General features: G+C 68.1%; 53 protein-coding genes (2 of these 53 running past the window's edge). 22 read left to right on the top strand and 31 right to left on the bottom strand.

Annotated elements, in window-relative coordinates; translation table 11 throughout:
• The 3 genes from H536_RS0108105 to coxB form a co-directional block, all read right to left on the bottom strand.
• On the bottom strand, positions 1–895 hold the 5' portion of the coding sequence (locus H536_RS0108105) for a heme o synthase (RefSeq protein WP_051141555.1). The gene continues 14 nt to the left of window position 1, outside the view; 895 of the gene's 909 nt are visible here — the first part of the coding sequence; its start codon is at positions 893–895; the stop codon falls past the left edge of the window.
• 258 nt (positions 896–1,153) lie between these two features.
• Positions 1,154–2,755 (bottom strand): cytochrome c oxidase subunit I, encoded by a 1,602-nt coding sequence (gene ctaD, locus H536_RS0108100; RefSeq protein WP_024349987.1) that lies wholly within the window; start codon positions 2,753–2,755, stop codon positions 1,154–1,156.
• A gap of 27 nt (positions 2,756–2,782) precedes the next feature.
• A complete protein-coding gene (gene coxB / locus H536_RS0108095; RefSeq protein ID WP_024349986.1) occupies positions 2,783–3,688 on the bottom strand; it encodes a cytochrome c oxidase subunit II in 906 nt (301 codons plus the stop codon).
• A gap of 368 nt (positions 3,689–4,056) precedes the next feature.
• Between coxB and H536_RS0108090 the strand changes: the two genes are divergently transcribed.
• The 3 genes from H536_RS0108090 to H536_RS0108080 all read left to right on the top strand — a co-directional run bounded on the left by H536_RS0108090 (position 4,057) and on the right by H536_RS0108080 (position 6,868).
• A complete protein-coding gene (locus H536_RS0108090) occupies positions 4,057–4,569 on the top strand; it encodes an invasion associated locus B family protein (RefSeq protein ID WP_009210621.1) in 513 nt (170 codons plus the stop codon).
• Between the two features lie 123 nt (positions 4,570–4,692).
• Positions 4,693–6,108, top strand: a complete 1,416-nt coding sequence (gene tldD, locus H536_RS0108085; RefSeq protein WP_024349985.1) for a metalloprotease TldD — start codon at positions 4,693–4,695, stop codon at positions 6,106–6,108.
• 55 nt (positions 6,109–6,163) lie between these two features.
• Positions 6,164–6,868 (top strand): NAD-dependent deacylase, encoded by a 705-nt coding sequence (locus tag H536_RS0108080; protein WP_024349984.1) that lies wholly within the window; start codon positions 6,164–6,166, stop codon positions 6,866–6,868.
• A gap of 18 nt (positions 6,869–6,886) precedes the next feature.
• Here the strand turns inward: H536_RS0108080 and pdxH are convergent, their stop codons facing one another.
• Entirely contained in the window at positions 6,887–7,510 is a 624-nt protein-coding gene (gene pdxH, locus H536_RS0108075) for a pyridoxamine 5'-phosphate oxidase (protein ID WP_024349983.1), read from the bottom strand.
• Positions 7,511–7,583: 73 nt separating this feature from the next.
• On the opposite strand from pdxH, the gene H536_RS0108070 reads away from it, so the two are divergent.
• From H536_RS0108070 to H536_RS0108055, 4 genes are all read left to right on the top strand, one after another.
• Positions 7,584–8,027, top strand: coding sequence for an RT0821/Lpp0805 family surface protein (locus H536_RS0108070; RefSeq protein WP_024349982.1), 444 nt, complete (start codon positions 7,584–7,586; stop codon positions 8,025–8,027).
• A gap of 128 nt (positions 8,028–8,155) precedes the next feature.
• Positions 8,156–9,121: a DnaJ C-terminal domain-containing protein gene (locus H536_RS0108065; protein ID WP_024349981.1), complete on the top strand. Its 966-nt coding sequence runs from the start codon at positions 8,156–8,158 to the stop codon at positions 9,119–9,121.
• 134 nt (positions 9,122–9,255) lie between these two features.
• The gene (gene fabI, locus H536_RS0108060) at positions 9,256–10,080 is read left to right on the top strand and encodes an enoyl-ACP reductase FabI (RefSeq protein WP_009210626.1); all 825 of its coding nucleotides are present in this window, start codon (positions 9,256–9,258) and stop codon (positions 10,078–10,080) included.
• 37 nt (positions 10,081–10,117) lie between these two features.
• The gene (locus H536_RS0108055) at positions 10,118–10,711 is read left to right on the top strand and encodes a histidine phosphatase family protein (protein ID WP_024349980.1); all 594 of its coding nucleotides are present in this window, start codon (positions 10,118–10,120) and stop codon (positions 10,709–10,711) included.
• Between the two features lie 7 nt (positions 10,712–10,718).
• Here the strand turns inward: H536_RS0108055 and H536_RS0108050 are convergent, their stop codons facing one another.
• Entirely contained in the window at positions 10,719–10,967 is a 249-nt protein-coding gene (locus H536_RS0108050) for a DUF1344 domain-containing protein (RefSeq protein ID WP_024349979.1), read from the bottom strand.
• A 219-nt stretch (positions 10,968–11,186) separates the two neighbouring features.
• On the opposite strand from H536_RS0108050, the gene aroC reads away from it, so the two are divergent.
• The 7 genes from aroC (at position 11,187) to H536_RS0108015 (ending at position 18,462) form a co-directional block, all read left to right on the top strand.
• Complete coding sequence (aroC, locus tag H536_RS0108045; RefSeq protein WP_024349978.1) at positions 11,187–12,281, top strand: chorismate synthase; 1,095 nt, start codon at positions 11,187–11,189, stop codon at positions 12,279–12,281.
• Positions 12,282–12,360: 79 nt separating this feature from the next.
• Positions 12,361–13,287: a histone deacetylase family protein gene (locus H536_RS0108040; RefSeq protein WP_024349977.1), complete on the top strand. Its 927-nt coding sequence runs from the start codon at positions 12,361–12,363 to the stop codon at positions 13,285–13,287.
• Positions 13,288–13,350: 63 nt separating this feature from the next.
• Positions 13,351–13,623: an exodeoxyribonuclease VII small subunit gene (locus H536_RS22470; protein WP_009210630.1), complete on the top strand. Its 273-nt coding sequence runs from the start codon at positions 13,351–13,353 to the stop codon at positions 13,621–13,623.
• Positions 13,624–13,778: 155 nt separating this feature from the next.
• On the top strand, positions 13,779–15,695 hold the full coding sequence (gene dxs / locus H536_RS0108030; RefSeq protein ID WP_024349976.1) for a 1-deoxy-D-xylulose-5-phosphate synthase: 1,917 nt from the start codon (positions 13,779–13,781) through the stop codon (positions 15,693–15,695).
• 72 nt (positions 15,696–15,767) lie between these two features.
• Positions 15,768–16,532: a TlyA family RNA methyltransferase gene (locus H536_RS0108025; protein ID WP_024349975.1), complete on the top strand. Its 765-nt coding sequence runs from the start codon at positions 15,768–15,770 to the stop codon at positions 16,530–16,532.
• Positions 16,529–17,755 (top strand): class I SAM-dependent RNA methyltransferase, encoded by a 1,227-nt coding sequence (locus H536_RS0108020; RefSeq protein WP_024349974.1) that lies wholly within the window; start codon positions 16,529–16,531, stop codon positions 17,753–17,755. Before H536_RS0108025 ends, H536_RS0108020 begins: the two co-directional genes overlap by 4 nt.
• 62 nt (positions 17,756–17,817) lie before the next feature.
• Positions 17,818–18,462, top strand: coding sequence for a DedA family protein (locus H536_RS0108015; protein ID WP_024349973.1), 645 nt, complete (start codon positions 17,818–17,820; stop codon positions 18,460–18,462).
• 42 nt (positions 18,463–18,504) lie between these two features.
• Here H536_RS0108015 and H536_RS0108010 read toward each other — a convergent pair whose 3' ends face one another.
• Positions 18,505–19,245: a crotonase/enoyl-CoA hydratase family protein gene (locus H536_RS0108010; protein ID WP_024349972.1), complete on the bottom strand. Its 741-nt coding sequence runs from the start codon at positions 19,243–19,245 to the stop codon at positions 18,505–18,507.
• Positions 19,246–19,255: 10 nt separating this feature from the next.
• Positions 19,256–21,052, bottom strand: a complete 1,797-nt coding sequence (locus H536_RS0108005) for an acyl-CoA dehydrogenase family protein (RefSeq protein WP_024349971.1) — start codon at positions 21,050–21,052, stop codon at positions 19,256–19,258.
• A gap of 146 nt (positions 21,053–21,198) precedes the next feature.
• On the opposite strand from H536_RS0108005, the gene H536_RS0108000 reads away from it, so the two are divergent.
• Positions 21,199–22,041, top strand: coding sequence for a fumarylacetoacetate hydrolase family protein (locus H536_RS0108000; protein ID WP_024349970.1), 843 nt, complete (start codon positions 21,199–21,201; stop codon positions 22,039–22,041).
• Positions 22,042–22,058: 17 nt separating this feature from the next.
• On the opposite strand, the gene H536_RS0107995 is transcribed toward H536_RS0108000, so the two are convergent.
• The 5 genes from H536_RS0107995 to purD all read right to left on the bottom strand — a co-directional run bounded on the left by H536_RS0107995 (position 22,059) and on the right by purD (position 31,106).
• On the bottom strand, positions 22,059–23,930 hold the full coding sequence (locus tag H536_RS0107995) for an acetyl-CoA hydrolase/transferase C-terminal domain-containing protein (protein ID WP_024349969.1): 1,872 nt from the start codon (positions 23,928–23,930) through the stop codon (positions 22,059–22,061).
• On the bottom strand, positions 23,930–26,029 hold the full coding sequence (locus H536_RS0107990; RefSeq protein ID WP_024349968.1) for a 3-hydroxyacyl-CoA dehydrogenase NAD-binding domain-containing protein: 2,100 nt from the start codon (positions 26,027–26,029) through the stop codon (positions 23,930–23,932). Before H536_RS0107990 ends, H536_RS0107995 begins: the two co-directional genes overlap by 1 nt.
• Before the next feature lie 68 nt (positions 26,030–26,097).
• Positions 26,098–27,381, bottom strand: coding sequence for an acetyl-CoA C-acetyltransferase (locus H536_RS0107985; RefSeq protein WP_024349967.1), 1,284 nt, complete (start codon positions 27,379–27,381; stop codon positions 26,098–26,100).
• The gene (locus tag H536_RS0107980; RefSeq protein WP_024349966.1) at positions 27,381–29,651 is read right to left on the bottom strand and encodes an acyl-CoA dehydrogenase; all 2,271 of its coding nucleotides are present in this window, start codon (positions 29,649–29,651) and stop codon (positions 27,381–27,383) included. The genes H536_RS0107985 and H536_RS0107980 overlap by 1 nt, the downstream gene beginning before the upstream one ends.
• Positions 29,652–29,837: 186 nt before the next feature.
• The gene (gene purD, locus H536_RS0107975) at positions 29,838–31,106 is read right to left on the bottom strand and encodes a phosphoribosylamine--glycine ligase (RefSeq protein ID WP_024349965.1); all 1,269 of its coding nucleotides are present in this window, start codon (positions 31,104–31,106) and stop codon (positions 29,838–29,840) included.
• 264 nt (positions 31,107–31,370) lie between these two features.
• Here purD and ubiA point away from each other — a divergent pair, with 264 nt between their 5' ends.
• Positions 31,371–32,378: a 4-hydroxybenzoate octaprenyltransferase gene (ubiA, locus tag H536_RS0107970; RefSeq protein WP_024349964.1), complete on the top strand. Its 1,008-nt coding sequence runs from the start codon at positions 31,371–31,373 to the stop codon at positions 32,376–32,378.
• Between the two features lie 61 nt (positions 32,379–32,439).
• On the opposite strand, the gene H536_RS0107965 is transcribed toward ubiA, so the two are convergent.
• From H536_RS0107965 to H536_RS0107895, 14 genes are all read right to left on the bottom strand, one after another.
• Entirely contained in the window at positions 32,440–33,009 is a 570-nt protein-coding gene (locus H536_RS0107965; RefSeq protein ID WP_024349963.1) for a DUF6101 family protein, read from the bottom strand.
• A 170-nt stretch (positions 33,010–33,179) separates the two neighbouring features.
• Positions 33,180–34,613 (bottom strand): FAD-binding oxidoreductase, encoded by a 1,434-nt coding sequence (locus tag H536_RS0107960; protein ID WP_024349962.1) that lies wholly within the window; start codon positions 34,611–34,613, stop codon positions 33,180–33,182.
• Positions 34,614–34,699: 86 nt separating this feature from the next.
• On the bottom strand, positions 34,700–35,668 hold the full coding sequence (locus tag H536_RS0107955; protein WP_024349961.1) for an L-threonylcarbamoyladenylate synthase: 969 nt from the start codon (positions 35,666–35,668) through the stop codon (positions 34,700–34,702).
• Between the two features lie 182 nt (positions 35,669–35,850).
• Positions 35,851–37,377, bottom strand: coding sequence for a glycoside hydrolase family 25 protein (locus tag H536_RS23165; protein ID WP_024349960.1), 1,527 nt, complete (start codon positions 37,375–37,377; stop codon positions 35,851–35,853).
• A 398-nt stretch (positions 37,378–37,775) separates the two neighbouring features.
• A complete protein-coding gene (gene glyS / locus H536_RS0107945; RefSeq protein ID WP_024349959.1) occupies positions 37,776–39,950 on the bottom strand; it encodes a glycine--tRNA ligase subunit beta in 2,175 nt (724 codons plus the stop codon).
• A gap of 213 nt (positions 39,951–40,163) precedes the next feature.
• Positions 40,164–40,607, bottom strand: coding sequence for an endonuclease domain-containing protein (locus H536_RS0107940; protein WP_051141530.1), 444 nt, complete (start codon positions 40,605–40,607; stop codon positions 40,164–40,166).
• A 34-nt stretch (positions 40,608–40,641) separates the two neighbouring features.
• A complete protein-coding gene (ypfJ, locus tag H536_RS0107935; protein ID WP_024349957.1) occupies positions 40,642–41,538 on the bottom strand; it encodes a KPN_02809 family neutral zinc metallopeptidase in 897 nt (298 codons plus the stop codon).
• A gap of 106 nt (positions 41,539–41,644) precedes the next feature.
• A complete protein-coding gene (locus H536_RS0107930; RefSeq protein WP_024349956.1) occupies positions 41,645–41,827 on the bottom strand; it encodes a hypothetical protein in 183 nt (60 codons plus the stop codon).
• A gap of 158 nt (positions 41,828–41,985) precedes the next feature.
• Positions 41,986–42,936, bottom strand: coding sequence for a glycine--tRNA ligase subunit alpha (locus tag H536_RS0107920; RefSeq protein ID WP_024349955.1), 951 nt, complete (start codon positions 42,934–42,936; stop codon positions 41,986–41,988).
• A gap of 202 nt (positions 42,937–43,138) precedes the next feature.
• Positions 43,139–44,308: a zinc-dependent alcohol dehydrogenase gene (locus H536_RS0107915; protein WP_024349954.1), complete on the bottom strand. Its 1,170-nt coding sequence runs from the start codon at positions 44,306–44,308 to the stop codon at positions 43,139–43,141.
• A 225-nt stretch (positions 44,309–44,533) separates the two neighbouring features.
• Positions 44,534–44,728 (bottom strand): hypothetical protein, encoded by a 195-nt coding sequence (locus H536_RS0107910; RefSeq protein ID WP_228240113.1) that lies wholly within the window; start codon positions 44,726–44,728, stop codon positions 44,534–44,536.
• A gap of 132 nt (positions 44,729–44,860) precedes the next feature.
• Entirely contained in the window at positions 44,861–45,736 is an 876-nt protein-coding gene (locus tag H536_RS0107905) for a S49 family peptidase (RefSeq protein WP_024349952.1), read from the bottom strand.
• 88 nt (positions 45,737–45,824) lie between these two features.
• Positions 45,825–46,586 (bottom strand): SAM-dependent methyltransferase, encoded by a 762-nt coding sequence (locus H536_RS0107900; RefSeq protein WP_024349951.1) that lies wholly within the window; start codon positions 46,584–46,586, stop codon positions 45,825–45,827.
• A 31-nt stretch (positions 46,587–46,617) separates the two neighbouring features.
• Positions 46,618–46,836 carry a putative signal transducing protein gene (locus H536_RS0107895; RefSeq protein ID WP_024349950.1) on the bottom strand — a complete coding sequence of 73 codons (219 nt, stop codon included), beginning with the start codon at positions 46,834–46,836 and terminating at the stop codon, positions 46,618–46,620.
• 294 nt (positions 46,837–47,130) lie between these two features.
• Here H536_RS0107895 and H536_RS0107890 point away from each other — a divergent pair, with 294 nt between their 5' ends.
• The 4 genes from H536_RS0107890 to moaB all read left to right on the top strand — a co-directional run bounded on the left by H536_RS0107890 (position 47,131) and on the right by moaB (position 51,597).
• Positions 47,131–48,090: a polyprenyl synthetase family protein gene (locus tag H536_RS0107890; protein WP_162142655.1), complete on the top strand. Its 960-nt coding sequence runs from the start codon at positions 47,131–47,133 to the stop codon at positions 48,088–48,090.
• A 206-nt stretch (positions 48,091–48,296) separates the two neighbouring features.
• A complete protein-coding gene (locus H536_RS0107885) occupies positions 48,297–50,114 on the top strand; it encodes a tetratricopeptide repeat protein (protein ID WP_035694659.1) in 1,818 nt (605 codons plus the stop codon).
• Positions 50,115–50,131: 17 nt separating this feature from the next.
• Positions 50,132–51,055, top strand: a complete 924-nt coding sequence (locus H536_RS0107880) for a 4-(cytidine 5'-diphospho)-2-C-methyl-D-erythritol kinase (protein ID WP_029702891.1) — start codon at positions 50,132–50,134, stop codon at positions 51,053–51,055.
• A complete protein-coding gene (gene moaB / locus H536_RS0107875; RefSeq protein ID WP_024349946.1) occupies positions 51,052–51,597 on the top strand; it encodes a molybdenum cofactor biosynthesis protein B in 546 nt (181 codons plus the stop codon). Before H536_RS0107880 ends, moaB begins: the two co-directional genes overlap by 4 nt.
• Positions 51,598–51,606: 9 nt before the next feature.
• Here the strand turns inward: moaB and H536_RS0107870 are convergent, their stop codons facing one another.
• Entirely contained in the window at positions 51,607–52,143 is a 537-nt protein-coding gene (locus tag H536_RS0107870; protein ID WP_024349945.1) for a glycosyltransferase family protein, read from the bottom strand.
• Between the two features lie 125 nt (positions 52,144–52,268).
• Here H536_RS0107870 and H536_RS0107865 point away from each other — a divergent pair, with 125 nt between their 5' ends.
• Together H536_RS0107865 and H536_RS0107860 are read left to right on the top strand one after the other, a co-directional pair.
• Entirely contained in the window at positions 52,269–53,426 is a 1,158-nt protein-coding gene (locus H536_RS0107865) for a PA0069 family radical SAM protein (protein ID WP_024349944.1), read from the top strand.
• Positions 53,427–53,521: 95 nt separating this feature from the next.
• Entirely contained in the window at positions 53,522–54,229 is a 708-nt protein-coding gene (locus H536_RS0107860; protein WP_244495383.1) for a ribonuclease HII, read from the top strand.
• 119 nt (positions 54,230–54,348) lie between these two features.
• On the opposite strand, the gene H536_RS0107855 is transcribed toward H536_RS0107860, so the two are convergent.
• From H536_RS0107855 to H536_RS0107840, 4 genes are all read right to left on the bottom strand, one after another.
• Positions 54,349–54,828 (bottom strand): F0F1 ATP synthase subunit B, encoded by a 480-nt coding sequence (locus H536_RS0107855; protein ID WP_009210663.1) that lies wholly within the window; start codon positions 54,826–54,828, stop codon positions 54,349–54,351.
• 10 nt (positions 54,829–54,838) lie between these two features.
• On the bottom strand, positions 54,839–55,441 hold the full coding sequence (locus H536_RS0107850; protein WP_024349942.1) for a F0F1 ATP synthase subunit B: 603 nt from the start codon (positions 55,439–55,441) through the stop codon (positions 54,839–54,841).
• A gap of 75 nt (positions 55,442–55,516) precedes the next feature.
• Positions 55,517–55,744: a F0F1 ATP synthase subunit C gene (locus tag H536_RS0107845; RefSeq protein ID WP_024349941.1), complete on the bottom strand. Its 228-nt coding sequence runs from the start codon at positions 55,742–55,744 to the stop codon at positions 55,517–55,519.
• Positions 55,745–55,825: 81 nt separating this feature from the next.
• A protein-coding gene (locus H536_RS0107840) for a F0F1 ATP synthase subunit A (RefSeq protein ID WP_024349940.1) crosses the window boundary here: on the bottom strand, positions 55,826–56,194 show its 3' portion. It continues 390 nt past the right edge of the window; 369 of the gene's 759 nt are visible here — the last part of the coding sequence; the start codon falls outside the window, past its right edge — the gene reads right to left on this strand; the stop codon is at positions 55,826–55,828.

Raw genomic sequence — 56,194 nt, 5'->3', positions numbered from 1 at the left:
CCGGCAGCAGCGACCGTGCGACGGCTTCGCCGAGCAGGATCACGAAGAGCGCGAAGAGATAGACGATCGAGAAGGCGAACAGCTTCTTGGCCGGCAGCATCTTCTCGTCGCCGTCCGGCATCCGGAACGTCGCATAGGCGTGGCGCAGGAAGTTCGCGCCCAGCAGCACCGAGGCGACACCGTAGACCGGCCCGGCAAAGCCGAGCAGCCAGGGGGCGACCCCGACCGGCACGAGAACCAGCGAATAGAGGAAGATCTGGAGGCGCGTCGCCCGCTCGCCGGCGACGTTCGGAAGCATCGGCACGCCGACGCTGCCGTAATCCTTCAGCTTGAACATGGCCAGCGCCCAGAAATGCGGCGGCGTCCAGAGGAAGATGATCAGGAACAGGACGATGCTCTCGATCGCCACGCCGCCGGTCACGGCGGCCCAGCCGACCATCGGCGGAAACGCCCCGGCCGCACCGCCGATGACGATGTTCTGCGGCGTCGAGCGCTTCAGACCCATCGTGTAGATCACGGCATAGAAGAAGATGGTGAAGGCGAGCAGTCCGGCGGCGAACCAGTTGGATGCCAGTCCCAGCATGGAGACGGCCAGCAGTGACAGGATCAGGCCGAAGGCGAGCGCCGCCTCGCGGTCGATGCGGCCCGCCGGGATCGGCCGGTTGGCGGTGCGCGTCATCACCGCGTCGATGTCGGAATCGTACCACATGTTCAGCGCGCCCGAGGCGCCCGCCCCGATGGCGATCGACAGGATCGAGATCACCGCCAGCGTCGGGTGGATGGCGCCGGGCGCCAGCGCCATGCCGGTGATCGCGGTCAGCACCACGAGCGACATCACCCGCGGCTTCAAGAGGGCGATGTAGTCGCGCGGCTCCGCCAGGCTGATCGCCGGCATCGCGTTGGTGTGATTTGCGTCGAGAAGCGTCAAGTCGAACCTCGAACCCGTTCGGCGCGATCCTGACCCCGCCTGGGGCCGGTCGTCGTGCGAACCGTTGCGTCGTTCTGCCATCGGCCTTGTTCCACATCCGTCGGGATGCTGCGCCGTGGCTTGCAGTCGCGGCTCCCGGACTGCGGAGCCGTCAGACGATCAGGCATCCCGGATACGGGGATCCGGGATGCCGATTGATGTGCGGGAGACCGCCTGCGATGGGTCTCAGCGGACCCGCGGCAGCTCTTCCCACTGATGGTACGGCGGCGGCGAAGGCAGCTGCCATTCCAGCGTCGTCGCACCCTCGCCCCACGGGCTCGGACCGGCGATGCGCTTCTTGGAGAAGGCCTCGAAGACACCGTACAGGAACACCAGCACAGCGAAGCCCGAGAGATAGGAGCCCATCGAGGACACGTAGTTCCAGCCGGCGTACGCTTCCGGATAGTCGACATAGCGGCGGGGCATGCCGGCTGCACCCAGGAAATGCTGCGGGAAGAACACGATGTTCACGCCCACGAAGGTCAGCCAGAAGTGCAGCTTGCCGATCGTCTCGTTGTACATGTAGCCGGACATCTTCGGGAACCAGTAGTACCAGGCCGCGAAGATCGCGAACACCGCTCCCAGCGACAGCACGTAGTGGAAGTGGGCGACGACGTAATAGGTGTCGTGCAGCACACGGTCCATGCCGGCATTGGCCAGCTTCACACCCGTCACACCGCCGACGGTGAACAGGAAGATGAAGCCGATCGCCCAGAGCATCGGCGTCTTGAAGCTCAGCGAGCCGCCCCACATCGTCGCGATCCAGGAGAAGATCTTGATGCCGGTGGGAACCGCGATGACCATCGTCGCGAAGACGAAGTAGCGCTGCGTGTTGAGCGAGATGCCGGTGGTGTACATGTGGTGCGCCCACACGACGAAGCCGACGACACCGATCGCGACCATGGCGTAGGCCATGCCGAGATAGCCGAAGACCGGCTTCTTGGAGAAGGTCGAGATGATGTGGCTGATGATGCCGAAGCCCGGCAGGATCAGGATGTACACTTCCGGGTGGCCGAAGAACCAGAACAGGTGCTGGTACAGGATCGGGTCACCACCGCCGGCCGGCGAGAAGAACGTCGTGCCGAAATTGCGGTCGGTCAGAAGCATGGTGATCGCGCCGGCCAGAACCGGGAGCGAGAGCAGCAGCAGGAACGCCGTCACCAGCACGGACCAGGCGAACAGCGGCATCTTGTGCAGCGTCATGCCGGGAGCGCGCATGTTCAGGATCGTGGTGATGAAGTTGATCGCACCGAGGATCGACGAGGCGCCCGCCACGTGCAGCGAGAAGATCGCCAGATCGACGGCCGGCCCGGGGTGACCCGAGGTCGACAGCGGCGGATACATCGTCCAGCCCGTGCCGGCGCCGTTCGAACCCGGCGCACCCTCGACGAACATCGACAGGATCAGCAGCGGGAAGGAGAAGGCGAGCAGCCAGAAGGAGATGTTGTTCAGCCGCGGGAACGCCATGTCCGGCGCGCCGATCATGATCGGCACCATCCAGTTGGCGAAACCGCCGATCAGCGCCGGCATGACCATGAAGAAGATCATGATCAGGCCGTGGCCCGTCGTGAACACGTTGTAGAGCTGCGGGTCGCCGAAGATCTGCAGACCCGGCTCCTGAAGCTCCATGCGCATGGCGATCGACAGCGCGCCGCCGATGATGCCCGCGCAGATCGAGAAGATCAGGTAGAGCGTCCCGATGTCCTTGTGGTTGGTCGAATAGACCCAACGCCGCCAGCCGGACGGCATGTGCGCGTCGTGGGCATCGTGAGTGGCACCATATGCCATATCGAGCTCCCTCAAACCCTGTTCGTGTTAGCGGCCGGCCACGGCGACGGAGTCGCCGGACTGGATCCGCGCCGTCAGCTGTGCATTGGCGTCCTCGAGGCTGCCCGACGCGGCGGAGTACCACGCGGCGAACTGCTCCTTGGACACGACGCGCACGGCGATCGGCATGTTGTAGTGAGCCTGGCCGCAGAGCTCGGAGCACTGGCCGTAGAAGATGCCCTCGCGCTGCGCCTCGAACCAGTATTCGTTGAGGCGGCCCGGCACGGCATCGACCTTCACGCCCAGCGACGGCAGGGCGAAGGAATGGATGACGTCGCCCGAGGTCGAGATCAGGCGGATGACGGTATCGACCGGCACGACCATCTCGTTGTCGACGGCGAGCAGGTGCGGATAGACGTTGCGATCGGCCTTGCCGCTCGCGTCACGATCATCCTCGATCAGCGGATAGGATTCGAAGGAGACCGGCTCGGCCTCGGCCTCGGCCGACACTTCGGACGGCTGGTATTCGTAACCCCAGTACCACTGGTAGCCGGTCGCCTTGACGGTGAGCTCCGGCTCGCTCGGCGGATTGTACTGCGCCGTCAGAAGCTGGAAGGACGGCACCGCCAGGAAGAGAAGAACGATCACCGGGGCGAGCGTCCAGACCACCTCGATCATGGTGTTGTGGCTGGTGCGCGAGGGGACCGGGTTGCGCGAAGCGCGATAGCGGAACACCACCCAGGCCAGAAGCACGGCGACCAGGATGGTGATCGGAATGATGAAGGCGAGCGTGTAGTCGCTGAACCAGTGGATCTGCGCCTCGATGGGGGACAGCGCTTCCTGCAGGCCCATCTGCCAGGGGTGCGGCTGACCCGGAAGCAGGTCACTCTCCTGTGCGACAGCCGAACCGGCGGTCCCCATGGATGCCATCGCGGCAAAGATCGATCGTTTCACTCGCATTGTCTCCCTGCGCGCTCGTGCGTCAGTGGTGGGAACCGGCGTTTCGGGGACGAATAGCGCCTGCCGCCATCCGGCGCCAGCACCGGCATCCCGCGAAATCGGAAGAATCTTCGGCTCGCCGCTTAAAACCACGAAACCCGGCGCGCCGCAACATCTTAGAACCATCGCAAGCTTGCGGCATTTTTGCGCCGGGACCGGCATTCCGGCGCCTCCACGGCATCGCCCCGCGGACGATTCGCATTGCCGCGACCGGGCCCGTTTGCCGCCGCTCCGGCCCGTTCTGTTCGACGGACGCTGTCCGGTAACCATTTGTTTGCTATAACGCCGGCACATTCCAATCCAGTCTCGAACCGGATGACCCGATGATCAGAACCCTTCAGACGGCGGCTGCGGCCCTCGCCCTTTGCGCCGCCAGCCTTCACCCGGCCTTCGCCCAGTCCGGCGCGACCGGCACCGTCAAGTCCCAGCACGGCGCCTGGGCCATCGTCTGCGACCAGCCAGCGGGCGCCTCGGGCGACCAGTGCGCGCTCCTGCAGAACGTCGTCGCCGAGGACCGTCCGGAAATCGGCCTGTCGATCGTCGCCCTGAAGACGGCCGACCAGCAGGCCCGGATCCTGCGCGTCCTGGCGCCGCTGGGCATTCTCCTGCCGAACGGTCTCGGCCTCTATGTCGACGGCAAGGATATCGGCCGCGCGCAGTTCGTGCGCTGCTTCGACGACGGCTGCTATGCCGAGGTGATCCTCGCCGACGAACTCCTGAAGACGCTGTCGGGCGGCGCCACCGCCACCTTCATCGTCTTCCAGACCCCCGAACAGGGCATCGGCATCCCGGTCGATCTCAACGGTTTTGCGGACGGCTTCGCCGCCCTCCCCTGACACCCTGCGGAGACGGTTTGCGCCCCGGCGCGGGACCGTCGACGATCGCATCGCGCGGCGCCCCTGTTGGCAGGCGGCGCCGCGACGCTTATCTGCGGGGCCTGTTGCCAGAGGAGTCCTGCCATGTCCGCGTCGCTGATCGAGCGCTTCGACATCTCACGCGCCGAGATCGACGCGATTCTCGGGGAAACCCTGTCCGGCGCCGATGATGGCGAGCTGTTCCTCGAATACCGCGAATCGGAATCGCTGGTCTTCGACAATGGCCGCCTGAAGGCCGGCAATTTCTCCACCGACCAGGGCTTCGGCCTGAGAGCGGTGTCCGGCGAGGCCGTCGGCTATGCCCATGCCGGCGACTTTTCCGATGCCGCGCTGAAGCGCGCCGCGCAGGCGGTCTCCGCCGTGAAGACCGGGCGCCAGGGCAGCTACGCCGAAGCGCCGGCCGGCACCAACCACAAGGTCTATGGCGACGAGAACCCGATCCCCTCGCCCGGCTTCGAGGCGAAGGTCAGGCTGCTCCAGGACATCGACGCCTATCTGCGCGGCCAGGGCGATGACGTGCGCCAGGTCTCCGTCACGCTCGGCTCGCAATGGCAGAATGTCGAGATCCTGCGCGCCGACGGCCGGCTGGTGAAGGACGTGCGCCCGCTCGTGCGCATCAATGTCTCCGTCGTCTGTGGCGAAGGCGACCGCCAGGAATCCGGCTCCTTCGGCGCCGGCGGGCGGACGGGCTTTTCGGAATTCTTCGTCACCGAGAACTGGCAGGCCATCGCCGACAAGGCGATCGCCCAGGCCCGCGTCAATCTGCGGGCCGTCGCGGCCCCTGCCGGCACCTTCGACATCGTGCTGGCCTCGGGCTGGCCGGGCGTCATGCTGCACGAGGCGGTCGGCCACGGGCTGGAAGGCGACTTCAACCGCAAGAAGACCTCGGCCTTCTCCGGCCTGATGGGCCAGCAGGTCGCCGCAAAGGGCATCACCGTCGTCGACGACGGGACGGTGGCCGAGCGCCGCGGCTCTCTGACCATCGACGACGAGGGCACGCCCTCCAACCGCACGGTGCTGATCGAGGACGGCAAGCTCGTCGGCTACATGCAGGACCGTCAGAACGGCCGGCTGATGGGTATGGCCTCCACCGGCAATGGCCGGCGCCAGTCCTATGCCCATGTGCCGATGCCGCGCATGACCAACACGATGATGCTCGACGGCCCGCACACGCCGGAGGAGATCCTCGCCTCGGTGAAGGACGGCATCTATGCCGTGTCCTTCGGCGGCGGGCAGGTCGACATCACCTCGGGCAAGTTCGTCTTCGGCTGCACCGAGGCCTACCGCATCCGCGACGGCAAGGTGGCCGAGCCTGTGAAGGGCGCCATGCTGATCGGCAACGGCCCGGAGGCGATGCACCGGGTCTCGATGGTCGGCAACGACGTGGCGCTGGATACCGGCATCGGCATGTGCGGCAAGAACGGCCAGGGCGTGCCGGTCGGCGTCGGCCAGCCGCATCTGCGCATGGACCGCATGACGGTGGGCGGCACCGAGACCTGAGCCGCCGCCGTCCCGCAGCCCCTCCCGATCGCGCCCCGACAGCCGGACGAGTGCCATGCAGTTCCAGTCGATCCTCATCCTGACAGGCGCCGGTATCTCGGCCGAATCCGGCGTCGACACGTTTCGCGACGTCGGCGGAATCTGGTCGAAGGTCCGGCTGGAGGACGTGGCGACGCCGGAGGGCTTTGCCCGCGACCCGGCCATGGTCCATGATTTCTACAACCAGCGACGGGCCGGGCTCGCGGGCGTGAAGCCCAACCCGGCCCATCTCGCTCTGGCGCGGCTCGAGCGGGAATTTTCCGGCAGCGTCACGGTGGTCACTCAGAACATCGACGATCTGCACGAGCGGGCCGGCTCGCGTGGCGTGATCCACATGCATGGCGAACTGGCGAAAGCGCTCTGCGCCCGCTGCGGCACACGCGGCCCGTCGCCCGACCAGCTGTCGACGGAACTGGCCTGCCGCCAATGCGGCAGCCTGGCGGGCATGCGGCCGGACGTCGTCTGGTTCGGCGAGATGCCGTACCACATGGACATGATCTACGACCGGCTGGCCGCAGCCGACCTGTTCGTGTCGATCGGCACCAGCGGCGCGGTCTATCCCGCCGCCGGCTTCGTCGAGGACGCGCGGGCCAATGGCAGCCGCACGCTGGAGCTCAATCTCGAGCCGTCGGCCGGCACCACGCTGTTTTCCGAAGCGCGGCACGGGCCGGCCAGCCGCCTCGTGCCCGACTTCGTCGACGAGATGCTGGCGCGGCGCTGAGCCGCAGGCCGTTTGCCTTTACGGGTAGAGCCGCTCCACGTTCCAGCCGGCGCCCGGCTCGCCGCGCGGCGTGAAGATGGCGCGGTCGTGCAGGCGGAACTGGCCGTCATGCCAGAACTCGATCTGGGTCGGCATCAGCCGGAAGCCCGACCAGTGAGGCGGGCGCGGCACCGGGCCGTCGCCATATTCGGCGCCGAGCGCGGCGACCTTCTCCTCCAGGACTACCCGGCTTGCCAGCGGGCGCGACTGGTGGGATGCCCAGGCGCCGATGCGGCTGCCCTGGGGGCGCGAGGCGAAATAGGCGTCGGCCTCGGCGTCCGAGACGATCTCGACCGGACCGCGCACGCGCACCTGCCGGCGCAGCGACTTCCAGTGGAAGCACATGGCCGCCTTGCGGCTGGCCAGAAGCTGGGCCCCTTTGGCGCTCTCGAAATTCGTGTAGAAGACGAAACCGCGCGCATCGAACTCCTTCAACAGGACCATGCGCACATCCGGCAGGCCGGCCGCGTCCACCGTCGCCAGCGCCACTGCGCCGGGATCGTTGGGCTCGCTCGCCTCGGCATCTTCCAGCCAGGCCGAAAACAGCGCGATCGGATCGTCGCCGACGGGTCTTTCACCAAGAGTTAAGGCTTCGCTAGCCATTATCGTCATGATCCTTTGCATATGACATCGTCGCAACGATTCGCGGCGCGGCGCCGTAACAGATAAGAGATCGATGGCATCGTTCCAAATCCTCCTGGCCGGCCTGCTCGCGCTCGCGCTCGCGCTCGGCGGATGCGTGGTCGCCGGCCCGAATGCGGGCGACATGATCGACGACACGCTGATCACCGGCTCGATCGCACCGCCCCCTGCCCCGGCGGCCTCGAGCGACAATTCGGCGATCCCCGATCTCGAGCGCCTCTCCGACCGCCGCACGGTCCGCAACGCGGTGTCGGCCGCCGACATCGAGGCGGCGGCCAAGAGCTATCCCTGGGCCAATCCGCAGACCGGGACCAACGGCGTGATCAGCGCCCTGCAGGAAGTGCGCAACGGATCGCGCATCTGCCGGACCTTCCAGACCTCGCGCCAGCGCTTCGACGGCGTCGCGCTCTACAATGGCGAGGCCTGCACCACCGGTGCCGGCGAATGGGCCCTGGTGCGCTTCGACGAGAACGGCTGAGGTGATCCTGGCGCCGATCGGGGCCCTGGACCCTTAAATTCCATGGCGGCATCCACCATATAGGCGCAGGGCGCGGACCCTCCGCGTCACATTCGCCCAGCCATCATTCGTGAAGGACCCATTGCGTCATGCGCGACCCTTACGCCGTCCTCGGCGTTGCCAAGACAGCGAGCGAAAAGGAGATCAAATCCGCCTTTCGCAAGCTCGCCAAGCAGTATCACCCGGATGCCAATGCCAGCGATCCGAAGGCTGCTGCGCGTTTCAACGAGGCCAACCAGGCCTATGAAATTCTCGGTGACAAGGACAAGCGCGCGCAGTTCGACCGGGGCGAGATCGACGCCGAGGGCAAGGCGAAGTTCCAGGGCTTCGGCGGTGGCGGCAGCCCGTTCGGCGCCGGCGGCTTCGGCGGCGGCCGCGGCCAGCGGCCCGGCGGTTTCGATTTCCGCTCGACGGGCGGCCCGGAGGATATGGGCGCCGAGGGGCTGTTCTCGGACTTCTTCGAGCAGGCCTTCGCCGGCGCGGCCGGTGGCCGTCGCTCGGCCGGACCCGGCTTTGCCGGCGCCCGCAATGCCAGTACGAAGGGCGAGGACATCAACGCCAATCTGAAGGTGAAGCTGGCCGACGTCGTGTCCGGCGCCAAGGTCGAGGCGATCTTTCCGACCGGCAAGCGGCTGGCGATCCGGCTGCCGGAAGGCGTCGAGGACGGCCAGACGATCCGCCTCAAGGGCCAGGGCCAGCCGGCCCCGGTGCCCGGCGGCAAGCCCGGCGACGCGCTGGTCACCGTGCAGTTCGCGCCCCATCCGCGCTTTCGCATCGACGGCCGCGATCTGATCCACGATCTGCCGGTGCCGCTGAAGACCGCGGTGCTCGGCGGCAAGGTCGAGGTCGAGACCCTCGACGGCCGTATTGCGCTGACCATTCCGGCCTGGACGAATTCCGGCAAGACTTTTCGCCTGCGCGGCAAGGGCCTGACGACGAAGGTCGGCGGACGCGGCGACCTGATGGCGTCGGTGCGCATCATGCTGCCCGAGGGCGACGCCGATCTCGCCGCGCTGTTCCAGAAACAGGCCGAGCGCGAAGACGCCATCGGCTGATCGGCCACGGTCGCCCGGCAAACGACGCCCCTGCCGGAGAGGGCGGCGCAAGCGTGCTTGAAGGCCCGGCGGGGCTATGCCATACCCGCCGCCGCCAAAGCATTGTTTGCACGCTGTCTTGAGGGAGTCGCGCCATGGCCGAATCGAAGGGTCTGATGACCGGCAAGCGTGGCCTCGTGATGGGCGTCGCGAACAACCGCTCGATTGCCTGGGGCATCGCCAAGGCGGCCCGCGAGGCCGGTGCGGAACTCGCCTTCACCTATCAGGGCGACGCGTTGCGCAAGCGGGTCGAACCGCTGGCCAAGGAGCTCGACGCGCTGGTCGTCGGCCATTGCGACGTCAGCGACGCCGCCTCCATCGATGCCTGCTTCAAGACCATCGAGGACGAATGGGGCAAGCTCGACTTCCTCGTCCACGCCATCGGCTTTTCCGACAAGGACGAGCTGACCGGTCGCTATGTCGACACGAGCGAGGCGAACTTTTCCAAGACCATGCTGATCTCGGTCTATTCCTTCACGGCGGTCGCCCAGCGCGCCGAGAAGCTGATGACCGATGGCGGCTCGATGCTGACCATGTCGTATTACGGCGCCGAGAAGGTGATGCCGAACTACAATGTCATGGGCGTCGCCAAGGCCGCGCTCGAGGCGAGCGTCCAGTATCTGGCGGTCGATCTCGGCCCGAAGAACATCCGCGTCAACGCCATCTCCGCCGGCCCGATCAAGACGCTGGCCGCCTCCGGCATCGGCGATTTCCGCTACATCCTCAAATGGAACGAGTACAACGCGCCGCTGCGCCGTACCGTGACCATCGACGAGGTGGGCGATGTCGGCCTCTACTTCCTGTCGGATCTGTCGCGCTCGGTGACCGGTGAAATCCACCATGCCGATTCGGGCTACCACGTGGTCGGCATGAAGGCCGTCGACGCGCCCGACATCTCGGTGGTCAAGGACCTGCCGTAAGCCGGTCCCTCTCTCCGACGCCATGGCGGATGCTGCGATGATTTCGACCGAACTCTATCTCTGCCGCCACGGCCAGACCGACTGGAACGCCGAAGGCCGGCTGCAGGGTCAGGAAGACATTCCGCTCAACGCCCTCGGCCGCGAGCAGGCCCGGCGCAACGGCCTGTGCCTGCGCAACATCCTCGGCGCCGGCGCCTCCGGCTTCAGCTTCCTGTCGAGCCCGCTCGGCCGTGCCGTCGAGACGATGCGGATTATCCGCACCGAACTGGACCTTCCCCCGGACGATTTCGAGACAGATCCGCGCCTGGTGGAGCTGCATTTCGGCGACTGGCAGGGCTCTACCCTCGCCGAGGTCCGCAAGAGCGATCCGGACGGGCCGAAGCGGCGCAAAGCCGACAAGTGGAACTTCGTGCCGCCGGGCGAGAAGGCCGAATCCTATGCGCTTCTGGCCGAACGGGTGCGCCCCGTCTTCGAAAGCCTGTCGCGGCCGACCATCGTGACCGCCCATGGCGGCGTGTCGCGCTGCATCCTGCGCATGTATGGCGGCTTCGACGACCGGGCCGCCGCCCGCGGCGACATCGCGCAGGACCGCATCCTGCACTGGCTCGACGGCGGGCTGACCTGGGTCTGAGCGCTGCTCAGCCGGCCTCGACGATGCGCAGGGTCTCGGTCTCGCCAAAGATCAGCACCACGTCCATGCCGGGCTCGACGACGTCGTAGTCGAAATTCTCCGGCAGGCGGTAGGTGACGCCGTCGCTGAGCCGCAACTGGGCGTGCTCGCGGTCGATCGCCTCGATGGTGCCGTCGACTTCTTCCGCCATGGCCGGGATCGTCATCGCCACGGTGAGAAAGGACGTCGCGAAGAATGCGAGAATCTGCCTGGTCACTGTATGGTCCTTCCACCTCCGCCGCGACCGCCATCATGGCACGCGGCGTTCTCGCTGCCCCTCTCCGGGGCGTCTGTCAGCTGCGATGTTTGGCCCCGATTGTGTCAATTCTCGTGCGCGAAAATTACAATTCGTTTCGATCCGTTGCATTTGACGGATTTGGTTAAGCTAACGTAAGCGAGGCTTCCTCCAGGCCTCTTCTCCTTTCGGCGGAATTCCATGTCCCACAACAGCTTCGGTCATCTCTTTCGCGTCACCACCTGGGGCGAGAGCCACGGGATCGCGATCGGCTGCGTGGTCGACGGGACGCCCCCGGGAACCCGGTTCTCGGAAGCCGGCATCCAGGCCTATCTCGACAAGCGCCGCCCCGGCCAGTCGCGCTACACCACCCAGCGCCAGGAGCCCGACCAGGTGCGGGTGCTGTCCGGCGTGATGCCGGGTGAGACCGAGGGCGAACTCGTCGCCACCGGCACGCCGATCGCGCTGGAGATCCAGAACACCGACCAGCGTTCGAAGGACTATTCCGACATCGCCCGGCGCTACCGGCCCGGCCATGCCGACATCACCTACGACATGAAATACGGCGTGCGGGACTATCGCGGCGGCGGCCGGTCCTCGGCCCGCGAGACCGCGACCCGCGTGGCGGCCGGCGCCATCGCCCGGCAGATCGTGCCGGGCCTGACGGTCCGCGCGGCCCTCGTCCAGATCGGCACCATCGCCATCGACCGCAGCCGCTGGGACTGGGACGAGGTCGACCGCAACCCGTTCTTCTGCCCCGACGCTGAGACCGCCGAACGCTGGGCGGAGCATCTGGACGCCGTGCGCAAGAGCGGCTCGTCGGTCGGCGCCATCGTCGAGGTGGTCGCCGAGGGCGTGCCCGGCGGCCTCGGCGCGCCGATCTACGCCAAGCTCGACGGCGACATCGCCGCCAATCTGATGTCGATCAACGCCGTGAAGGGCGTCGAGATCGGCGACGGCTTCGCCGCCGCGACCCTGTCGGGCGAGGAGAATGCCGACGAGATCCGCATCGGGCCCGACGGCGCGCCGCAATTCCTGACCAACCATGCCGGCGGCATTCTGGGCGGCATCTCCACCGGCCAGCCGGTCGTGGCCCGCTTCGCCGTCAAGCCGACCTCGTCGATCCTCACCCCGACCCGCTCGGTCGATGCGGACGGCAACGAGGTCGACGTGATGACCAAGGGCCGCCACGATCCCTGCGTCGGCATCCGCGCCGTGCCGATCGGTGAGGCGATGGTCGCCTGCGCGGTGGCCGACCATTATCTGCGCCATCGTGGCCAGACCGGGCGGGGCTGACGCCCCTCCCCGCCTCCGGCACGGGCCGGATCGTCAAACAAATCGTTGAACAGGTCCGCGAGGACGCTAAGGTCGCCCCATGCGGACACGTCTCTATCATCACCCCATTTTCGCCGAGCACCTCACCGGTCCCGGCCATCCCGAGCGCCCCGAGCGCATGCAGGCGGTCACGGCCGCGCTCGAGGACGAGGCGTTCCAGCATCTCGACCGGGCCGAGGCGCCGGAAGGATCGCTGGAGGCGATCTATCGCTGCCATCCGGAGGATTACGTCCGCAAGGTCGCGACGACGATCCCCGAGGAAGGGCTGGTGCGTGTCGACAACGACACCATCGTCAGTCCGAAGAGCTTCACCGCGGCGTTGCATGGCGTCGGCGCGGCGACGGCGGCCGTCGACGACGTGATGACGGACGAATGCGACAATGTCTTCGTTGCCGCCCGCCCGCCCGGCCACCATGCCGAGCGCCAGACCGCGATGGGCTTCTGCCTGTTCAACAACGCCGCCATCGCCGCGCGCCACGCCCAGACGGTCCACGGCCTCGACCGCGTCGCGATCGTCGACTGGGACGTCCACCACGGCAACGGTACCCAGGACATCTTCTGGGAGGATTCGTCGGTGATGTACTGCTCGACCCACCAGATGCCGCTCTATCCGGGCACCGGCGCCAAGGGCGAGACCGGCCAGGGCAACATCGTCAACGCGCCGCTGTCGGCCGGCGACGGCAGTGACGTCTTCAAGGACGCGTTCCGCTCGCGGGTGCTGCCGGCGCTGCGGGACTTCCATCCCGACCTCGTCATCATCTCGGCCGGCTTCGACGCCCATCACCGCGATCCGCTGGCCAATCTGAAGCTGACCGAGGCGGATTTCGACTGGGCCACCGCCGAACTGATGGCGCTGGCCGACCGGGCCTGCGATGGCCGGCTTGTGAGCCTCCTCGAAGGCGGTTACGACCTGCACGGCCTCGCGGTCTCCACCACCGCCCATGTCAAGCGGATGATGACCGGCTGATCACGACCTCTTCGACAAGAGGCCCGGCACCGGACATTCGGAAACACAAGACAGACGGACACCATGCCCGAACGCGACGACGCCCCGCTCCCGACCGACGATTCCGACATTGCCGAGATGAGCTTCGAGAATGCCCTCGCGGCACTGGAGCGGATCGTCTCGGATCTCGAACGCGGCGATGTGCCGCTGGACCGCTCGATCCGCATCTACGAGCGCGGCGAGAAGCTGAAGAACCATTGCGACCGGCTGCTCTCCGTGGCCGAGGACAAGGTCGAGAAGATCAAGCTCAACCGCGCCGGCAAGCCGGTCGGCACCGAGCCGCTCGACCCCGATTGAGACGCTTCCCCGAAGGACAAGGCAACCGGACGTTCCCTCCGGCCGTTGTCCGTTCGTGTTTGCGGCCAGCGGGTTGAACCTCGCGTTTTGGAACCGATGTAAAGTGTTTCGCGCCGCTGGCGCGTGCATCTGACAGGCAGTGAAAGGTCCCGCCAGTGTCTTCGAAGTCGGTAACGCCACTGCTCGACCAGATTTCCTCCCCCGCCGATCTGCGGACCCTGAAGGAAAGCCAGCTCCGGCAGGTGGCCGACGAGCTGCGCACCGACCTGATCGACGCGGTCTCCAAGACCGGCGGGCATCTGGGCGCAGGCCTCGGCGTGGTCGAACTGACCGTGGCGATCCATCACGTCTTCAACACGCCCGACGACCGGCTGATCTGGGATGTCGGCCACCAGGCCTATCCCCACAAGCTTCTCACTGGGCGCCGCGACGGCATGCGCACCGTGCGCCAGGAAGGCGGCCTGTCGGGCTTCGCCAAGCGCACCGAGAGCGAATACGACCCGTTCGGCGCCGGCCATTCCTCGACCTCGATCTCTGCCGGCCTCGGCATGGCCGTGGCGCGCGACCTGTCGGGGGGCAAGAACAACGTCATCGCGGTGATCGGCGACGGCGCGATGAGCGCGGGCATGGCCTATGAGGCGATGAACAACGCCGGCGCGCTCGACGCGCGGCTGATCGTCATTCTCAACGACAACGACATGTCGATCGCCCCGCCGACCGGCGCCATGAGCGCCTATCTGGCCCGCCTCGTCTCCGGCAAGACCTATCGCAGCCTGCGCGACCAGGCGAAGTCGATCAGCCAGCACCTGCCCGGCTTCTTCCGCGAGGGCGCCCGGCGGACCGAGGAATATACCCGCGGCTTCTTCACCGGCGGCACGATGTTCGAGGAGCTCGGCTTCTACTATGTCGGGCCGATCGACGGCCACGATCTCGACCATCTCCTGCCCGTGCTCAAGAATGTCCGCGACGCCAAGACCGGGCCGATCCTCGTCCATGTCGTCACCAAGAAGGGCAAGGGCTACGGCCCGGCGGAGAACTCCGCCGACAAGTACCATGGCGTGTCGAAGTTCGACGTCATCACCGGCGCCCAGGCCAAGTCCAAGGGCAATGCACCGAGCTATACCGGCGTCTTCGCCGACAGCCTGATCCAGGAAGCGCAGGACGACGACAGGATCGTCGCCGTCAACGCCGCCATGCCCAGCGGCACCGGCCTCGACAAGTTCGGCGAGATCTTTCCCAAGCGCACCTTCGACGTCGGCATCGCCGAGCAGCATGCCGTCACCTTCTGCGCCGGGCTGGCCAGCGAGGGCTACAAGCCCTTCGCCGCGATCTACTCGACCTTCCTGCAGCGCGCCTACGACCAGATCGTCCATGACGTGGCGATCCAGAAGCTGCCGGTGCGCTTCGCCATCGACCGGGCCGGCTATGTCGGCGCCGACGGGCCGACCCATGCCGGCTCCTTCGACACCGGCTTCCTGTGCCCGCTGCCGGGCATGGTGGTGATGGCCGCCGCCGACGAGGCCGAGCTGCGCCACATGGTGCGCACCGCCGCCGTCTACGACGAGGGCCCGATCTCCTTCCGCTATCCGCGCGGCAACGGCACCGGTGTCGACATGCCGGAACGCGGGCAGGCGCTGGAGATCGGCAAGGGCCGCATCGTCAGGGAGGGCACCAAGGTCGCCATCCTGTCCTTCGGCACGCGCCTTGCCGACAGCGTCGCCGCGGCCGAAGAGCTGGAAACCTTCGGCCTGTCGACCACCGTCGCCGATGCGCGTTTCGCCAAGCCCCTCGACACCGAACTGATCGGTCGCCTCGCCCGCAACCACGAGGTGCTGATTACCGTCGAGGAAGGCGCCAGCGGCGGCTTCGCCTCGCAGGTGCTGGAGCATCTGGCGGCGCGCGGCCTGCTCGACCACGGCCTGAAGATCCGGCCGCTGATCATGCCCGACCGTTTCCTCGATCACGCCGCGCCGGAGACGATGATCCGCCAGGCGGCACTCGACCGGCAGGGCATCGTCGACACCGTCTTCCGGGCCCTCGGCACCGAAGCCAGCCGCGTCCTGCAGGCGTAACCTCCTCCTCGATAAAGGGCTTCGCGCGCGTTACTGCTTGCCATTTGCCGCCGCTGGCCGCATGACCTGCCGATGGCCTCCACCGAAGAACAACATCTGTCGCGCGTCCGGCTCGACGTCCTCGTCAGCGACCGCGGTCTTGCCGCCAGCCGCGCCCGTGCGCGCGACGCGATCATGCGCGGTCACGTCAAGGTCGACGGGCAGACCGTCACCAAGCCGAGCCTCAACGTGCCGCCCGAGAGCGAGATCACGCTGGACGACCCGGCCGCCGACTATGTCTCGCGCGCCGGGCTGAAGCTGGAAGCGGCGCTCGACCAGTTCGCCATCCCCGTCGAAGGCCGCACGGCCGTCGATCTCGGCGCCTCGACCGGCGGCTTCACCGAGGCGCTGCTGCGCCGCGGCGTCGCCCATGTGGTCTCCATCGACGTCGGCCACGGCCAGATGCATCCGCGCATCGCCGCCGATCCGCGCGTCACCGCGATCGAGGGCCTGAATGCCCGCGACCTGACCCGCGAGGATATCGGCGGCCGCACCTTCGATCTGCTGGTCGCCGATGTCAGCTTCATCACCCTGCGGCTGGCCCTGCCGCCGGCCTTGGAACTGGCCGAGCCCGGCACCACCGGCGTCTTTCTGGTGAAGCCGCAATTCGAGGCTGGGCGCGAGGCGATCGCCAAGAACGGCCTCTTGCGCGATCCCGACAGCGCGCCGCAGGTGGCCGAGGCCGTGCGCGACTGGCTCGCCGCCCAGCCCGACTGGCAGGTGAAGGGGCTCGCGCCCTCGCCGATCCCGGGCGGCGACGGCAATCACGAATTCCTGCTGATCGCCGAAAAATCATGAGCCTGGAACTGACCATCGACCGGCTCGGGGCGCAGGGCGACGGGGTCGCCGACACAGCGTCCGGGCCGGCCTTCGTGCCGTTCACCCTGCCGGGCGAGCGGGTCGAGGCGACCGAAGCCGGGCGCCGCTTCCGGCTCGACGCCGTCCTCACCTCCTCGCCGCAGCGCCAGACGCCGCCGTGCCCGCATTTCGGCACCTGCGGCGGCTGCGACCTGCAGCATGCCGACGATGCGCTCTACACCGCCTTCAAGCGCGACGTCGTGGTCGATGCGCTGTCGCGCGTCGGCCTCGACACCGAGATCGCGCCGCTGGTGGCCTGCCCGCCGGCCTCGCGCCGCCGGGTGGCGCTGTCGGCGGTCGGCGCCGGAAAATCCGTGCATCTCGGCTTCAATGCGGCCCATTCGGACCAGATCGTGCCGATCAAGGTCTGCCCGATCGCCCTGCCCGCCATCCAGCGGGCCCTGCCCGCGTTGCAGCGGCTCGCCGCTCTGCTGGCCGATCGCAGGACACCGCTGAAACTCACCGTGACCGTGACCGACACCGGTCTCGACGTCGCCGCGACCGCCGCGCCCAAGCTGGCCGAGGGCAAGCGGCGTCAGGCCATCGCGCTGGCCGTCAGCGAAGGCTTCGCGCGGCTCACCGTCGACGGGGAGATCCTCGTCATGACGCGGCCGCCTTCGATCGCCTTCGACGGCATCACCGTCGAGTTGCCGCCCGGCGCCTTCGTCCAGGCCGTGGCAGCGGCCGAAACCGCGATGGCGTCGCGGGTGACGAAGCATCTGGCCGGCGCCAAGCACGTCGCCGATCTCTTCTCGGGCTCCGGCACCTTCGCGCTGCGTCTTGCCGTCCAGTCGCGGGTCCATGCGGTCGAATCGGAAGCTGCGCCGCTTGCCGCGATGACCGCGGCCTGGCGCACCCGTCCCGGCCTGAAGCCGCTGACGACCGAGCGCCGCGACCTCTATCGCCGGCCGATCCCGGCGAAGGAACTGAAGGCCTATGACGGCCTGGTCTTCGATCCGCCGCGGGCCGGCGCCGAAGCGGTGTCGCAGGAGATCGCGGCGTCGAAGATCAGCCGCGTCGCCGCGGTCTCGTGCAACCCGGTCACGATGGCCCGCGACCTGCGCATTCTCGTCGATGGCGGTTTCCGCCTCGTCGAGGTGACGCCGGTGGACCAGTTCCTGTGGTCGCGCCATGTCGAGGCGGTCGCGCTCTTGGAGCGCTGACCGGCCCCGGGCGCCGCCGCGATCCCTTTGATTCTCCGCGACCGAGCGACTAAGCCCCTGCCATGACCGGATATCTCACCCAGTATGGCTACGCCTTCCTGTTCGTGGTCGTGCTGTTCGAATCCACCGGCATTCCGCTGCCGGGCGAGAGCATTCTGGTCGCCTCCGGCATGCTGGCCGGCGAAGGATCGCTGAACATCTGGGCGGTGCTGTTTGCCGCCTTCGCCGGATCGATCGTCGGCGACAATCTCGGCTATGTCGTCGGCCGGCGCTACGGGCGGCGGATCGTCGTGCGCTGGGGCTCGCGCTTCGGCCTCGGCGAAAAGCGCTTCGCCATGGTCGAGGAGCGCTTCAAGAATTACGGGTTCGCCGTCGTGCTGGTCGCCCGCTTCGTCATCATCCTGCGCCAGCTCAACGGCTTCGTCGCCGGCACGATGCGGATGAGCTGGCCGATCTTCCTGTTCTACAACTGCATCAGCGCCGCCCTGTGGAGCGCCGCCTACGGAGCCGGCGCCTATCTGTTCGGCTCGGCCTTCCGGCATTTCTTCGAGGCCTATTCGACCTGGCCGATCTTCGTCATCGCGGCGCTCGTCTGCGTCATCGGCATGGTGGGAACCTACAAGTTCCTGTTTGCCGAAGAGGACGACGAGACGCCGGCCGAAGATTCCAACACCGCAGATGATGCCTCGCTGCGCGGCAAGTCCTGACAGGACCCACCGCCACGCCCCGCCCGGCGGGGCGCCGACCGGTCAGCGCGACATGAAGGCCATGAAGGCGGCGCGGGCCTCGTCAGAAGTCAGCCGCTCGGAGAAATGCTCGATCTCCCGCTCGATCCGCGCCACGATGTCCTTGCGGTCGCCGCGCAGGAGCTCGCGCGCGATCGCCACGGCTTTCGGCGGCTTCTGGGCCAGCCGCTCGGCGGTCTCGCGCGCCACCGCCTCGACGTCGTCTTCCACGACCTTGTAGACGATCCCGGCCTCGCGGGCGGCTTCCGCATCGAAGGTGTCGCCCAGCGCCAGCAGCGCGAAGGCCCGCTGGTCGCCCATGATGCGCGGGCCGATGAGGCTGGACCCGGCCTCCGGCGTCAGGCCGAGATCGATGAAGGGCGTGCGGAAGATCGAGCGCGACGAGGCGAAGGCCATGTCGCAATGCATCAGCAGCGTCGTACCGATGCCGATCGCCAGACCGTCGACGGCCGCGATCATCGGCTTCGGCGCGGTCGCGACCGTCGTCAGGAACTCGTGGATCTCGGTGCGCTGCAGCCCGCCCTGTGCCAGTGTCAGGAAGTCCTTGATGTCGTTGCCGGCGGAAAAGGCGCCGGGCACGCCGCAGATCAGGATCACCCGCACCGCCTCGTCGCCGGCCGCGCCCTGAAGCGCGGCAGTGATCGTGCGGTACATGTCCAGCGTGATGGCGTTCTTCTTGTCCGGCCGGTTCAGCCGGATGGTCAGGACGCCGTTTTCGGTCGTCGTCTGGATCAGATCGGTCATGGTCGCGGTCCTACTGCAGGATCGAATGGGCAGCCGCGAGGCTGGCGGCGCCGCCGACGACCTGCCGCTTCAGGGCACCGGTCTCCGACAGGAGGTTCTCAGCCATGAAACGGGCGAGATGGGCGCGCTCGGTGCGGGTCGTGTCGGCCAGCGCCGCCTTGGCGAGATAGACCGCGCCGGCGGTGAGGCCGAACAGCCGCAGATAGGGCGTCGCCCCGGCAAGCGCCGTGTCCATGTCCTTGGCGGCCGTGGCGTTTGACAGGAACTCCGTCGTCTCGCGCAGATCGGCCATCGCTTCGGCCAGCGCGTCGCCGGTCTCACCGAAGGCCGCCTCGTTCTGACCGCGCACCGCCTCGATCGTTTCGTCCAGCTCGGCGAAATAGCGGCGCACCGCCTCGCCGCCGGACTGGCCGATCTTGCGGGCCACGAGATCGATCGCCTGGATGCCGTTGGTGCCCTCGTAGATCGGCGCGATGCGGGCGTCGCGCAGCAGCCGGGCGGCGCCGGTCTCCTCGACGAAGCCCATGCCGCCATGCACCTGGATGCCGAGCGAGGCGACCTCGACGCCGACATCGGTGGAGAACGCCTTGGCGATCGGCGTCAGGAGGTTGGCCCGCTCCTTCCACGCCGCTGACGCCTCGGCGTCGGCGCGATGCGCCTTCGCCATGTCGGTCGCGTGGCCGCAGGCATACGTGATCGCCCGCACCGCGCCGGTCAGCGACTTCATCGTCAGCAGCATGCGGGCGACGTCCGGATGGTCGAGGATCGGGCTCATCTGGCCGCCGGCTTCCGGATTCTTCGCCAGACGGGTCGCGCGTCCCTGGCGGCGCTCGCGGGCATAGTCGAGCGCCTTCTGGAAGGCGGCTTCGGCGACGCCGATGCCCTGCACGCCGACCAGCAGCCGGGCGTTGTTCATCATCGTGAACATGCAGGCGAGACCGCGGTTCTCCTCGCCGATGAGATAGCCGACCGCACCGGCCTCCTCGCCGTCGACGCTGCCGTCGCCGTAGATCATCGTGCAGGTGGGCGAGCCGTGGATGCCAAGCTTGTGCTCCACCGAATGGCAGAAGGCGTCGTTGCGGCGCCCGAGCGAGCCGTCTTGGTTGACCAGGAACTTCGGCACCAGGAACAGCGAGATGCCCTTCACGCCGGCCGGTGCGTCGGGCAGGCGCGCCAGCACCAGATGGACGATGTTGTCGGTGAAGTCGTGCTCGCCATAGGTGATGTAGATCTTCTGGCCGAAGATCCGGTAGCTGCCGTCATCGGCGCGTTCAGCCTTGGTCTTCAGCGCCGACAGGTCCGAACCGGCCTGCGGCTCGGTCAGGTTCATCGTGCCCATCCAGGCGCCGGTGACCAGCTTTTCCAGATAGGTCGCCTTCAGTTCGTCCGAGCCGTGGGCCTCCAGCGCCTCGACCGCGCCGACGGTCAGCGTGGGTCCGATGGCAAAGCCCATCGAGGCGGAGTTCCACATCTCGAAGACGGCGGCCGACAGCGAGGTCGGCAGGCCCTGGCCGCCATATTCCTCCGGCCCGGTCAGAGCGTTCCAGCCGCCGGCCGACCAGTTCTCGTAGAGCGCCTTCCAGCCGGTCGGCGTCGTCACCACGCCGTCCTTCACCGAGGTGCCCTCGCGGTCGCCGACATCGGCCAGCGGCGCGATCTCCTCGCCGGCGAAGCGGCCGGCCTCTTCCAGCACGGCGTCCAGCAAATCGGGGGTCAGTTCGCCCAGAAGGCCATGTTCCATCGCCGCTTCCAGTCCCGCGACCTTTTTCAGCGCGAAGGCGATGTCATCGACCGGTGCCTTGTACATGGTAGATCTCCTCATGCTCGAACCGAGCGGATTGCGACGGAGGCAGGCTCACGACGCAATTACCTTTTACGTAATCGTCAATCAACAGGAGCGGAACCGAAAGCCGCCCGAACCATTCTACTGGCATCACTCGAAGGGAGATTTGCATGCGGTTCGTGCGGTATGGTGACCGGGGCTCTGAACGGCCCGGTCTGCTCGACAACGACGACCGTATCCGCGACCTCTCCGAGCATCTCTCCTCCCAGACCAGCGAGCCTCTCGACCCCGACCGCCTCGCCGCGGCCGGCCGGCTCGATCCCGCGTCGCTTCCACTGGTGGCCGAAGGCGTGCGGCTGTGCAAGCCCGTGCGGCGCATCGGCAAGATCATCGGCGTCGGGCCGAACTATCACGACGCGGCGGCCCAGGCCGGCTTCAAGGTCAATCCCGAACCGACGCTGTTCCTGAAGGCGGCAACGGCGGCCTGCGGGCCGAACGACCGGATCGAACTGCCGAAGCTGGCGAGCCGCGTCGACTGGGGCGTCGAGCTGGCCGTGGTGATCGGTCGCACGGCCAAATATGTCAGCGTCGAGGAGGCCATGCGCCACGTCGCCGGCTTCACCCTTGCCAACGACGTCACCGAGCGCAGCTTCCAGCTGCAGCGCGGCGGCCAGTGGTCGAAGGGCAAGTCGCACGACACCTTCGCGCCGCTCGGGCCCTGGCTGGTGACGCCGGATGCGGTCGGCGACCATGACGCGATCGATCTCTGGCTCGACGTCAACGGCGAGCGGCAGCAGAGCGCCAGCACCGCCGGCATGATATTCAAGGTGCCGTATCTGATCTCCTACATCTCCCGCTTCATGCGGCTGGAGCCCGGGGACGTCATCCTGACGGGCACGCCGGGCGGCGTCGGCCTGTCCTACGACCCGCCGCGCTTCCTGAAGGCAGGCGACCGGATCACCGTCGGCGGCACCGGCCTCGGCAGCCAGTCCTCGCTCTGCGTGGCGGTCTGACACGCGGACCGGTCCCCTCACGACCAGGGCCGGCCCAGCGGGTCGTCGCGCGTTGCGCGCAGCGCCCCGGCCAGAACCGCCGATAGACCCTTCTCCCGCCACCCTGACGGGTCATCCAGCCCCATCCGTTCCAGCGCCGCCTCCTCGCGCGGATCGGGCGTCATGCGCCAGCCGGCCAGCGCCAGACGCGCCAGGGCGAGGCGATCGGACTTGGCCGACTTCAGCAGCTTCAGCGCCGGCACGAGCCGCCGCTCCTCGGCGGTCAGCGCCGTGCCGAACGGATAGGCCGGCAGCCTGTCTGCATAGGGTCGCAGGGCCTCGACCACATCCGCACGCCTGTTGCGCTGAGGCGGCACGAAGCCCCCCTCCAGCTTCGTCCCGGCCATCGCCGCCTTGGCCAGCCCCGTTTGAAACCGCCCGTCGGCCAGCCCGATCATCGCCGCCACGGTGTCGCGGTCGGTGCGGCCGCGCAGGTCGGCGACGCCATATTCGGTGACGACGATGTCCTTCAGATGCCGGGGGATGGTGGTGTGGCCATAGGCCCAGAGGATGTTCGAGGGCCCGTTCGCGCCGCGGGTGGACGGCAGGCCGATGACCGAGCGCGCATCGGGCAGCTCAAAGGCCTGGGCAACGAAATTGTACTGGCCGCCGACGCCGGAGACGACCCGGCCGTCGTCGAGCTGGTCGGAGCAGATGTCGCCCAGCGCCGTCGCCAGCATCGCGGCGTTGAAGAAGCGTGCGTTGCGGCGATCGGCGGCGTGGGTTGCGCGGTCCTCGGCCGGCACCGCGTTGACGAAGGAGATCTCGCGCATCGACAGGAGCGCCCGCCGCTCCGGCGCCATCTCCCGCAGCCGGGCATAGAAACTCTGCGGGCCGACGAAGAAGCCGCCATGCAGGACGTTGCCGTCGCTGGCCGGGCGCCGGAGGATGCCGGCCTCGAACAGCTCCAGCAGCCCGTCGACGAACATCTCCGACAGGCCGTAGAGCCCTTCGCGAAACGGCTCGGTCTCAGGCTCGAGGCTTTCCGGCCAGTTGCCGAGGGCCGCCAGCATCGCCTTAAACGTTACCGGATCGCGATGCCGCAGGATGAGCGCATGGGTGAGCGCGTCGCCGATCCCGCCAATGCCGATCTGGATGGTGCCGCCATCCTTCACCAGCGCCGCGCTGTAGAGGCCGATGGCGTATTCGACGGGACCGATGGGCTGCTTGGGCACCGAGAACAGGCGCGCCGCTTCGACGTCTTCGCCCTCCAGCAGACAGTCGAAGCGCTCGGTCGGCAGGGCCGCCGGACCGCCCATGAAGGGCAGGTTCGCATTGGCCTCGCCGACGAAGAGGATCGGCTGCCCGCGCTCGCGCGCCGCGTCCATCGCTGGCAGGAGGTCGAGCGTCATGTCGGTGTTGGAGGACAGCGACCATTGGCTGCGGTCGGCCGATGGCGCGACCATCTGGCCGATGACATTGACGCCGCTCGCCAGGATGTAGCCGGCGGCATGGGTGTAGTTCGCCGTGACGTAGTTCTCCTGGGCGTGGCGATTGCCCAGAAGCGCGCCGGCCTGGAGGAAGAACTCGACCACCCGGACATTGGGCGGCAACGCATCGTTGCGGCGGTCCGCGACATAGTCGAGCCGGGTCACGCCGTCGTAGAGGCGCTTGGCCAGCGGCCCGGCAAAGCGGCCCTCCAGCCCCTCGCCGCCGGAGGGCGGGTCGAGGGACAGGGCCGTCTGGATGGTCAGCTCGACCTGCGGGTCGCGCAGCGCCCGGCGGTAGAGCGCGTTGGCGACATGGTTCGCCTTGCCGAGACCGAGCGGCAGCGCCAGGACGATCGTCTTGCCGACCGCCGCGATCACCGCGTCGGCCAGCGCATCGGCCTCGGTGAAGCGTTGCGTCATCAGCTCTTCAGGCGCTGCCAGCCCTCGTCCGGCGCAAAGCGCGGCCCATGCTTGTCGGCCAGTTCCTTCATCCGGGCGACGATCTCGTCGACGCCGCGCTGTTTCGCGTAGTGGATCGGGCCGCCGCGGAAGGGCGCGAAGCCGGTGCCGAAGATCATCGCGCCGTCGGCGACGTCCTCGCTCTCCACCACGCCCTCGCGCAGGCACGCAACGACCGCGTTCAGCATCGGCAGGATCAGCCGGTCGAGCATGTCCGGATCGTCTTTCGAGCCGTCCGGCAGCGCGTCGAGGCGCTGCTTTTTCGGCTTGCCGTCCTCGTCATAGGCATAGAGCCCCGCACCGGTCTTGCGGCCGAGCCGGCCCTCGTCGACCATGGTCTGCAGCCAGCCGGGCGAATCCGGAAAGGCCGTGTCGAGGCGTTCGCGCAATGAGGCGGAGACGTCGAGGGCGATGTCGAGGCCAACCTGGTCGGTCAGCTCGACCGGGCCCATGGGCATGCCGAATCCTTCGGCGCAGGCGTCGATGCGCTCCTTCGGAATGCCCTCGTCGACCATGATCAGCGCCTCGGCCATGTACGGCGTCAGCGAGCGGTTGACGAGGAAGCCCGGCGCCGAGGTGACCGGGGCCGGCAGGCGCGACAGCTCCACCGCGAAGGCGGTCGCCCGGCGCGCCGTCTCGGAGCTGATCGCATCGTGGCTGACGATCTCGATGAGCTGCATGCGCGAGACCGGGTTGAAGAAGTGCAGGCCGACGAGGCGCGACGGATCGGCGAGACCGGCGGCGAGATCGGCCAGGGGTAGCGCCGAGGTGTTGGTCGCCAGCAGCGCCCCCTCCTTCAGCTGCGGCTCGATCTCGGCGTAGATCTTGCGCTTCAGCTCGATCTTCTCGGGCGCCGCCTCGATGACGATGTCGGCGCGACCGATGCCGTAGCCCATCGGGTCCGGCACCAGCCTGTCGAGGGCATCGCGCACCTTCAGCGGGTCCTTCAGGGTCGCCTTCAGCATCTTCTGGGCCGCCTTGATCGCCTTGCCGATCGGCGCCGTGGCCACGTCGCCCAGCGTCACGGAAAAGCCCTCGCGCGCCGCCCAGGCGGCAATGTCGCCGCCCATGGCGCCGGCGCCCACCACATGCACGTGCCGGATCCCGGATGCCCCCTCCTTCAGGGCACGCATGGTCTCGCGCAGGAAGAACACCCGGACGAGGTTCTGGGCGGTGTCGGTCTCGATCAGCTCGGCGAAGCTGTCGATCTCGCCCTCCTGCATGGCCTTGGCGTCGCCGCCATGTGCCTCCCACAGATCGATCAGCCTGTAGGGCGCCGGATAGTGCTCCTGCGGCGCCTTGGCGGCGGCGCTCTTGCGCATCTGCTTGGCGGCGAGCGAGCGCGCCGGTTTCACCGAGAAGGCGTGTCCCTTCAGGCTGCGGCTCGCGGTCGGCAGATCGTTGTAGAGCGCGGCCTGCACGGCCGAGGCGACGTGCCGCTCCTCGACCACGGCATCGACGAGGCCGATCGACTTCGCCTTCTTCGCCGGCATCGACTTGCCGGTCAGCATCATGGTCATCGCCTCCACCGGATCGGCGATGGCGGTCGAGCGGTAGGTCCCGCCGAGCCCCGGATGCAGGCCGAGCATCACTTCGGGAAAGCCGAGGCTGGCGTCGGCGACGGCGATCCGCCGGTCGCAGGCCAGCGCCAGTTCCAGACCGGCGCCGAGGCAGTGGCCATGAATGACCGCGATGGTCTTGGCCTTCACCTTCGACAGCCGGTCGAGGACGAGATGGGCTTCCTTGAGCATGCCGCGGATCTCGCCGGTCGAGGCGCCGGCGAATTGCTGGATGTCGGCGCCCGCGGCAAAGCCCGACGGTTTGGCCGAGCGGATGACGACGGCCGAGGGGCGTTGGTCGATGATCTGGTCGACGTGGTGCGACAGCTCCTCGATCACGCTGCGGTCGATGGTGTTGACCGACTTGCCGGGGCGATCGAGCACCAGCCAGTAGACGTAGTCGTCGTCCGTGGCGGCGCGCCAGTTGCCGGTCTGCTCCGCGTCACGCACCGGCCCGAGTTCGAGGGCGCGTTCGGATAGTGCCTTCAGCATTCTGCCCATGGGTGTGCTCTCGTCTTTCGTCGAATGTCAGGCGCCCGGACCGGTTCGCGGTCCGGCGGCGGGGCGGATCAGGCCGCTTCCAGAAGCATGGCGCCGCCGAGGCCACCGCCGATGCACTCGGTGGCGATGCCGCGCCTGCGGCCGAGCCGGCGCATGGCATTGGCCAGATGCAGGGTGATGCGGTTGCCGCTTGTGCCCACCGGATGGCCGAGCGAGATGGCGCCGCCATCGACATTGATGTTGGCGTGGTCGATGCGGCCGCCGCGCCCGTCGAGGCCGAGAACGCCGTCGGCGACCTTCGGATCGTCGAAGGCGGCGATGCAGGCCAGAACCTGCGCCGCGAAGGCCTCGTTCAGCTCCCACAGATCGACGTCGGCCACGCCCATTCCCTGCCGCTTGAGGATCGGCGCGGTCGAAACCACCGGGCCGAGCCCCATGATCGACGGATCGAGCGCGCCCCATTCGGAATCGACGATCCGCGCCAGCGGCGTCAGGCCATGGCGCTCGACGGCCTCCTCCGAGGCGAGGATCGTCCAGGACGCGCCATCGGTGATCTGCGAGGCGTTGCCCGCCGTCACCTTGCCATAGGGGCGCTCGAAGACCGGCTTCAGCTTCGCAAGGCTCTTGGCGGTGGAGCCCGGCCGCACGCCGTCGTCATGGTCGAAGACCTCGCCGTCGCGCGAGAAGGCCGGCAGCATCTCGTCCTTCAGCCAGCCTTCCTTGGTGGCGTGGGCGAGCCGGTTGTGGCTCTCGGCGGCGTAGCTGTCGGCGTCGCGCCGCGAGATGTCGAAGAGATGCGCCAGGATCTCGGCGGTCTGGCCCATGTTGAGATCGGAGATCGGGTCGGTGAGGCCGCGCTCCAGCCCGATCACCGGCTTCAGGAATTGGGGCTTCAGGCCGGTGAAGGCCTTCAGCCGGTCGGTGGTCGTGCGGGCACCGTTCAGCCTGGCGAACCAGTCGACCGCGCCGCGGCGCAGCACCAGCGGCGAATGGCTCAGCGCCTCGGCACCGCCGGCCAGCACCATGTCGGCCTTGCCGAGCTCGATGGTCCGGAACGCCGTGTCGATCGACTGCATGCCCGAGCCGCAATTGATCTGCACCGTGAAGGCCGGAATCTCTTCCGACAGGCCGAGCCGCAGGGCGGCCACCCGCGCCGGGTTCATCTCGTCGGCCACGACATTGACGCAGCCGAGGATGACGAGGTCGATAGCGTCCGGCCCGAAGGGCTGGCGCAGCATCAGGGGCCGCCCGCACTGGACCGCGAGATCGACGGGCGAGAACGGTCCCGGCTTGCCCCGCGCCTTGATGAAGGGCGTGCGCGCGCCGTCGACGAGATAGACGGGTCTGGTCATTATTCGGCTGCCTCGCGGTGGGTTTCGTCGCCTCCGGTGCGGTTGCGGTCGTGTTGGGAGGCGATCGGGGACACGTCGGCCATCGGGAAGGCATCGACGGCCACGACCTTGTCGACCGCCGCCTTGGCCTCGGCCAGACGGTCAAACTCGGCATCGGTGATCACGCCGGCATCGCGCGCCTCGGCCGGATCGCGCATCTTCGCCTCGCGCATCTTCTTCTCGATGGGCGCCGCCTCGGTGACGAGTTCGAAGGCGAGTTCCAGATCCTTGACCGGATGCTCGGCATGGCCCTCGCCGAGATAGATGTCCGGCGTCAGGCGATCGCGCTGCGAGGACGGCCGCATCAGGATCGCTGCGACCTCGCCGGTCAGCTCGTCCGACGGCTCCTGGAAGGGCACGCCCAGCGGGAAGGCCAGAACCCGGGTCACCGCGGCGGCCCAGCGGGCCGGAAGATTGTCGAGCACGCCCTCGAAGGCGAGCGACATCCGGTTGTAGCCCTTCTGCATGATGAACTCGACGATCGGGCGGTCCACCTCCGGGCGGCCCTCCACCTCGAAGCGCTTCAGGACGGCGCCGAGGAGATAGAGTTCGGAGAGGATGTCGCCGAGCCGGGCCGACAGCATCTCCTTGCGCTTCAGGGCACCACCCAGCGTCAGCAGCGACAGGTCGGCGACCAGAGCGAAGGCCGAGGCGAAGCGCGAGAGCTGGCGCCAATGGCCGATGAAGGCGGCGTTCTTCGGCGCCGGGGCGGCCATGCCGCCGGTCCAGCCGCGCACGAAGCAGCGGAACGCATTGGTCAGCGAATGGCCGACATGCTTCCAGAAATGCGTGTCGAACTCCTTCAGCCCGCGATCCTCGTCCTCGTCGGACAGGGCCAGCAATTCCTTCAGCATGTAGGGATGGGCGCGGATGGCGCCCTGCCCGAAGATCATCAGGTTGCGGGTCAGGATGTTGGCGCCCTCGACGGTGATGCCGATGGGCACCGACTTGTACTGGGCGCCGAGATAATTCTTCGGCCCGTCGATGATGCCCTTGCCGCCATGGATGTCCATGGACCGCTCGACGGACTCACGCATGCGATAGGTGGCGTGGGCCTTCATGATCGCCGAGACGACCGACGGCTTGTGGCCCTCGTCGAGCGCCGCCACGGTCAGCCGCCGCGCGGCGTCGATCAGATAGGCGTTGGCGGCGATCTCGGCGAGCGGCTGCTGGATGCCCTCGAACATGCCGATCGGCACGTTGAACTGGGTGCGCACCCGGGCATAGGCGCCGGTGGTGCGGGCGCAGAAGGCGGCCGCCGCGGCCGATTGCGACGGCAGCGAGATGCCGCGCCCGGCGGCCAGCGCCGTCATCAGCATGGTCCAGCCCTGGCCGATCTGCTCGGCCCCGCCGAGGATCCAGTCCAGCGGAATGAACACGTCCTCGCCGTAGAGCGGGCCGTTCTGGAAATAGGTGAAGGCGGGAATGTGCCGGTCGCCGGTGCGCACACCGGGCGTATCGGTCGGGATCAGCGCCACCGTGATGCCGAGATCCTCGCCGCGTCCCAGATGGTTCTCGGGGTCGAACATCTTGAAGGCGAGCCCCATCACCGTCGCGACCGGGCCAAGCGTGATGTAGCGCTTGTGAAAATTGAGCCGGATGCCGAGTTTGCGCTCGCCCTCGTGCTCGCCATATTCGACGACGCCGCGATCGGTCATCGCCGCCGCGTCGGAGCCGGCTTCCGGCGAGGTCAGGCCGAAGCAGGGGATTTCACGGCCGTCGGCCAGCCGCGGCAGCCAGTGATCGCGCTGCTCCTGCGCGCCGAAATGCAGCATCAGCTCGCCGGGTCCGAGCGAGTTGGGCACCATCACCGTGACGCCGGCGACGACGCTGGCCGAGGAGACCTTGCGCACGACTTCCGAATGGGCGGTGTTGGAAAAGCCGAGGCCGCCATATTCCTTCGGGATGATCATGCCGAAGAACTTCTTGCGGCGCATGAAGTCCCAGACTTCCGGCGGCAGGTCGCGGTCCTCCCAGACCAGCTTCCATTCGTCGATCATGGCGCAGAGTTGGTTGACCGGACCGTCGAGGAAGGCCTGCTCGTCGGGCGACAGCCGCGCCGGCGGCATGGCGACCAGCTTGTCCCAGTCGGGATTGCCGGTGAAGAGCTCCCCGTCCCACCAGACGGTGCCGGCGTCGATGGCCTCGCGTTCCGTGGCCGAAATCGGCGGCATTACCGTCTTCGCCCATTTGAAGATCGGCCGCGTCAGCTTTTCCTGACGAAAGGACATGGGGTGCGCTCCCGGTTCGAAACTCCTGTGCGCCTAATGTATGGTCGCGCCGATGGTTTCCCAGCCATGCATGTGCATTGCCGCATGCGCGGACGCACGGCGACGCGTCACCGCGCCCTTCGACAGGCGCGGCGACGGGGATGCACGGGATCTGCGGGAGAGTTCAGCGGCGGCCGCGGCCTCGCGTCAGGCCTCGGTCATGATGGCGCGGTGGCCGATGTCGGAGCGCCAGAAGCCCTCGGTCCAGTCCACCGCCTCGACCGCCTCATAGGCGCGGCGGGCCGCTTCCTTCACCGTGTCGCCGGTGGCGGTGACATTGAGGACGCGCCCGCCCGAGGCCACCAATCCGCCTTCGGTCAGGGTCGTGCCGGCCTGGAAGACCCGCATCGAGGCGTCCGGCGCCGGCAGGCTGCGGATCGCGGTGCCCTTGGCATAGGTGCCGGGATAGCCGTCGGCGGCCATGACCACGGTCAGCGCCCGCGCGTCGGACCATTCGGGGCGCACACCGGAGACGTCGCCCTCGGCGGCGGCCAGCAGGATCGGCAGGACGTCGCTTTCCAGACGCATCATGAGCACCTGACACTCCGGATCGCCGAAGCGGACATTGTATTCGATCAGCTTCGGGCCGGTCTCGGTCAGCATCAGGCCGACATAGAGGACGCCCCGGAACGGCGTGCCCGCGGCCGTCATGCCGGCCAGCGTCGGCTCGACGATCTCGCGCATGACGCGCTTCGTCACCGCGTCGGTCATCGGCAGGGCCGGCGAATAGGCGCCCATGCCGCCGGTGTTCGGGCCGCGGTCGCGGTCGAAGGCGCGCTTGTGGTCCTGGGCCGTGCCGAAGAACAGCGCCCGCTCGCCGTCGCAGATGCAGAAGAGGCTCGCCTCCTCGCCCTCGAGGAATTCCTCGACCACCACTTCGGCGCCCGGCCCACCGAAATCGCCCTCGAAGCAGGCGTCGACGGCGGCAATCGCCTCTTCCTTGGTCTCGGCGACGGTCACGCCCTTGCCGGCCGCCAGCCCATCCGCCTTCACGACGATCGGCACGCCGCCGGCATTGATGTAGTCGCGGGCCGCGGCGGCATCGGAAAAGCGCCGGTAGCGGGCGGTCGGGATGTCGTGCAGCGTGCACAGATCCTTGGTGAAGCCCTTCGAGCCCTCAAGCCGCGCGGCGGCCTTGGAGGGACCGAACACCTTGATGCCGGCCTCGTTCAGCGCATCGGCCAGACCGTCGACCAGCGGCTGTTCAGGACCGACCACGACGAGGCCGATCTCATGCTTGCGGCAAAAGCCGGTGACGGCGGCCGCATCGGCGACGTTTAGGGCGACGATCTCGGCATGTTCGGCGACGCCGGGATTGCCCGGCGCGGCGAACAGTTTTCCCAGCTCCGGCGACTGGGCGATCTTCCAGGCGAGCGCATGCTCGCGGCCACCCGATCCGATGAGAAGAACATTGATCGTCATGCAGTCCTGCCAGCGTCTTTGTCGCGCGGGCGGAGATCGGCAAGTCCCCGCACCGGACGCGATGAATTTCCACGAGATTTCACGGCGGACGGACGGTCTTTGATCTTGGCAGACCTGTCCGTTCCGGCCGCGCCCGACAGCCGACGCTGCCGATTACGTTTCAGTCCGCCCTGCGGTCAAGTTCCCGACGCGAGAAAGTCGCACGGTTCTCCGTCGAAAAAACTTGACTGCGGCATTTTTGCGGACATGGTCGGAAGCATGTCGAATCTCAAAGGCACCCTCGTCGACAAGGCTGATCGCGTTGCCGACGCGCCGTCGAACAACTGGGTCTATCGCACGCTGCCGCGCGGCGCCTGGCCATACGCGCAGCTCGCCCGCTGGGACCGCCCCATCGGCTGGCAGCTTCTCCTGTGGCCGTGCTGGTGGTCGGCCGCGCTGGCACCGCAAGCGGTGGCCGCCGGGGCGGTGCATACGGGCCTGCCGAGCCTGTGGCACCTGGCGCTGTTCCTGATCGGGGCGATCGCCATGCGCGGCGCCGGCTGCACCTATAACGACCTCGTCGACCAGAAGATCGACGACATGGTCGCGCGCACCCGCTCGCGCCCCCTGCCCTCCGGCCGGGTCACGCGGCGCCAGGCGAAGATCTTCCTCGCCCTGCAGGCCGCCGTCGGCTTCATGGTGCTGATCCAGTTCAACAATTTCGCCATCCTGCTCGGCATCGCGTCGCTGGGCACGGTCGCGATCTATCCGTTCCTGAAGCGCTTCACCGACTGGCCGCAGCTCGGCCTCGGCCTCGCCTTCTCCTGGGGCGCGCTGATGGGCTGGGCCGGCTATTGGGGCTCGCTGTCGCTGGCGCCGGTACTGCTCTATGCCGGCAGCATCCTGTGGGTGATCGGCTACGACACGATCTACGCCCATCAGGACAAGGAGGACGACGCGCTGGTCGGCGTGCGCTCCACCGCAAGACTGTTCGGCGAGCGCACCAAGGGCGCGCTGACGATCCTGTATCTGGGCACGCTGGTGCTGTTCCTCGCCGCTTTCGTCTCCACCGGGCAGGCCAGCGGCGGCGGGGTCACGTGGCCGGCCTATGCCGGCCTGGCGATCGGTGCCTTCCAGATGATCTGGCAGATCCGCACCCTCGACATCGACGATCCGGACCAGTGCCTCGGCCTGTTCAAGTCGAACACGATCTTCGGCTGGATCGTCTTCTTCAGCCTGATCGTCTCGGCGCTCTGGTCGCTGTCCTTCCCGATCCCGGCAAGCTGAAACGCCGCGCATCCCTCACAGGATGCGCGGCGCTCGATCTGTTGCCGTCGTCTGCCGACGATCAGTGGCGGGCGATGATCTCCTCGCCGCTGACGATCATGCGGATGCCGAGGCCCGGCTTGCGACGGGCAAGGAAGCGCGGCCGGCGCTGGCGGTTCGGCGAGCGCCGACGCGGCGCCGGAGCAGCCGCCTTGATCTTCCCCAACGTCTCTTCGAGGCTCTGGATGGTGCCGTCGGCCTCGACCATCAGCATCGGCAGGCCGAACAGATCGGACCAGCCGCGCCAGTCGGCGGCCACGTCGTAAAGGTCGCTGGCCACCAGAAGCGGCACGGTGCATTTGGGATCGTGGTGATGTAGCTCGAGGGTGACGGTCACCTCGCCGTCGCCATTCTCCATGGCGCGGGCCGCGACGCCCTTGAAGGCGCGGGCCGGCAGCGCGATGGACACTGGAATGCCGGACTGATCGAGCTTGCGATGGACGACAGCGCCCCGGCGATCGACCTTGTAGGTGACCATTTCCCCGTCCTCGACCATCTCGATCGTCTGGCGACGGTCTGAGGCAGCGGGATCGAGGCGGACCGGAACGGTGGCCCAATTGGGCCGGGCTGCTGTGTTCGGAGCGATGCTCATGGATTGACGCCTTCTGCCTCTGTCGAGAGCCGATGTTTCGGTCTCTCCCTGTCAGCCGATGTCTCCCGGCTTTGATATGACGACAGTAGGATGCGCATCTTGAAGTCGCGCTAAGAAAGGCGGTTAAGTGTTCCTCACTCCGACGAGGGTTACCAAGACGAAAACTTGAATCAAACCTGAACGAGCTTGCCGGGGTTCAAGATGTTGTTAGGATCGAACACCGTCTTGAGCCGCCGCATCAACTCGATCTCCGCGCCCGCCTTGGTGCGGGCCAGCTCGTCGCGCTTCAGCTGGCCGATCCCGTGCTCGGCCGAGAACGTGCCGTCCATCTCGGCGACGATGCCATGGACGAGGTCGTTCATCTCGTGCCAGCGGGCGAGGAAGGCATCGGCGTCGGCGCCGACCGGCTGCGAGATGTTGTAGTGGATGTTGCCGTCGCCGAGATGGCCGAAGGCAACGATCCGCGCGCCGGGAATGGCCTCCAGGACGGCCGCGTCGGCGGCGGCGATGAAGTCCGGCACCTTGGCGACCGGCACGGCCACGTCGTGCTTGATCGAGCCGCCTTCCGGCTTCTGCGCCCAGCTCATCTCCTCGCGCATCATCCAGAAGTTCTCGGCCTGGGCCAGCGACTGGGCGATGGCGGCGTCGGCGATGATCTCCGCCTCGAAGGCCGCGGTCAGGACGCCCTCCAGCGTCGCGGCCGCCTCCTCCTGCGACCGGCTCGAGGAGACCTCCATCAGCACGTACCAGGGATGCTGCGATTCCAGCGGGTCGCGAGCGCCCTGGGTGTGGCGCAGCGTGAAGTCGAGGCCGATCCGCGGGATCAGCTCGAAGGCGGTGAGCTGCTGGCCGGCCTGCCGCTCGGCAAGCTTCAGGAGGTCCAGCGCCGCCGCCGGCGAGGCCAGGCCGACATAGGCCACTTCGCGTCCGGCGGGCTTGGGAAACAGCTTCAGCACCGCCGCGGTGATGATGCCCAGCGTGCCCTCGCCGCCGATGAACAGATGGCGCAGATCGTAGCCGCGATTGTCCTTCTTCAGGCGGCGCAGGCCGTGGATCACCTCGCCCGAGGCCAGCACCGCCTCGACGCCGAGGCAGAGTTCGCGGGCATTGCCATAGGCCAGCACCCCGGTGCCTCCGGCATTCGACGACAGATTGCCGCCGATCTGGCAGGAGCCTTCCGAGCCGAGCGACAGCGGGAACAGGAGACCGGCATCGTCGGCCGCTTCCTGGGCGCGCTTCAGGACGACGCCTGCCTCCACCGTCAGGGTCCGCCCGACCGGGTCGACGTCGCGGATCCGGTCGAGCCGGGAGAGATTGACCAGCACCTCGCGCTTCGAGCGCGGCGACTGGGCGCCGACGAGGCCGGTATTGCCGCCCTGCGGCACGATCGCCGTGCCGGTCTCGTTGGCAAGGCGCAGGATGGCCGACACCTCCTCGACGCTGCCGGGGCGCAGGACGAGCGCCGTCTGGCCGGCATACAGGTCGCGGGGTTCATGCAGATAGGGCGCCACCATGTCCGGCGCGCGCAGCGCATTGGCGTCGCCGACAATGGCGGCGAACCGGGCAAGAAGGGCTTCGGGAAGGGCGGTATCGATCTCGGTCATGCCCATGTGAATAGCCCGCACGGCGTGATCCGTCGAGACGCGGTCCCCGTGGCGCCAGGGGCAATCCGGATCGAAGTGTTGCGTCGTCAGCCGCGCGGCGCAGCGGCCCTACGCAGGCGGTCGTTGATCGCCTCGCCGAGACCCGATTGCGGGATCGGCGCCACGGCGATAGCGGTGATCTCCGGCGCGTCGAAGGCCGCCAGCGCGGCAAAGAGCCCGGCCGCCGCCTCGCGCAGATCGCCGGAGGGGCTGAGATTGACGATCGCCGCTGCCTGGTCCTGCCCGGCGACCGGCGCCGGCCCGAAGGCGATCAGATATTCGCCCGGCGCCACATCGGTCGCATTGAGCCGCACCCGGCCGGCGGGCGCATAATGCGAGGTCAGCTGGCCCGGCGCGTTGATCGCCGCATCGCCGGCCGGATCGACCACCGGCAGGCCCGTCGCCTGCGCCAGTTCCGCCCGGCCGACGCCGCCGGCCCGCAGCAGGACCAGCCGATCGGCCTCGGGCATGACGATGGTCGATTCGACCCCGACCTCGCAGGGCCCGCCGTCGAGGATCAGCGGCAGACGTCCGCCGAGGCCGCGCAGCACCTGGCCCGCATTGGTCGGGCTGACCCGGCCGGACGGGTTGGCGCTGGGCGCGGCGAGCGGCCGTCCGAGCGCGGCGGCCAGCCGGCCGGCAATGCCCTGCGGCGCGCGGATGGCGACGGTGGCAAGGCCGGCCGTTGCCAGCGGATGCACGGGCGAGCCCTCTTTCAGGGCCAAGACCATGGTCAGCGGCCCCGGCCAGAAGGCTTCTGCGAGCACCGCGGCGACCGGGCCGATCTCGGCCAGGGTCGCGGCCATGGCGAGGTCCGGCACGTGGCAGATCAGCGGGTTGAAGCGCGGCCGGCCCTTGGCCTCGAAGATCCGCGCGACGGCGGCACCGTCGGTCGCGTCGGCGGCAAGGCCGTAGACGGTCTCCGTCGGAATGCCCACGAGTTCGCCCGCCGCCAGCAGTGCGACGGCACGGCGCACCGCATCGGGCGCATCGGCGGAGAGGAGTTCGGTCTTCACGGTCAGGACCGATTGCAGAAGCGGAGCGGAAAGGAAAGAGGCGCGGGCCCGATCAGGTGGCGCCGATGCCGTGCGAATGGCCGGCTATCACGCCCTGCCGTTGCGCGGTTCGCGCCGGCAGGCTTCACGTCGGACGGCGATGGCCGGTCGCCCCTAGCGGAGACGGCGGCCCGAAGCCGGTCTCAGCGGGTGGCGGCGAATGCGCTCAGAATGCGGCGCTCGGGGCGCTCCAGACCGGCATGGCGCTCGGCCTGCGGCACGACGCGGCTGCCGCGCTCGGAGGTGTCGGGGCCAAGCTGCGAGAGAACCCGCGCCGGCATCGGCAGGGCGTTCGCCCGCTGGGCGGCCGCCGCCGATTCGACGATGGCGAGGAAGCGCGAGCGCTGCTTCGGGTCGAGCCCGGCGCGGCGATCGGCGTTCGGCATCTCGTCGAGCTGCGGCGCGGACGCCCCTTCCGGGCGCGTTGCGGCCTCGGCGCGGCCGATGAACAGCCGGTCGATCTCGTTCGCCGCATAGGCGATCGCGCCCTTCAGCGTCTCGACATGGTCGCCGAGCTGCTCCACCGCGGCCGTATCGAGAACGGCACCGGCCAGCGCAGCACCCGGCTCGGCGACGACGCGCTTGGGACCGTCCTGCTCCTTGCGGGCGACCTCGGTCAGGATCTTCAGCGGATCGAGCGTGGCATGGACCTCGCTCGGGCCATAGGCCGCCGCCACGGTCCCGGCAACCGGCGCGGACGGCGCATCCTTGGCCTTCGCAACCTCGCTGCGCGGCTTGGCCGCCTTGGCGATCTCGGCCTTGGTGCCTTCGTCGAGCGAGGCCACCAGCATGGCCGGATCGGTCTCCTGCGGCGCTTTCGGCTTGTCGATCAGTTCGGCGAAGGGCCAGGCGGCCTTCAGGCCGGCGACGTCGAGCGACGAGACATTGACGTCGATGTCGGTCTTGGCGCCCTTCACCCGGTAGGGGCAGCTGCGGCTGTTGCAATTGTGCATGGAGGAGAACTGCCACAGGGCGTAGCTCGGCCAGGTCTCTTCCGGGAACTTGCCGGTGATGTCCTCGCGGTAGCGGGCGTACCAGAGCGGCAGGCGCGACAGCAGCGGATATTCCGCCTTGTTCTGGGAGATGTAACGCGCCGTCGAACCGTTGGTGTAGAGGACGGGATAGCGGCCGGTGCGGATCTTGATCTGGTCGGCGAAGATCTCGGCGTCCGACAGGCTCATCCACTCGTCGCTGTTGTCCTCGATGTCGAGGGCGATCAGGTCGTCCTCGGCCGGCTCGGCGAAGTCGACGAAATGGTCGGCCTGCTCGCGCGGATTGCCCGGACGGCCGAGATGGTAGGCGCCCCACAGGAGCCCCTTCATCTTCGCCATCTCGCGACGGGTCATGTAGAGTTCCTTGGTGACGGAGTACTTCCACCACCGGTTCTTGCAGAGCTTGTAATCGTCACCGCTGGACTTGCCGCAGCTCCATTCGGGCGGCAGACCGTCCGAGGCCTTGTTGATGAAGCCGGCGATGCGCTTGTCGGAGGCGAGTTCCTGCCAGTTGATGGGATTGAACTCGTAGGCGTCGATGACGAGAGCGTTGTCCTCGGATTTCCAAGGCGCATTCCATTCTGCCTGTGCAGGCGTCGCGCTGACCAGCATGACGCCGGCAGCAAGAGTACAGGCGAATTTCAGGGCAGCCGCAAAGGCGGCGCTCGTCTTCGTCATTCGGTGGTTTCCCCTCGAAGTCTCTTGCAGTCGAATGGGCCGGGAGGCGATCCCCTGAGCATCCGCTCCAATCCGCCAATCGGCACTGTCAGACCCTTCTCATCGAATTCTGGCAGGTTCCGGGCATCCCGATCACGAAATGTTACAGCCTGCGGCGCGCTGTCCGAATTGCTGCGGGAATGCAAGCAATTTGACACAAGTCTTCATGTTATCGAAGCTTATGTTTACCCGAGGGTTAACGGCGCGGGCGCGCCCGGCCCGGCGGGCCTGAAACCCGCTGTTCGATCAGCCGATGACGCGCAGCGCGAGGCACAACGCAAAACGGCGCCCGCATGGTGTTGCGGACGCCGTCTGCTGTCGTGTCAGGCCTTGAGAGCCGCCTCAAGCGGCTAAGTGGGTCAGCCGGAGATGCGCGAAAAGTCCGCGACGCGACGCGTTGCCGCACGGATGCGGTCGAGCAGCGCCAGACGGTTGGCGCGCACTGCCTCGTCCTCGGCATTGACCAGCACGGTCTCGAAGAAGGCGTCGACCGGAATGCGCAATTCGGCGAGCGCCGTCATGGCGTGGGCGTAGTTCTCGACCGCGAGCGCTGCGTCGAGCTCCATCTCGGCCCGGTCGATGGCCCCGGCCAGCACCTTTTCCTCGTGCTCGCTGAGGAGATCGAGCGACACGGCGTCGGCGACGCGGGTGCCCTTCTTCTCCTCGGCGGCGAGGATGTTGGCGGCGCGGCGGGTGCCGGCGAGAAGGTTCTGGCCGTCCTCGGTGTCGAGGAAGGCGCCGAGCGCGGTCACGCGGCGGGTGACGTCGAGGAGGTCGTCGCCGCGATCGCCGCCCGATCCGCCGGACAGCACCGCATCGACCAGATCGTGACGGGCGCCGGATTCGCGCAGCTGCACCTTCAGCCGGTCATGGAAGAAGGCGAGAAGGTCGCTGGCCGGCATGAAGCCGCCGAGCGCCATGACGAGGTCGTTGTCCAGCACCAGCCGGATCACGCCCAGTGCCGCACGGCGCAGCGCATAGGGGTCCTTGGAGCCCGTCGGCTTTTCGTCGATCGCCCAGAAGCCCACCAGCATGTCGAGCTTGTCGGCCAGCGCCACGCAGATCGCCACCGGATCGGTTGGCACCGAATCCGTCGGCCCGAGCGGCTTGTAATGCTCTTCGAGCGCCGCCTGCACCGACGGGTGCTCGCCCTGCAGCGCCGCGTAATAGCGGCCCATCAGCCCCTGCAGCTCGGGGAACTCGCCCACCGCCTCGGTGGTCAGGTCCGCCTTGGCGAGCACGGCCGCGCGCTTCACGAGCGTCTTGAGGTCGTCCGCCGATACCTTCGCGCCGGCGAGCGTCGCGCCTTCGGGATACACCGTCGCGGCGATCTCCTGCGCCAGCGCCGCGATGCGGCCGACGCGTTCGCCCTGGGTGCCAAGCCTGGCGTGGAAGGTGACGCCCAGCGCGTCGAGCTTGGCCATGCGCTGATCGAGCGGTTTCGCCAGATCGAGTCCGAACTTTTCGGCCGCGGGGGCCAGCGCGTCACGGCCCGGCAGGTCGGCCTGGTCGGTCTGCCAGAAATACAGCGCGTCGGAGAGCCGTGCGCGGACGACCTTGCCGTTGCCGCGGGCGATCTCGGCGCCGCCGTCGCTGGCGGCGATGTTGGAGACCAGGACGAACTGGTTCGACAGCGTGCCGTCGCCGCCCTGCCGGCGGGTGACGAAGCACTTCTGGTTGACCTTGATGGTCAGCTGGATGACCTCGGGCGGGATCTGCAGGAAGGTTTCCTCGAATTCGCCCATCAGCGTCACCGGCCATTCGACCAGGCCGGAAACCTCTTCCAGCAGCGCCTCGTCGGGCACCACTTCCAGCCCGCGGGCAAAGGCAAGGTTCTCCGCGTCGTGGCGGATCATGTCCTTGCGCCGCTCGGCGTCCAGGACCACGAAGGCCTTTTCCAGCCCGGCGACATAATCGTCGAAGCGGCGCACGCGGAACTCGTCGGCCGCATGGAAGCGGTGGCCGCGCGTGACATTGCCGGCCCGGATGCCGTCGACCTCGAAGTCGACGACCACCGGCTCCTCGGTTTCGGGCCCGAAGGTGCACAGGATCGACTGCAGCGGACGCACCCAGCGCAGGCTGCCGGGCGCGCGCGAGGCCGGACCCCAGCGCATGGATTTCGGCCAGGGGAAGCCGCGGACGATGCCAGGCATGACCTCGGCGATGATCTCTTCCGCCGGCCGGCCGGGCTTGCGGATGGTGGCGACGTAGAAATCGCCCTTCTTGGGATCGGACTGGATCGTCGCCTCGTCGATCGAGGCGAGGCCGGCGCCGCGCAGGAAGCCCTGGATGGCCTTTTCCGGCGCGTCGGTGCGCGGGCCCTTGCGCTCGTCGACGACGTCCCTCGAGCGGGCATCGACGCCCCGCACGTCCAGTGTCAGCCGCCGCGGCGTCCAGTATTCGCGGGCGCCCTCATAGGTCAGCCCCGCCTCGACCAGCGCGTCGGTGACGAGTTTCCTGAGATCGCCCGCCGCCTTGCGCTGCATGCGCGCGGGGATTTCCTCGGAGCGAAGTTCGAGCAGAAGGTCGGGCATGGGCTCGGCTTATCCTCGCCCTCCCCTCGATGGGGAGGGTCGGCGCGTGTGCGCCGGGGTGGGGTGGCAGGAACGACCGGTCCCCATCTGCCGCCTGCGCGGCCCCCGCAAGAGGAGGCTGGGGGCAAGATCATCGATCGTCCCACGTTCGGCGTCGCTCTTCGACCACGGCTCGGATCGTGTCAAGGATGGCAATGCGTGCGCTCGCCCCTGTCAGGAGCTGCCGGGCTTCGGCCGCGGACGCGGCTTGCCGACGCGCGCCGGCTTCGGCGGTTCCTCGCCGGGGGGCAGCAGCCGCCGCGCCGCCACCTCAGCGCGGATGCTGTCCAGCACCGTCGCCGCATCGGCCCGCACGGCGCTGTTGGCATAGCGCAGTACCAGGTAGCCGCGGTCCGCCAGCCAATCGTCGCGCACGGCGTCCTTCGCCGCCTGTTCGGGACGGTCATGCTGGGCGCCGTCCACCTCTATGACCAGGCGCAGGCGATGGGAGACGAAGTCGGCCAGATACGGCCCGATCACCACCTGCCGATGGAAATGCGCTCCCTCGACGGGGATCAGGCGGATGCCGCGCCAGAGGCTCTCCTCCAGCGCGGTGGTCTGCGAAGCGATGGCGCGGCGCGCGCGATGCGCCTTCGCCTCGCGGCGCGTCATCGCCATGGCGGCGAGCCGTCAGTTGCGAACGCAGCCGTCCTCAGATCGCGCCGTCCAGCGTGTCGCAGGCACCGAAATCGCCGGTTTCGAAACCGCGGCGGAACCAGGTCTGGCGCTGTTCGGAGGTGCCGTGGGTGAAGCTGTCCGGCACCACCGTGCCCTGGCCGCGCTTCTGCAGCGTGTCGTCGCCGATCTGCCGGGCCGCGTTCAGCGCCTCGTCGATATCGCCATCCTCGATATAGCCGGCCTGGCGGGTATCGTGGCCCCAGACGCCGGCATAGCAGTCGGCCTGCAGCTCGACCCGCACCGACATGGCGTTGGCCTCGGCCTCGCTCATATTCTGGCGGGCCTGGTTGAAGCGTGGCAGCACGCCGGTGATGTTCTGGATGTGGTGGCCGACCTCGTGGGCGATCACATAGGCCTGGGCGAAGTCGCCCGGGGCGTTCAGCTGGTTGCGCAGCTGGTCGAAGAAGCTGAGGTCGATATAGAGCTTGCGGTCCGACGGGCAGTAGAACGGGCCGCTGGCCGAGCCGGCAATGCCGCAGGCCGATTGAACCCGGTTCTCGAACAGAACGAGGGTCGGCGCCGGATAGGTCTCGCCGGCCGCCTGGAAGCGCTGGCTCCACACATCCTCGGTGTCGGCCAGAACCGTCGCGACGAAATCGTCGGTCTCGTCCGCCGTGCCGGCGACGCCGGGGCCGGACCGGGTGGTCTGGACGCTGCCGCCGCCCCCGCCGCCGCCGGCCATGCCGAGCAGCTGCATCGGGTTGATGCCGAAGCCCAGCCACAGGACCAGCGCGACGATGATGATGCCGATAGTGCCGCCACCGCCGGCGCGCACCGGCAGGCGCATGCCGCCGCCACGGCCGCCGAAGCCGCCTCCCGAGCCGCGCCTGTCCTCGATATTGCTGGATTGCCTGCGTCCGCGCCACTGCATGCGATCGACCTCTCGTCCGATGGAAGGCGAGCACTTAAGGCGCGGCGCGCGATGTTACAGCGTCAGGCGGAAGAATGATGTCTCGCGGCCCGGATCGCGCCGAGCCTCAATGGCCGAGGCGAAGCTCGCGGCCCATGCGCCGGATCTCCGCGTCGCCCTGCCGACGGGCCCGGCGGTCGGCCGCCATCTGGTGCCAGATGCCCCATGTTCCGGCGATGAACATCGCGGCGACGGCCAGCAGACCGGCGCCCACCAGCAGAGCGGAAAAGACGTAGAGAAGATCACTCATCAGGAGCTGCCTTCATCCGGGGACACCATGGCGAGGCGCCATTCGACCAACTCGATCACGCTGGAGCCGGCGGCAAGCCGCAGGCAGTTCCTCAGCACCTCGGCGTCGGTTTCCCGCATGATATACGGCCCAAGCACGCGTGACCTCGGAAAAGAGGATCAGGCGGCGGCGATCGCCGCGGACGCTCCGCCCGCTTCGGTCAAGAGGAACGCCTCGCCGCAGGCCTTGGCGAGGGTGCGCACCCGCAGGATGTAGCTCTGGCGCTCGGTGACCGAGATCACGCCGCGCGCGTCGAGCAGGTTGAAGACGTGGGAGGCCTTGATGCACTGGTCGTAGGCCGGCAGCACGCAGCGATGCAGCGGGCTCGCCCCCTCCGGCGCGCCGGCGGCGAGCACCGCCAGGCATTCGGCCTCGGCGTCCTCGAAATGCTTCAACAGCACCGCCGTGTTGGCGATCTCGAAATTGTAGCGGGAATATTCCTGCTCGGCCTGCAGGAAGACGTCGCCATAGGTGACCTTCTCGTCGCCCTCGCGGCCGTTGAAGTTCAGGTCGTAGACGTTGTCGACATTCTGCACATACATGGCCAAGCGCTCGAGGCCGTAGGTCAGCTCGCCCGCCACCGGGGCGCATTCGATGCCGCAGACCTGCTGGAAATAGGTGAACTGCGACACTTCCATGCCGTCGCACCAGCATTCCCAGCCAAGGCCCCAGGCACCCAGCGTCGGGCTCTCCCAGTCGTCCTCGACGAAGCGGATGTCGTGCAGCTCGGTATCGATGCCGATGGCCTGCAGCGAGCCGAGATAGAGCTCCTGCAAATTGGACGGGTTCGGCTTCAGGATCACCTGATACTGGTAATAATGCTGCAGCCGGTTGGGGTTCTCGCCATAGCGGCCGTCCTTGGGCCGGCGCGAGGGCTGCACATAGGCGGCGTTCCAGGGCTTGGGGCCGAGTGCGCGCAGGGTCGTCGCCGGATGGAAGGTGCCGGCCCCGACCTCCATGTCGTAGGGCTGCAGCACGACGCAGCCGTAATCGGCCCAGTAGCGGTGCAGCGTCAGGATCAGCGCCTGGAAGGAACGGCGCGGGTCCATGTGCGGGGGAAGATCAGACATTTCGCGGAATCCGGCTTGCGGCCCCTCGAAGGAGGCGGGAGTTGGCCGCGAGTTGCCACGAGCGCCGCGAAGCGGTCAAGGCACGGCGCGTTTCGCCGGGCCGGACGGGGCCGTGGCGAGGCGTCGCCGGCGGCCTGAATGACAACGGGGCGGATCATCGAGATCCGCCCCGCCTTCGATCTCGGAAATCCGCGCCGGCGCCTTACGGCGTCAGCACCACCTTGGTGCAATTGTCGGTCTTGTCGCGGAAGGTCTTGTAGAGCTCCGGACCATCCTCCAGCGTGCCGCGATGGGAGATGAAGGAGGTGGTGTCGAACTGCCCCTGCTGGATGCGCCCGAGCAGGTCGTCGGCCCATTTGTTGACGTGGGTCTGGCCCATCTTGAAGCTCAGCGACTTGTTCATCGCCGCGCCGAAGGGGATCTTGTCGACGAGGCCGCCATAGACGCCCGGCACCGAGATCGTGCCGCCCGGACGGCAGACATAGATCATCTCGCGCAGGACATGCGGGCGATCGGTCTCGGCCATGATCGCCTGCTTGGCGCGGTCGAACAGATGCTCGGCCTCGTAGCCCGAATGGGCCTCCATGCCGACGCAGTCGATGCAGCATTCCGGGCCCTTGCCCTCAGTCAGGTCGTTCAGCCGCTCGACGGTGCTCTCTTCCTGGAAATTGATGGTGATGGCACCCATCCGCGCGGCGATCGCCAGGCGCTCGGGCACCTCGTCGATCACCACCACCTGCTTGGCGCCCTGGATGATGGCGCTCTGCAGGGCGAAGAGGCCGACCGGGCCGGCGCCCCAGATCGCCACCGTGTCGGTGGGCTGGATGTCGCAGTTCTTGGCGCCCTGCCAGCCGGTCGGCAGGATGTCGCCGAGGAACAGGACTTCCTCGTCGCTGAGGCCTTCCGGCACCTTGACCGGGCCGAAATCGGCGAAGGGCACGCGGACATATTCCGCCTGGCCGCCGGAATAGCCGCCGGTCAGATGCGAATAGCCGAACAGGCCGGCCGTGGTGTGGCCGAACATCTTGGCCGCCGTCTCGGCATTGCGGTTGGAGCGCTCGCAGACGGAGAAATTGCCGCGCCGGCACTGGTCGCATTCGCCGCAGACGATGGTGAAGGGCACGACGACCCGGTCGCCGACCGCCAGCTTCTTGTTGTCCTTGCCGACCTCGACCACCTCGCCCATGAATTCATGGCCGACAATGTCGCCGGATTCCATGCCGGGCATGAAGCCGTCGTAGAAATGCAGGTCGGAGCCGCAGATGGCGCAGGCCGACATCTTGATGATGGCGTCGCGGCCATGCTCGATTTCGGGATCGGGCACCGTCTCGCAGCGCATGTCGTGCTTGCCGTGCCAGGTAATGGCTTTCATGGCGGAACTCCGGGATCATCGCGTTCGTGGGATGACCGGGTAATCCCCGCAAAGCGCGCCGAGTTCCGACACCTGCGTCCTGCGAATGGGCAGCCGCCTACGCAACCGGCGGTTCATAAGGGATCAGCGGACCAAGCGGGACCTGAAAGGCAAGGACGCGTCATCGCGCATCGCGCGGCGCTTGAACGGCGTCACGCGATGCCAGGACCCGCGCTGGCGCGGATCTCAGTCCTTCTTGATGCGATAGACGCCGTCGGGGCCACGCACCAGCGTGCCCTGCGCGCCCGTGCGGCTCTCGGCCTCCGAGCGGCGATTGTTCTCCGACACCCGTTCGGCATCGCGCTTCATCTGCTTGTAGCCAAACAGCGCGGCGGCCCCCACGAGACCCAGAAGTAGTAACTGCGGCATGTAGGCGATCATCGCTCCGTTCCCCGACAATTATGCGCCGTGGCCACGACCTTGGCAACCAAAAGCGGCAGGATCACAGCGGCCCGCCCTTCACATTCGCGGCGAGGCGGCCGTGATCGTAAGGCCGCACCGCCCGATGCCTGTTCACAGGCCGAAACGGGCCCAGAGCGCCCGCTCCTCGGCGACGCCCATCACCTCGCGGGCAAAGCCGGCGCCGATCCCGGCCAGCCCGTCGCCCGCCGCCATGCCGGCGTGCACGCCAGGCTGCGGACGCCCGAACAGGGTGCGCTTGGCCTGCACCAGTTCCAGCTTCACCTTCTTGCCGAAGCGGGCCCGCAGCGTGCCGCGCAGATCGCCCAGCCGGTCGACGAGGCCGAGTTCGAGCCCGCGCAGGCCGGACCAGAACAGGCCGGTGAAGAGGTCGTCATGATCGGCGAGCTTCGTCCCGCGGCTGTCCTTGACCAGGTCGATGAAGGTCTTGTGCACCTCCAGCTGCAGCGTCTTCAGATGCTGGACATCCTCCGGCCGCTCGGGCTGGAACGGGTCGAGGGTCGCCTTGTTGCTGCCTGCGGTGTGGACGCGGCGCTCGATGCCCAGCTTGGCGATCGCCTCGACGAAGCCGAAGGAGCCGGAGACGACGCCGATCGAGCCGACGATGGAGGACGGGTCGGCGATGATCTCGTCGCCGGCGCAGGCGATCATGTAGCCGCCGGAGGCCGCCACGTCCTCGACGAAGACCAGCACCTGCTTGTCCTTCTCCTCGGCGAGATCGCGGATGCGCTGGTAGATCAGCCGCGACTGGACGGGCGATCCGCCGGGCGAATTGATGACGATCGCCACCGCCGGTGCCTTCTTGTGGGCGAAGGCCTTGGCCAGGAGCGGCGCGGCCGAGGCCAGCGACAGCGACGGCCGCAGCGCCGTGCCGCCCGAGGAGATCATGCCGCTGAGCCGCACCACGGGAATGACCGTGTGATCCGGGCGCAGGCGGGCGGGAACGAGTTTGGTCAGACGGTTCGCCAAGAGGATGGGCCTTTGTCGCAGAACAGGATGCCCTTCATGTAAGCGTCCCGCACCGCTTCGCAACGCAAGGCTGCGGCGCCGGTCGCTACTAGCAGCCGAGATCGGCGGTCCCCTCCGCCACCGCCGTCGCGAACTCGGTCAGCGTGCCGTCCGGCCGGTGCAGGATGCGCGCCGGCAACAGGCTCAGCGGCGCCCGCGATCCCTTGCGGCCGAGCACCAGCAGTCGCGGCGCCGGCGCGTCGGCGCGCGCATGGATCGCCAGGAGCCGCAGCGCCCCGATCCGCCCGTCGCAGGCCGCCAGCAGCGTCGGCAGCGCGTCGGTGCGCACGATGGTGGCAAAGCGGCCGCCATGGGAGAGCAGCGCGGCACAGGCGCGCACCCAGCGGGCGAGGAAATCGCCGTCCGCCGCGCTCATCGCCGCGGCGCGCAGCGGATCGGGCGAGATCCGGTGGTCGTGCGGATGGTAGGGCGGATTGGTCAGGACATGGCCGAAGGCGCCGTCACCGAGCCCCGCCGCCGCGCGCGCCGTGCCGCCGGCGAGGATGTCGGCCTCGACGAGCCGCAGGCGCCCGGCCAGTTCGGAATTGGCCGGCAGCTCCAGTCCGCGCCGGGCGAGATCGGCCATGACCGGGCTGTTTTCCACCAGCGTGACCTCGACGGAGGCGTTGCGGCAGGCCGCCGCCAGCCCGACGGCGCCGGCCCCCGCGCCGATGTCGGCAAGGCGCCCCGTCGCCGTCGCCGGCAGGGTCGCGGCCAGCAGCAGCGCGTCGAGGCCGGAGCGATAGCCGCGGCCCTGCGGCTGCATGAGGGCGAAGCGGCCGCCATAGAAGCGGTCGCAGCGGGTCGCCATGTCGGCCCCGCAGGACGCGGGTGATTGCGGCTCAGGAGAGTTCATGACCGAGGTCGGCATCCTTGAGGATGCGGCGGGCCTGATCCATGCGATCGGTGTCCACCAGCACGCGGCGCGGCAGGACGCCGATCGATCCATCGAGGATACTCATATGGACATCTGCGAGGAAATGCGGAATGTCCGCATCCTTCAGCAGTGCATCGACGAAGGACAGCAGCACCGCATCGTTGGACCGCATGAGTTCCTGCATGAATGGCTCCGCGAATCTTGACGACCGAAGCCGACGAACGGGACGGCCGATGACGACCGCAACGCCCCTTAAGTGCCTGAAGAGCGCCGGCCATAGCAAGCGCTCGAACCGCGAAGCCGCCGCGCCGCAGGCGACGCACCGTCGCGCGGCCTTTATAACCGCGATCGGGACGCCATCTGTGCCCTCGACAAGCCGCCTCGCCCGTGCGAGCGCAGCGACGCAAACCCACGGAGTAGCATTGTGAGCCTGGCCAGCCCCGTCGAGCGGACCGACAGCCGCGCCTCGATCGAGCCGATGATCGCGGTCACGGCGCCGGACATGGCTCGCGTCAACGACCTGATCCTCGCCATGGCCGGATCCAACGTCGAGCTGATCCCGGAAATCGCCGAGCATCTGATCTCGTCGGGCGGCAAGCGGCTGCGGCCGATGCTGACCATCGCATCCGCCCTGGCCCATGATTATCGCGGCGACGCCCATGTGAAGCTCGCCGCCAGCGTCGAGTTCATGCACACGGCGACCTTGCTGCACGACGACGTGGTCGACGAGAGCGACCTGCGGCGCGGCAAGAAGACGGCGCGCACCATCTGGGGCAACCAGGCCAGCGTGCTGGTCGGCGACTTCCTGCTCGGCCAGGCGTTCAAGACCATGGTGGAGGTCGGCTCGCTGACCGCCCTCGACATCCTGTCCACCGCCTCCTCGGTCATTGCCGAGGGCGAGGTCTGGCAGCTGTCGGCCGCCAAGCACATGACCACCAGCGAGGCGGACTATCTCGCCGTGATCGACGCCAAGACGGCGGCGCTGTTCGCGGCGGCCGCCGAAGTCGGCCCGGTCATCGCCGGCGCCGGCGAGGCCGAACGCACCGCCATGCGCGACTATGGCCGCAGCCTCGGTCTTGCCTTCCAGCTCGTCGACGACGTCCTCGACTATGGCGGCACCGCCGCCGCGCTCGGCAAGAACACCGGCGACGATTTCCGCGAAGGCAAGATCACCCTGCCCGTCATCCTCGCCTATCAGGCCGGCGACGACACCGAGAAGGCGTTCTGGCGCGAGGCGATGGAGGGCGGTCGCAACGACGACGACGCGCTGGCCCGCGCCACCGCGCTGATCCACCAGCACGGCGCACTCGAAGAGACGGTCCAACGCGCCCGCCAGTATGGCGAGGCCGCCTATGCCGCCGCCAGCGGCCTGCCGCAGAGCCCAAGCCGCGACGCGATGCTGGGCGTCGTGGAATTCTGCATCGACCGGGTGAGCTGACCCATCGTCGCGGGGGCGAGACTCCCGCCGCGGGTCGCATTCCCGACAATCTCTGGGTCCAGAACGGGCGGGACTTGCATTGCCGTGTGGCTTGGCTTCACCTCGGCGAATCGGCCAGACAGGTGACCGGCATCACATTCGACCACGAAACGCGGCGTTCGATCGTCTGCGGGCGTGCCCCGGGAAGAGGATTTCACGTGCACAGAATGCGGCTTCTGAGACTTCTCACCGTCACGCTTCTGGCCGGCGCCACCGCGGCGCCTGCCCTGGCTGCGGCGGATACGGCAGCGAGCGAACCGGCCCCGATCACCGCCCAGTCCCTGTCCGGCGCCTATCTGGCCGCCAAATCCGCCCAGATCGGCGGCGACATGGCGACGGCCAGCGATCTCTTCGTCCAGGCCCTGTCGATGGACCCGACCTCGCAGCTGCTCCAGCAGGACGCGATGTTCGCCTTCCTCGCCGATGGCCGATTCAAGGACGCCGTCGACATCGCCTCGAAGCTGCGCGACGTGCCCGAGGCCGGCAAGGTCGCGCGGATCGCGCTCGGCGTCGACGCCCTGTCGAAGGGCGCCTTCGACGCCGCGATCGCCGAATTCGACGTGGTCGATCCCAGCGACCTCGACGCGCTGCTGCTGGGTGAGCTGATGGCCTGGGCCGATGTCGGCGCGGGCCGCGTCGACGAGGCGCTGCTGCGCATCGACAATCTGCAGGGCGCGCCCTGGTTCGCGGTCTTCAACGCCTATCAGAAGGGCCTGATCGCGGTCGTCGCCGGGCGCGACGACGTCGCCCGCCGCGCGCTGCATCTTGTCGTCGACGACCAGAACAATGCCCGCACCTCGCCCGACGCCTATCTCGGCGCCGCCGAGGCGCTGGCGCGCCTGGAAGTGCGCGACGGCAAGACGGACGCCGCGCTGGCAGCGCTCCAGACCGGCCTCGACCTTGTGCCGACCTACGACCCGCTGCTGCATCTGAAGGGCCGCATCGAGAAGGGCGAGACCATCGAGCCCGCCGTCGCCAGCGTGCAGGAGGGCGCGGCCGAAACGCTCTACATCCTCGGCCAGGCGATCAATCGCGGCGACGGCCAGCAGGTCGCGCTCCTGTATTTCCAGATGGCGCGGGCGCTGGCGCCCCGGAACCCGTCGCTGCTCACCGCGCTCGGCGGTATCGCCGAACGCTCGGAGCGGCTGGAACAGGCGATCGCCTTCTACCGCGAGATCCCGGAGAACTCCGCCTATCGCCGCACGGCCGAGCTGCAGATCGGCCTCGACCTCTGGTATTCGGACCAGAAGGAGGAGGCCAAGGCGCATCTGGAGCGCGCCGTGCGCAGCTATCCGGAGGACCCGAAGGCCCACACCGCGCTGGCCGACGTGCTCGCCGCCGACAAGGACTACGCTCCGGCCGCCAAGGCGCTGGACACGGCAATCGAACTGACCGAGGCGACCGGCGAAGCCAGCTGGAACCTCTATTACCAGCGCGGCATCGCCTTCGAGCGGACCGACCAGTGGGACAAGGCGGAGAAGGATTTCCGCAAGGCGCTGGAACTGTCGCCCGACCAGCCGCAGGTGCTGAACTATCTGGGCTATTCCTGGGTCGACAAGAACGAGAACCTCCAGGAAGGCCTCGACATGATCCGCAAGGCGGTCGAGTTGCGGCCGAATGACGGCTACATCATCGATTCCCTCGGCTGGGCCTATTACCGCCTCGGACGCTACGACGAGGCCGTCGAGCAGCTCGAACGCGCCGTGCTGATCACGCCGATGGACCCGACCATCAACGACCATCTCGGCGACGCCTACTGGCATGTCGGCCGCAACCGCGAGGCCCGCTTCCAGTGGGAGCGCGCGCTGATCGGCCAGCCCGAGCCGGAAGAGGACGTCAAGGCGACGATCCGCGCCAAGATCGAGGACGGCCTGACCGCGGCCAACGAGCGGGCCGAAGCCGAGGATGGCGACGACACCCGCAAGGCCGCGGCCGCCGAGGCCCCGGCACCGACGGGCGACGCGCCCGCCACCAAGGTCGAGTGAGCGGCAGTCCGGCGGACATGACGTTCACGCTGGCGGAGCCGCTGCATCTGACGGCGCCGGCCAAGGTCAATCTCGCCCTGCATGTCGTCGGGCGGCGCCCTGACGGCTATCATCGCCTGGAAAGCCTGATCGCCTTTGCCGGCGATGCCGGCGACGTCCTCACGGTTGGCGCAGCGCCCGAGGGCGCCGACCGCCTCGTCATGGCCGGGCCGTTCGGTCCGGGCCTGCCGACCGACGCGGACAACATTCTCCACCGCACCATCGCCGTCGCCCGGCAGGTGCTGGCCGATGCCGGCCTGCGGCTTCCGCCCCTGTCCGTCACGCTGGACAAGCGCCTGCCCGTCGCCGCCGGGATCGGCGGCGGCTCGGCCGACGCAGCGGCGCTCCTGCGGATGATCGGCGACGCGGTGCCTGCCATTCGGGATGTCCTGCTCGCCAAGGCCACCACGCTTGGCGCGGACGTTCCCATGTGCGTTGCGGGTCGTGCTGCGCGCGTCTCCGGCATCGGCGAGGAGATCCTGCCCCTCGCGAACCTGCCGGCGCTGCATATGCTGCTGGTCAATCCGGGCGTGCCGGTTTCGACACCGGCGGTCTTCGCCGCGCTGGAACAGCGCGACAACGCGCCGTTGCCGCCGGTCCCGGCCGAGGGATTCGCCACCGCCGCCGAACTGGTCGCCTGGCTTCACGCCACCCGCAACGATCTCGCCGCACCGGCGGAGCGGCTGGCACCGGAGATCGTCGCCGTGCGCGACGCGCTGGCCGGCGAAGGCGCGCTGATCGCCCGCATGTCCGGCTCCGGCGCAACCGTCTACGGATTGTTCGAGGACGACGCCCGGCTTGCCCGCGCGCGTAGCCGGATCGCCGCGTCCCATCCCGAATGGTGGCTGTCCGGTGCCGAGCACCGCGCCGCCCCCGCAGACATGCCAAGGGAAGCCCCATGAGCGACGAACGACCCTTCATCGCGTTGTCCATCGCGATCCTCACCGTCTCCGACACCCGCAGCCTCGACGAGGACCGCTCCGGCTCGCTGCTGGTGGAACGGCTGACCGAGGCCGGCCACCGGGTCGCGGACCGGCAGATCGTCACCGACGACGTGCCGGCGATCCAGGAGGTCGTCCAGGGCTGGTGCAGGCGCGACGACGTCGATGTGGTGATCACCACCGGCGGCACTGGCTTTACCGGCCGCGACGTGACGCCCGAGGCGCTGGAGCCGCTGTTCGAAAAGCGCATGGACGGCTTCTCGGCGGTCTTCCACCGCATCTCCTACGACAAGATCGGCGTCTCGACGATCCAGTCGCGGGCGACGGGCGGCGTCATCGATGCCACCTTCGTCTTCGCCCTGCCCGGCTCGCCCGGCGCCTGCCGCGATGCCTGGGATCACATTCTCAAGGCGCAGCTCGACTACCGCCACAAGCCCTGCAATTTCGTCGAGATCATGCCGCGTCTGGACGAGCATCTGCGCCGCGGCGGCCGGACCGCCTGAACCGCACGGTCAGCTCGCGGGCCGGCCCCGTACCGCCGGGCGGATGAAGGCCCGCATCCGTGTCACCGCAACGCCCTTGGCAACCTCCTCGAGGCTGAAGGCGAGCTTCGACAAGCCGATCGCCTGGCGCTTCTGGACCAGGAACCCTTCGGCCATCGCCGTGCGGATCTGGCGCAGCCGGGCAAAGAAGCCGGGCTGGTCGTTCGGCGCCCGGCGGAAGCGCGCCGCCTGCGTCTTCGCCCGTCCCGCCCCCACCATGTCGGCATGCTCGACCACGGCCTCCATCCAGCCGGGCAGAAGCCGCGCGCCCGGCTCCAGCAGCAGCAGCCAGTCGCCCCGCGCCGTCTCGATGGCGTCGCGGAAATCCTCCGCTGCGACGATCCGGCATCCGGCGTGGTCGGAGACCTTGCGGGCATTGTCCCCCATGCCGCGATCGACCAGCACGACCTCGCGCACCAGCCCCTCGACGGCGCCGGGTATCAGCGGCGCGAGGGTCGCCGCCAGCCAGTGATCCTCGGGTCCACAGTCGATGAAAACGCTCAGCATCCCTTTCGTCTAGCCGAGCCCATCGGCCCTGACCAGATCGGAACGTTTTTGTTCTTGTCTTGTTCTCTTAACGGGTTTAGGACGTCAGTCACAGAACGCAGCCGGAACATGGGGAGAGCAACGTCATGCAGGACATCGCCAAGGCCGATCAGGCCGCCTTCTCCGCGCCGGACGGCGTCGATATCGCCAACCACATCATCGGCGAGGCCGGACTGCGCATCGGCTTCGAGCGGCGGCGCGGTCGCGGCGCCGGGCTCAACCCGAGCGGGCGCTTCGAACCGTTCAAGCGGCAGGCCGTCGACGATGGCTGGAACACGCTGGACGAGCTGCCGGCCTTCAAGACAGACGTGCAGGTCGAAAAGCCCAAGACCATCATCAGCCGCAACACCTCGCCGGACATCTCCTTCGATCGCTCGATCAATCCGTATCGCGGCTGCGAGCATGGCTGCGTCTACTGCTTCGCGCGGCCGTCCCACGCCTATATGGGGCTGTCCGCCGGCCTCGATTTCGAATCCAAGCTGTTCGCCAAGCCGAATGCCGCCGAGCTCCTGGAACGCGAATTGTCCAAGCCCGGCTATCAGGTGAAGTCGATCGCCATCGGCACCAACACCGATCCCTACCAGCCGATCGAGAAGAGCTGGCGGGTGATGCGCGAGATCCTCGAGGTGCTGGAGGCCGCCAACCATCCGGTCGGCATCGTCACCAAGTCAGCGCTGGTCCTGCGCGACATCGACATCCTGTCGCGCATGGCCGCCAAGGGGCTGGCCAAGGTGGCGCTGTCGGTGACCACCCTCGACCGGACGCTGGCGCGGGCGATGGAGCCGCGGGCGGCGACCCCGACCAAGCGGCTGGAGGCGGTCAAGGCGCTCAGCGAGGCCGGCGTGCCGACCATGGTGATGACCGCGCCGATCATTCCCGGCCTCACCGATTCGGAGATCGAGCGGCTCCTGGAAGCAGCGCAGACCGCCGGCGCAAGGGAGGTCGGCTACGTCCTCCTGCGCATGCCGCTGGAAGTCTCGCCGCTGTTCAAGGACTGGCTGCTGCGCCACTACCCGAACCGCTACCGGCATGTCCTGTCGCTGCTGCGCTCGATGCGCGACGGCAAGGATTACGACGCCGAATGGGGCAAGCGGATGCGCGGCACCGGGCCCTATGCCTTCCAGATCCGCCGGCGCTTCGAGATGGCGGCGCGCCGGCTCGGCCTGAACGAGAGCCGCACGCAGTTGCGCTGCGATCTGTTCACCCCGCCGCGCGGCGCAGGCGTCCAGCTCGCCCTGCTCTGACGCCAGGGATACCCCATCGTCCGGCCTCCCCCTCGGCCGGATGGTCTCGCCGGTTTGCCACCCCGAACACGGCGAGGCTTGTGGAGAATCGGAGAATGCGCGAGTCTCGCCGCAACATGGCTCGCCGTTCCTCCGATTCTCCCGTTCGCGCAAAGAAATCCGCGCGCCGCCCCGCCGTCGCGGCCGGGCCCGACTTCTCGCGCGAGGCCGGGCTTCTGGCCGACGGCAAGCGCTTCGTCGCCGGGATCGACGAGGCCGGGCGCGGGCCGTTGGCCGGGCCAGTGGTCACGGCCGCGGTGATCTTTCCCACCCGCGACTTTCCCGACGGGCTGAACGATTCCAAGAAGCTGACCGCCGAGGACCGCGAGCGGCTGTTCGCCGAGATCGTCGCCAAGGGCTGGATCGGGATCGCCTCGGCCAGCGCCGACGAGATCGACCGCTTCAACATCCGCGGCGCCACCCTCCTCGCCATGCGGCGGGCGCTGCATGCCTTGCCGCAAGCCCCCTGCCATGTCCTCGTCGACGGGCGCGACGTGCCGCCCGCCCTGCGCTGCGCCGGCACGGCGGTCATCTCCGGCGACGCCCTCAGCCTCAGCATCGCGGCCGCCTCGATCGTTGCCAAGGTGACGCGCGACCGGATCATGGCGCGGGCCTGCCGGGCCTATGAGGGTTACGGCTTTTCCCGCCATATGGGCTACGGCACGCCCGAGCATCTCGGCGCCATCGCCCGGCTCGGCCCGACGCCGATCCATCGGATGAGCTTCAGCCCGCTGCGCCGCGACCTGCTCGACGCCGCCGAATAGGCCGGACGCCGCCCGCTCCGCTCAGCCTTCCATGCCCGCACAACGAAAAAGGGCCGCCGATGGCAGCCCTTTGAACGTCACGTCGCGATACTGGCCCCGGATCGGGACCGCCGCCGGGCTCAGTTGAGCCGGCTGCGAACCTCGGCGATGGAGGATTCGGTGAACTGGCCGGCATTGCCGCCCGAATTGCGGTCGGAGATGATCTTGGCCGCGGCGGCCACCGCCACGTCGATCGCCGTCGCGCGGACTTCGGCGATGGCGTCGGTCTCGGCCTGCGAGATCTTTGTCTCGGCCATGGCCGTGCGACGCTCGACATATTCCTCGTTCTTGCGACGCGTATCGGCGAGCATCAACTCGGCCTCGCGCTTGGCGGCGGCGACGATCTCCTTCGCCTCCTCCTCGGCCTCCTGACGGCGGCGCTGATACTCGGCCAGCTGCTGCTTGGCCTCTTCCTTCAGCTCGCGCGCTTCCTCGATCTCGTTGCGGATCCGGTCGGCCCGCTGGTCGAGCGTGGAACCGACCTTGGCCGGCGCCTTCAGATACCAGACGATGGCCAGGAAGATGATGAGGGCGGCAAAGGCCCAGAATGAGTTGTCCATGGTCGGCTCCTCAGCTGCGAACAGCGGTCACGGCGCTGGCGACCTCCTCGCGGGAGACCTCCAGGCGAATGACGTCGCGCAGAATGGCGTCGGCGGTGGTCTCGGCGATCTGGCCGACATCCTTCATCGCCTCGTCGCGGACGGCGGCGATGCGCAGCTGCGCGGCTTCCAGCTTCTCGTCGAGCTCTGCGTCGAGGCGCTGGCGCTCGGCTTCGGCGTCGCTGCGCGCTGCTTCACGGGCGTCGTGGCCGATCTTGTGGGCGCGGTCGCGGGCCTCGGCGAGCTCCTGCTCGTAGGCTGCCTTGGCCTCGTCCGAATCGGACTTCATCCGCTCGGCGGCTTCCAGATCGAGGGCGATCCGGTCGCGGCGGTTTTCGAGCGTTCCGGCGATCCGCGGCAGGATCACCTTCTTCAGAACCAGGTAGAAGATTCCGAAGGTGATCGCGAGCCAGAGGATCTGCGACGGGAAATATTCGGCATTGAAAGGCGGGAAGCCGCCATGCTCGCCTTCTACATGGATCGTTTCGCCATGCATCTCGGCGGTGTCGCTCGCAGGCGGCAATTCCACGGCATCGAGCGAATCGGCCTGTGCGAAGGCTTGGGTGACGAACATCGAGGGCTCCCGGCATAGGGGGACCGGCGACAGAAGCTGCCGCCGGCCGGTCTTCTTACCTGCGCTGGACGCCGATTAGACGGCGAAGAGCAGCAGCAGGGCGATGAGCAGCGAGAAGATGCCCAGGGCTTCCGTGACGGCGAAGCCGAAGATCAGGCGGCCGAACTGGCCGTCGGCAGCCGACGGGTTGCGCAGCGCGCCGGCGAGGTAGTTCGCGAACATGTTGCCCAGACCGAGGGCGGTCATGCCCATACCGAAACAGGCGAGGCCGGCACCGATGAACTTTGCTGCTTCCGCTTCCATGTCGAAACTCCTTTTGAAACTGTTCGATTGCGGGTGGTTGCGGCGGCTTCCACGCCGCCCCGTTGTATCCTGGAACTTGTCTTAGTGGCCTGGATGGATCGCGTCGTTGAGATACATGCAGGTCAGAACCGCAAAGACGTAGGCCTGCAGTGCGGCGACCAGGAATTCGAGTGCCGTCAAAGCGACGGTCATGAGCAGCGGAAGGATCGCACCGGCAATCCCGAGCGCACCGAAGGCGCTCAGCGACACCACGAAGCCGGCGAAGACCTTCAGCGTGATGTGGCCCGCCAGCATGTTGGCGAAGAGACGAACCGAGAGCGACACCGGCCGCGACAGGAACGAAACCACCTCGATCACCACGACGAGCGGCAGCACGGCGGCCGGCACGCCCTCGGGCACGAAGAGTTTGAAGAAGTGCAGGCCGTGCTTCATCAGGCCGTAGACCACCAC

Origin of the sequence: Aurantimonas coralicida DSM 14790 (genome assembly GCF_000421645.1) — a bacterium.
Taxonomy (GTDB): Bacteria; Pseudomonadota; Alphaproteobacteria; order Rhizobiales; family Rhizobiaceae; genus Aurantimonas; species Aurantimonas coralicida.
This window is presented reverse-complemented; position numbering and strand designations above follow the sequence as displayed.

Bases quoted from the DNA above. Each gene is read 5' to 3' on its own strand.
- H536_RS0108020 (WP_024349974.1), top strand. From the start codon at position 16,529: ATGAGCCTGGAACTGACCATCGACCGGCTCGGGGCGCAGGGCGACGGG.
- H536_RS0108090 (WP_009210621.1), top strand. From the start codon at position 4,057: ATGATCAGAACCCTTCAGACGGCGGCTGCGGCCCTCGCCCTTTGCGCC.
- H536_RS0107930 (WP_024349956.1), bottom strand. From the start codon at position 41,827: ATGAGTGATCTTCTCTACGTCTTTTCCGCTCTGCTGGTGGGCGCCGGT.
- H536_RS0107915 (WP_024349954.1), bottom strand. From the start codon at position 44,308: ATGAAAGCCATTACCTGGCACGGCAAGCACGACATGCGCTGCGAGACG.
- H536_RS0107990 (WP_024349968.1), bottom strand. From the start codon at position 26,029: ATGGGCAGAATGCTGAAGGCACTATCCGAACGCGCCCTCGAACTCGGG.
- H536_RS0107845 (WP_024349941.1), bottom strand. From the start codon at position 55,744: ATGGAAGCGGAAGCAGCAAAGTTCATCGGTGCCGGCCTCGCCTGTTTC.
- H536_RS0107865 (WP_024349944.1), top strand. From the start codon at position 52,269: ATGCAGGACATCGCCAAGGCCGATCAGGCCGCCTTCTCCGCGCCGGAC.
- H536_RS0107850 (WP_024349942.1), bottom strand. From the start codon at position 55,441: ATGTTCGTCACCCAAGCCTTCGCACAGGCCGATTCGCTCGATGCCGTG.
- H536_RS0107920 (WP_024349955.1), bottom strand. From the start codon at position 42,936: ATGTCTGATCTTCCCCCGCACATGGACCCGCGCCGTTCCTTCCAGGCG.
- H536_RS0108055 (WP_024349980.1), top strand. From the start codon at position 10,118: ATGATTTCGACCGAACTCTATCTCTGCCGCCACGGCCAGACCGACTGG.
- glyS (WP_024349959.1), bottom strand. From the start codon at position 39,950: ATGCCCGACCTTCTGCTCGAACTTCGCTCCGAGGAAATCCCCGCGCGC.
- H536_RS0107900 (WP_024349951.1), bottom strand. From the start codon at position 46,586: ATGGCGACCCGCTGCGACCGCTTCTATGGCGGCCGCTTCGCCCTCATG.
- H536_RS0108040 (WP_024349977.1), top strand. From the start codon at position 12,361: ATGCGGACACGTCTCTATCATCACCCCATTTTCGCCGAGCACCTCACC.
- ubiA (WP_024349964.1), top strand. From the start codon at position 31,371: ATGTCGAATCTCAAAGGCACCCTCGTCGACAAGGCTGATCGCGTTGCC.
- H536_RS0107965 (WP_024349963.1), bottom strand. From the start codon at position 33,009: ATGAGCATCGCTCCGAACACAGCAGCCCGGCCCAATTGGGCCACCGTT.
- H536_RS0108080 (WP_024349984.1), top strand. From the start codon at position 6,164: ATGCAGTTCCAGTCGATCCTCATCCTGACAGGCGCCGGTATCTCGGCC.
- H536_RS0107960 (WP_024349962.1), bottom strand. From the start codon at position 34,613: ATGACCGAGATCGATACCGCCCTTCCCGAAGCCCTTCTTGCCCGGTTC.
- H536_RS23165 (WP_024349960.1), bottom strand. From the start codon at position 37,377: ATGACGAAGACGAGCGCCGCCTTTGCGGCTGCCCTGAAATTCGCCTGT.
- H536_RS0108065 (WP_024349981.1), top strand. From the start codon at position 8,156: ATGCGCGACCCTTACGCCGTCCTCGGCGTTGCCAAGACAGCGAGCGAA.
- H536_RS0107860 (WP_244495383.1), top strand. From the start codon at position 53,522: ATGCGCGAGTCTCGCCGCAACATGGCTCGCCGTTCCTCCGATTCTCCC.
- H536_RS0108015 (WP_024349973.1), top strand. From the start codon at position 17,818: ATGACCGGATATCTCACCCAGTATGGCTACGCCTTCCTGTTCGTGGTC.
- H536_RS0107885 (WP_035694659.1), top strand. From the start codon at position 48,297: ATGCGGCTTCTGAGACTTCTCACCGTCACGCTTCTGGCCGGCGCCACC.
- H536_RS0108010 (WP_024349972.1), bottom strand. From the start codon at position 19,245: ATGACCGATCTGATCCAGACGACGACCGAAAACGGCGTCCTGACCATC.
- pdxH (WP_024349983.1), bottom strand. From the start codon at position 7,510: ATGGCTAGCGAAGCCTTAACTCTTGGTGAAAGACCCGTCGGCGACGAT.
- H536_RS0107870 (WP_024349945.1), bottom strand. From the start codon at position 52,143: ATGCTGAGCGTTTTCATCGACTGTGGACCCGAGGATCACTGGCTGGCG.
- H536_RS0108025 (WP_024349975.1), top strand. From the start codon at position 15,768: ATGGCCTCCACCGAAGAACAACATCTGTCGCGCGTCCGGCTCGACGTC.
- H536_RS0107940 (WP_051141530.1), bottom strand. From the start codon at position 40,607: ATGGCGATGACGCGCCGCGAGGCGAAGGCGCATCGCGCGCGCCGCGCC.
- H536_RS22470 (WP_009210630.1), top strand. From the start codon at position 13,351: ATGCCCGAACGCGACGACGCCCCGCTCCCGACCGACGATTCCGACATT.
- H536_RS0108000 (WP_024349970.1), top strand. From the start codon at position 21,199: ATGCGGTTCGTGCGGTATGGTGACCGGGGCTCTGAACGGCCCGGTCTG.
- H536_RS0107995 (WP_024349969.1), bottom strand. From the start codon at position 23,930: ATGACGCAACGCTTCACCGAGGCCGATGCGCTGGCCGACGCGGTGATC.
- fabI (WP_009210626.1), top strand. From the start codon at position 9,256: ATGGCCGAATCGAAGGGTCTGATGACCGGCAAGCGTGGCCTCGTGATG.
- ctaD (WP_024349987.1), bottom strand. From the start codon at position 2,755: ATGGCATATGGTGCCACTCACGATGCCCACGACGCGCACATGCCGTCC.
- H536_RS0107895 (WP_024349950.1), bottom strand. From the start codon at position 46,836: ATGCAGGAACTCATGCGGTCCAACGATGCGGTGCTGCTGTCCTTCGTC.
- aroC (WP_024349978.1), top strand. From the start codon at position 11,187: ATGTCCCACAACAGCTTCGGTCATCTCTTTCGCGTCACCACCTGGGGC.
- tldD (WP_024349985.1), top strand. From the start codon at position 4,693: ATGTCCGCGTCGCTGATCGAGCGCTTCGACATCTCACGCGCCGAGATC.
- H536_RS0107980 (WP_024349966.1), bottom strand. From the start codon at position 29,651: ATGTCCTTTCGTCAGGAAAAGCTGACGCGGCCGATCTTCAAATGGGCG.
- H536_RS0108070 (WP_024349982.1), top strand. From the start codon at position 7,584: ATGGCATCGTTCCAAATCCTCCTGGCCGGCCTGCTCGCGCTCGCGCTC.
- H536_RS0107890 (WP_162142655.1), top strand. From the start codon at position 47,131: ATGATCGCGGTCACGGCGCCGGACATGGCTCGCGTCAACGACCTGATC.
- H536_RS0108005 (WP_024349971.1), bottom strand. From the start codon at position 21,052: ATGTACAAGGCACCGGTCGATGACATCGCCTTCGCGCTGAAAAAGGTC.
- moaB (WP_024349946.1), top strand. From the start codon at position 51,052: ATGAGCGACGAACGACCCTTCATCGCGTTGTCCATCGCGATCCTCACC.
- H536_RS0107985 (WP_024349967.1), bottom strand. From the start codon at position 27,381: ATGACCAGACCCGTCTATCTCGTCGACGGCGCGCGCACGCCCTTCATC.
- ypfJ (WP_024349957.1), bottom strand. From the start codon at position 41,538: ATGCAGTGGCGCGGACGCAGGCAATCCAGCAATATCGAGGACAGGCGC.
- H536_RS0107910 (WP_228240113.1), bottom strand. From the start codon at position 44,728: ATGATCGCCTACATGCCGCAGTTACTACTTCTGGGTCTCGTGGGGGCC.
- H536_RS0107855 (WP_009210663.1), bottom strand. From the start codon at position 54,828: ATGGACAACTCATTCTGGGCCTTTGCCGCCCTCATCATCTTCCTGGCC.
- H536_RS0107880 (WP_029702891.1), top strand. From the start codon at position 50,132: ATGACGTTCACGCTGGCGGAGCCGCTGCATCTGACGGCGCCGGCCAAG.